Here is a 57,671-nt window from a genome sequence, read left to right as displayed (position 1 = left end):
GATCCCCGCGGCGGGCAAGAGCCAGGGCGGCACCTCCGCCGAGGACCACTCGGCCAAGGAGAAGGTGGTGGACTTCTCCAACTGGACCGAGTACATCGACGTCGACGACAAGGGCAAGCGCCACCCGACGCTCGACGCCTTCCGCGGGCGGACCGGGATCACGGTCAGGTACACCGAGGACATCAACGACAACAACGAGTTCTTCGGCAAGATCAAGCCGCAGCTCGCCGCCGGCCAGGACACCGGCCGGGACATCATCGTCCTGACCGACTGGCTGGCCGCCCGGCTCATCCGCCTCGGCTGGGTGCAGAAGCTGGACCCGTCGAACCTGCCGCACGCCTACAGCAACCTCTCGGCCCAGTTCCGCAACCCGGACTGGGACCCCGGGCGGGCCTACTCCTACCCCTGGCAGGGCATCTCCACCGTCATCGCCTACAACCGGAAGGCGCTCGACGGCATCGAGGTCACCTCGGTCTCCGACCTGCTGGACAACCCCCGGCTCAAGGGGCGCGTCGGCTTCCTGTCGGAGATGCGCGACTCCGTCGGCATGACCCTGCTCGACATGGGCAAGGACCCGGCGAAGTTCACCGACGACGACTTCGACGCGGCCATCGCCCGTCTCCAGAAGGCCGTCGACAAAGGACAGATCCGCCGCTTCACCGGCAACGACTACACGTCCGACCTGACCAAGGGCGACTTCGCGGCCTGCGTCGCCTGGGCGGGCGACGTCGTCCAGCTCAAGGCGGACAGCCCGGACGTCGACTTCGTCGTCCCCGACAGCGGCTACGTGACGTCGACCGACAACATGTGCGTACCGAACAGGGCGCGCCACAAGACGAACGCCGAGCGGCTCATCGACTTCTACTACGAGCCCCGGCAGGCCGCGGAGCTGGCCGCGTACATCAACTACGTGACGCCGGTCGACGGGGTGAAGCCGTACCTTGCGAAGATCGACAAAGACGCGGCGGACAACCCGCTGATCGTCCCCGACAAGGCCATGCAGGCGAAGTCCCATGCCTTCCGCTCCCTGAGCCAGAAGGAAGAGACGGCCTACGAAGAGAAGTTCGCGAAGCTCACAGGGGCGTGACGACGACGATGAAGACGACACCAGACAACAGCGGCGACGTCCGCCTCTCCGGTATCTCCAAGACCTACGGCTCCTTCACCGCCGTACACCCGCTGGACCTGACCGTGCCCCAGGGTTCCTTCTTCGCCCTGCTCGGTGCCTCCGGCTGCGGCAAGACCACCACCCTGCGCATGATCGCCGGCCTGGAGGAGCCCAGCTCGGGCACCGTCCGCCTCGGTGAGGAGGACGTCACGCACCTGCCGCCGTACAAGCGGCCCGTGAACACGGTCTTCCAGTCCTACGCCCTCTTCCCGCACCTGGACATCTTCGAGAACGTCGCCTTCGGCCTGCGCCGGCGGGGCGTGAAGAGCGTGAAGAAGCAGGTCGAGGAGATGCTGGACCTGGTCCAGCTCGGTGAGCAGGCGCGCAAGAAACCGCACCAGCTCTCCGGTGGCCAGCAGCAGCGCGTGGCGGTCGCCCGCGCCCTCATCAACCACCCCAAGGTGCTCCTCCTCGACGAGCCCCTCGGCGCCCTCGACCTCAAGCTGCGCCGCCAGATGCAGCTTGAGCTGAAGCGGATCCAGACCGAGGTCGGCATCACCTTCGTCCATGTCACGCACGACCAGGAGGAGGCCATGACCATGGCCGACACGGTCGCCGTGATGAACGGCGGCCGGGTCGAGCAGCTCGGTTCGCCGGCCGACCTCTACGAGAACCCGCGGACCACCTTCGTCGCGAACTTCCTCGGCACCTCCAACCTCATCCGCGCCGAGGTCGACACCCGCAGCGGCGACGACCTCGTGCTGACAGCGGGCGGCGGCAAGCTGGTGCTGTCCGAGGCGCGGTGTTCGGCCCCGACGACGGCCGGCGGCACGGTGCTGGTCGGCATCCGCCCGGAGAAGATCTCCCTCACGCACGCCGACGACGCCGGCTCCGTCCCCGCGGGCCGCAACCGCATCACCGGCACGATCGCCGACGCGAGCTTCATCGGCGTCTCCACGCAGTACGTCATCGACAGCCCCGTCTGCGAGGAGCTGTCGGTGTACGTGCAGAACGTCGAGCGCGACGGCCGGCTCGTCCCCGGCGCCGAGGTGGTCCTGCACTGGAGCCCGGCGCACACCTTCGGCCTCGACGCGGCGCAGGACATCGACGCGGGCACCGAGGAAGAGGTCGCCGCCTGATGTCGACGCTCACCGAGGCGCCCCCGCCGCTCAGTCCCACCACCCCCGAGAAGAGCCCCCCGCGCGGACGCGGCCGGTTCACGCCGTACTGGCTGCTGCTGCCCGGCCTGCTGTGGCTGGTCGTCTTCTTCGCGCTGCCGATGCTCTACCAGGCCTCCACGTCCGTGCAGACCGGCTCCCTGGAACAGGGCTACAAGGTCACCTGGCACCTGGCGACGTACTGGGACGCCCTGTCCGAGTACTGGCCGCAGTTCCTGCGGTCCGTCCTCTACGCCGCCGCGGCGACCGTGCTCTGCCTGCTCCTCGGCTACCCGCTCGCCTATCTGATCGCCTTCCGCGCGGGCCGCTGGCGGAACCTGATCATGATCCTGGTGATCGCGCCGTTCTTCACCAGCTTCCTGATCCGCACCCTGGCCTGGAAGACGATCCTCGCCGACGACGGCCCGGTCGTGCACACGCTGAACTCGCTGCACGTCCTGGCCCTGACCGACTGGCTGGGCTGGACGGCCGGCGACCGGGTGCTGGCCACCCCGCTGGCGGTCGTCTGCGGACTGACGTACAACTTCCTGCCGTTCATGATCCTGCCGCTGTACAGCTCGCTGGAGCGGATCGACGGGCGGCTGCACGAAGCGGCCGGCGACCTGTACGCCCGGCCCTGGACCACCTTCCGCAAAGTGACCTTCCCGCTGTCGATGCCGGGCGTGGTCTCCGGGACCCTGCTGACGTTCATCCCGGCGGCCGGTGACTACGTCAACGCCGAACTCCTCGGCTCCACCGACACCCGCATGATCGGCAACGTCATCCAGACGCAGTTCCTGCGCATCCTGGACTACCCGACGGCGGCGGCGCTCTCCTTCATCCTCATGGCCGCGATCCTGGCCATGGTCACGCTCTACATCCGCCGGTCGGGGACGGAGGACCTGGTCTAGATGTTCCTCGTCAACTGGCTCAAGCGCCGTCTCGTCGTCATCGCGGGACTGCTGACGCTCGCCTATCTGCTGCTGCCGAACGTCGTCGTCACGGTGTTCTCCTTCAACCGGCCCAAGGGACGCTTCAACTACGAGTGGCAGCAGTTCTCCACGGACGCCTGGCAGGACCCGTGCGGGGTCGCCGGCATGTGCGGCTCGCTGTCCCTCAGCCTCCAGATCGCCGTGTGGGCGACGATCGGCGCCACCGTCCTCGGCACGATGATCTCCTTCGCGCTGGTCCGCTACCGCTTCCGCGCCCGCGGCGCCGTCAACTCGCTGATCTTCCTGCCGATGGCGATGCCCGAGGTCGTCATGGCCGCCTCACTGCTCACCCTGTTCCTCAACATGGGCGCCCAGTTGGGCTTCTGGACGATCCTCATCGCGCACATCATGTTCTGCCTGAGCTTCGTCGTCACCGCCGTCAAAGCGCGCGTGATGTCGATGGACCCGCGTCTGGAGGAGGCCGCCCGGGATCTGTACGCCGGTCCCGTGCAGACCTTCGTGCGGGTCACCCTGCCCATCGCGGCACCCGGGATCGCCGCGGGCGCGCTGCTCTCCTTCGCGCTCTCCTTCGACGATTTCATCATCACCAACTTCAACGCCGGTTCGACCGTCACCTTCCCCATGTTCGTGTGGGGGTCGGCGCAGCGCGGAACACCCGTGCAGATCAACGTCATCGGTACGGCCATGTTCCTGGTCGCCGTGGTGTTCGTGCTGACGTCGATGGTCATCAGCAATCGCCGCAACAAGCACAAGGCATAAGCCCCTGTAGGGAGTTGAAATCATGGCCCCGAGCGCCATGAGCCGTGGCAGAGACAACTGGACCGCCTCGCTCTCCGAGGCACGGCCGGTGCCGTACTGGCTGGAGGACCCCGGCAAGCCGCCCGCCGAGCCCGCTCTCACCGGCACCGAGACCTGTGACCTGCTGGTCGTCGGCGGCGGCTACAGCGGGCTGTGGACCGCGCTCAACGCCAAGGAGCGCGACCCGCAGCGCGATGTGGTGCTGCTGGAAGGCCGCGAGGTGGGCTGGGCCGCCTCCGGCCGCAACGGCGGCTTCTGCGCCGCCTCCCTCACCCACGGCCTGCCCAACGGCCTCGCCCGCTGGCCCGGCGAGATCCACCGGCTCCAGGAGCTGGGCCGGCGCAACCTCGACGAGATCGAGGCCGCCGTCGCCCGGCACGGCATCGACTGCGACTTCGAACGCACCGGCGAGATCGACGTCGCCACCGAGACCTACCAGGCCTGGGAACTGCGCGACTGGCACCGGGAGCTGGAGGAGAAGGGGCTCGCCGACGACATCGAGTTCCTGGACGCCGACGCGGTGCGCGAGCAGGTGAACTCGCCGACCTTCGAGGCCGGCCTGTGGGACCGCAGGGGCGTGGCCATGCTGCACCCGGCGAAACTGGCGTGGGGCCTGAAGCAGGCATGCGTCAGGCTCGGGGTCCGGGTCTACGAGCACACGCCCGCGCTGACCTTGAAGCAGTACGGCGGCGGCATGGCCGTACGCACCCCCTACGGCGCGGTGCGCGCCCGCAGGGTGGCGCTCGGCACGAACATCTTCCCGAGCCTGCTGCGGCGCGTGCGGTCGTACACCGTCCCGGTCTACGACTACGCGCTGATGACCGAACCGCTCGAACCCGCCCAGCTTGCGGAGATCGGCTGGAAGAACCGGCAGGGGCTCGGGGACAGCGCCAACCAGTTCCACTACTTCCGGCTCTCCGCCGACAACCGCGTCCTGTGGGGCGGCTACGACGCGATCTACCCGTACGGCGGCCGGGTCCGCGCCGAGTACGACGACCGGCCCGAGACGTACGCCAAGCTCGCCGGCCACTTCTTCACCTGCTTCCCGCAGTTGGAGGGCGTCCGCTTCACCCACGCCTGGGGCGGCGCGATCGACACCTGCTCCCGCTTCTCGGCGTTCTTCGGCACCGCCCACCAGGGCCGCGTGGCCTACGCGGCCGGTTACACGGGCCTCGGCGTCGGCGCGACCCGCTTCGGCGCGGACGTCATGCTGGACCTGCTGGACGGAGAGCGCACCGAGCGGACCGAGCTGGAGATGGTCCGCAAGAAGCCGCTGCCGTTCCCGCCGGAACCCTTCGCCTGGACCGGGATCGCCCTCACCAAGTGGTCCCTGGCCCGCGCGGACGCCCACGGTGGCCGGCGGAACCTGTGGCTGCGGACGATGGACCGGCTCGGCCTGGGCTTCGACAGCTAGCCGAGGCCCGGACCGCGCTCCGACGGCCAGCGGCGGCCCGGACCGCGCGACGAAGGGCGGGAAACCCGCGTAATGCTCCGGCCGGACCTCCCTCTCTCCCCGTGACGCGACCGCGTCGGACGAGAGAGGGAGGTTCTTCGATGACTGGGCCGAAGACGGCGGTCGAATGGCTCGCATCCGTGGCACCGGACCCCGGGGCCTGCCGCTGGGAGTGGGAACGCAACCCCCTCGGGGTCACCCTGCTGCCCGCGGGCAAGGGGTGGGACGTCCTCATCCTGCCGGGCGACCTCGGCTACCCGACCCTCGACGTGCTCAGCCGCATGCTCGACCAGCCCGGCCCGGTGCTCGCCGACTTCGGCGACAGCCGGGTCGGGTTCCTCGTGCCGCCGGGCACCGCGGCCCGCTGGCTGGGCACCGGCATCCGTACCGCCGGGGCAGGCACCTGGATCGTCGTGCCGTATCCGGGCCGGGCGAGCCGGGGAGTGCGCTGGCTGGTGCCGCCGGACGGCTCGGGCACGCTGACCGACCCGGCACTGCTGGAACTGGCGATGCACGAGGCGGTGGTGGGGCCGGCCAGGGAGAGGAACGCGGACGGGTGACGCCCGGACACCTTGACAACGGGATTGGTCTGGACCAAATTGTGTGCGCTCCGCCCGCCAACTCCCCTTAATTCGGAGGCCCTTGTGGATCGCCCCAGACGTCCCGGCTCCGTCCTCACCGTGCTCACGGCCGCACTGCTGGCCGTGCCCGGTATCACCGCGCTCTCGTCGGCCGCCGACGCGGCCGACGTGGCCGACGTGGCCGACGTGGACACAGCCGTCAACGGCGGCTTCGAGTCCGGCCTCACCAACTGGACCTGCACGGCCGGCACGACCGTCGACTCGCCCGTGCACAGCGGGAAGGCCGCCCTCCAGGCGACCCCCGCGGGCGGCGACAACGCCCAGTGCAGCCAGACGGTGACCGTCCGGCCCGACGCGCAGTACACCCTGTCCGGTTACGTCCGCGGCTCCTACGTCTACCTCGGCGCGACCGGCACCGGCACCACCGACGTCTCCACCTGGACCCAGTCCGCCCCCGACTGGCAGAAGCTGAGCACCACCTTCCGCACGGGACCCAGCACCACCAAGGTCACGATCAACACGCACGGCTGGTACGGCACCGGCGCCTACAACGCCGACGACATCACCCTCGTCGGCCCCGGCGGCAGCGGCACCGGGCAGCCGCCCACCGCACCCACCGGCCTGCGGACCACCACCGTGACCTCGTCCTCCATCGGCCTGTCCTGGTCGGCGGCGACCGGCGCCACCGGCTACGCCGTCTACCGCGACGGCGCCCGGGTCCAGACCGTGACCGGCACGTCGGCGACCGTCTCCGGCCTCGCGGCCTCGACGGCGTACGGCTTCCAGGTCGCCGCGGTCAACGACGCCGGTGAGTCCGCGAAGTCCGCGGCAGTGACCGCCACGACCGGCGCGGGCACCGGCGGCGGCCCGGCCGACCTGCCCGCCCACGCCCTCGTCGGCTACCTCCACGCCAGCTTCGCCAACGGCGCCGGCTACACCCGCCTCGCGGACGTCCCCGACGGCTGGGACATCATCGACCTGGCCTTCGGCGAGCCCACCTCGGCCACCTCGGGCGACATCCGCTTCAACCGCTGCCCGGTCACCGAATGCCCGAACGTGGAGAGCGACGCCGACTTCAAGGCCGCGGTCAAGGCCAAGCAGGCGGCCGGCAAGAAGGTGCTGATCTCGATCGGCGGCCAGAACGGCCAGGTCACGCTGACCACGACGGCCGCCCGCGACGCCTTCGTCTCCTCCGTCTCGAAGATCATCGACACCTACGGCCTCGACGGACTCGACGTCGACTTCGAGGGCCACTCGCTGTCCCTGAACGCCGGCGACACCGACTTCAGGAACCCGACCACCCCCGTGATCGTCAACCTGATCTCGGCGCTGAAGACCCTGAAGGCCAAGTACGGCGCCAAGTTCGTCCTGACCATGGCCCCGGAGACCTTCTTCGTGCAGAACGGCTACCAGTTCTACGGCGCCGGCAAGTGGGGCGGCCAGGACCCGCGCTGCGGCGCCTACCTCCCGGTGATCCACGCCCTGCGCGACGACCTGACCCTGCTCCACGTCCAGGACTACAACTCGGGCCCCATCATGGGCCTCGACAACCAGTACCACTCCATGGGCGGCGCCGACTTCCACATCGCCATGACCGACATGCTCCTCACCGGCTTCCCGGTCGCCGGCGACGCGAACAACGTCTTCCCGCCGCTGCGCCCCGACCAGGTCGCCATCGGCATGCCGGCGTCGACGAACGCGGGCAACGGCCACGTCTCCCCGTCCGAGGTCACCAAGGCCCTGGACTGCCTCACGAAGAAGACGAACTGCGGCTCGTACGCGCCCCACGGGACCTGGCCCGCGCTGCGCGGTCTGATGACGTGGTCGGTGAACTGGGACCGCTACGCGAACTGGGAGTTCCAGAAGAACTTCGACGCCTACTTCGGCTGAATCACCAGGGCGAGGGCGGTCAGCAGCACCGTGCCCAGGCACCAGCCGGCCACCACGTCCAGCGGCCAGTGCCAGCCCCGGCGCACCAGGCCGTACGACACCCCGAGGACGAGCACCGCACAGCCGGCCACCAGCAGGCGGCGGGCGGCGGACGAGCGCAGCCGGGGCAGCAGGAGCAGGGTCGCGGAGCCGTACGCGACCACCGCCGTCACGGTGTGACCCGACGGGAAGTAGCCGGTCGCCGGGGGCACCACAGGGGTCCCCGGCCGGCCGGTGAAGTCCTTCAGCGGCACGACGAGTGCCGGGACCAGCGCCATCAGCGCGGCCGCGGCGAGCGGCGGGATCCACCACCGGTCCGCACCGGTGGCCCGGCCCCGCCGGGCCGCGTGCACGAGGGCCGCGGCGAGCGCGGGGAGGGCGACCTGGACGTTGCCGAGGTCGGCGAGGAGTTCGGAGAAGCGGTCCGGACGGATCAGGGCCCGGCTCAGCCGGGCGTCCGGTCCCAGCAGCGGGCCGTGCGCCACGACCTGCCAGGTGATCAGGACGAACAGGAGGGCCGCGACGGCCGCGACGACGGGCAACAGGGCGCGGCGGACTGAGGTCGACACGACGACCAGCTTGGCAGACGATCCCGAGAAGGAGGCCGGCCGCCCCGGAACAAGGGGGGGTCGTTCCGGGGCGGCCGGCCGGACCGGAACGTCGCGCGCCCCGGGGGGTTTGGGGCGGCGACCGTCCGATCGGTGAGGAGAACCCGGAGCCGTCAGGCGCCGGATCCGTGCGCGAGGGCACGACCAGGTCGAAGCTGGGGAAACCTCGGCCCGGCGCCGCCCACAGTCCCCTGTGGGCGGGGTGTATCTCTCATCGGGAGAGAACCTACGGCAGGCCGGGGCGGTTGGGCAGACGGAATCGGGTCCCGCCATCCACCCCGCACACCTTCTTCACACGGCCTGCCGCAGGCACCCGACAGACGTGCGAACGAGTCGCTCGGATGTGCGGCTCAGGGTGGCTCAGGCGCCCGCGAAAGCCTGCTCGATGATGTCGAGGCCCTCGCCCAGCAGGTCCTCGCCGATGACGAGCGGGGGCAGGAAGCGCAGCACGTTGCCGTAGGTGCCGCAGGTCAGGACCAGCAGACCCTCGGCGTGGCAGGCCTTGGCCAGCGCGGCGGTGGCCTCCGGGTTCGGCTCCTTGGTGGTGCGGTCCTTGACCAGCTCGACGGCGATCATCGCGCCACGGCCACGGACGTCGCCGATGATGTCGAACTTCTCGGCCATGGCGGTGAGGCGACCCTTCATGATCTCCTCGATGCGCTTGGCCTTGCCGTTGAGGTCCAGCTCCCGCATGGTCTCGATGGCGCCGAGCGCACCCGCGCAGGCGACGGGGTTACCGCCGTACGTACCACCCAGGCCGCCCGCGTGCGCGGCGTCCATGATCTCCGCGCGGCCGGTGACGGCGGCCAGCGGCAGACCGCCGGCGATGCCCTTGGCGGTGGTGATCAGGTCCGGGACGATGCCCTCGTCCTCGCACGCGAACCACTGGCCCGTACGGCAGAAACCGGACTGGATCTCGTCGGCGACGAACACGATGCCGTTGTCGTTGGCGAACTTCACGATCGCCGGCAGGAAGCCCTTGGCCGGCTCGATGAAGCCGCCCTCACCGAGCACCGGCTCGATGATGATCGCGGCGACGTTGTCCGGACCGACCTGCTTGGTGATCTGGTCGATGGCCTGCGCGGCGGCCTCCGGACCGGCGTTCTCCGCACCGGTCGGCCAGCGGTAGCCGTACGCCACCGGCACGCGGTACACCTCGGGCGCGAACGGCCCGAAGCCGTGCTTGTACGGCATGTTCTTCGCCGTCAGCGCCATGGTCAGGTTGGTCCGGCCGTGGTAACCGTGGTCGAACACGACCACGGCCTGCCGCTTGGTGTACGCGCGAGCGATCTTGACGGCGTTCTCGACGGCCTCGGCGCCGGAGTTGAACAGCGCCGACTTCTTGGCGTGGTCGCCCGGGGTCAGCTCGGCCAGCGCCTCGGCGACCTCCACGTAGCCCTCGTACGGGGTGACCATGAAACAGGTGTGGGTGAAGTCGGCGAGCTGGGCGGAGGCCCGGCGCACGACGGCCTCGGCGGACGCGCCGACGCTCGTCACCGCGATACCGGAACCGAAGTCGATGAGCCGGTTGCCGTCGACGTCCTCGATGATGCCGCCGCCCGCGCGGGTGGTGAACACGGGCAGCACGGAGCCCACGCCCTGCGCGACCGCGGCGGTACGGCGGGCCTGAAGCTCCTGCGACTTCGGGCCGGGAATGGCGGTGACGACGCGGCGCTCCTGCGGAAGTGCGGTCATGAGGGCTCCCTGATGATCTTGCGTACCGGGCGGTTCCGGGCGGTGCGTTTTCGGACGCATACCTTCTTTTCTCGCAGGCTAAGACCGCTCCCGCGGGGTGGGCATGCTCCATGTGGGCGTTGTCGGCGGGACCGGTTGTCCGCGGTGGACATAGCCCACCCGGGCGGGTACGGCTCCTTACGGCCACGTAAGCGGTGAACTCCCCAGGCCGGGGCGTAGATTGACTCGCTGATGGCGGACGGAACGGCTGGTCAGGGGGCAGGGCGGATGGACAGCGACGGCACACACGACACACGCGGCACCCACACCACACCGGTACCGCATCCGGCGGGCCCGCCGGAGGCCTACGGGGTGCCGGCCATGCCGTCGATGCCGCCCGGTGCGCCGCCCCGGCCGGACGGCTCGGCGTTCCTGACCTGGCTGAGGACCCCCCGCCCGGATGCGGCGCCCGGCGTCTGGCGCTTCGGGTACCGGCCCCGGCCCGAACAGGAGCCCGAACGGATCCCGTCCCGCCAACTGCTCAGCGGCGCGGTGATCGCCTTCCTGGTGGGCTGGCTGGTGTGGTCCCTGCTGTGGAACAACTACCTCGGCGGCTGGTGGGTGCTGCCGCTGGAGCTGTTCACCCCCGACTCCTGGCGCCAGGGCAACGACCGCGTCGGCAACGCGATCCTCTGGTACTCGTACTACACCGTCATCGCCCTCGCCATCCTGCTGGTCGTCGGCCGCCTCGGCCGCTGGGGTGAGGTCTGGCGCCGTTTCGGCCCGCCCGCCTGGAGCCCCGCCGCGCCCGAGGCCGCACAACCCTCCACCCCCGACCACGACCCCGCCGCATGGCCCCCGCTGCGGCAGGCCGGGGCGTACGAGGCTGCTGAGCGGCTGGCCGGTGAGGCGCGGGCCGGGCTGATGCGGGACGTGGACCACGCGCGGATCAGCAGGGCCTGGCAGGGTGTGCGGTCCGGCGGGCACGCCCTGGCCGCCTTCACCGGGGCCGTGCTCAAGGACGGCGCCGCCGCCTGCCCGCACCCGTCAGGCGAACGGGACCTGCCCGCCCGGCACGCCCGGCACGACCTGCTCACCGGCCAGGTCCGGCTCGGCACCACCGCCGACGACCCCCGCAACCCCTACCACTACCGCGGCGCCGGTCTGGCCCTCGGTCCCGATCTGCTCGGCACCTCGCTGCTCGCCGTCGGGCCGGCCGGATCGGGCAAGACCGGCGCCGTCGTGCGGCCGCTCGCCGAGTCCCTGTGCCTGCATGCCCTCGCCGGCCGGGCGGCGGTCGTGGTGGCCGGCGCGGCGGGCGCCGGGCTCGGTCCGGCCGAGGCCTACGACGTCGTCGTACGCGTCGGCCACCCCGACTCCGTCCACGACCTCGACCTCTACGGCGGCACCACCGATCCCGACGAGGCCGCCGCCATACTCGCCGAGGCCCTCGTCGGCGACCTCGCCGACCCGCACCCGGGCAGCGACACCCGCCGCTCCACCACCGTCCTCGCCCAGTTGCTCGGCCCCTTCCGGGCCGTCCACGACCGCTTCCCCTCCGTCCCGGAACTGCGACAGCTCCTCGACGGCGCACCCGGCCCGCTGGCCGCGCTGCGCAAGGCGCTGACCGATGCCGGGCACTCCTCGCTGCTGCGCGAACTGGACGCCCGGGAGCGGCAGATGGCCCACCCGGGCGATGTCGGCACGGTTCTCGCCGACCGGATCGCGCTGCTCGACCGGCCGGCTTTCGCCGCGTTCTTCGACACCTCCGGACAGAGCCGGCCCTTCTCGCTGCGGGCCCTCGATCACCCGGTCCGGGTCCGTATCGACCTGCCGCAGCGCGGCCACGCCGACGCCTCCCGGATCCTGGCCCGGCTGGTGCTCGCCCAGTTCACGGCCGCCGTGACGGTGCGCGAGGACCGCTCGCTCTTCGCCTGCCTGCTGCTCGACGACGCCACCGGTGTCGTCACCCCGGAGGCCGTGCGCGGCATCCAGCGGCTGCGCAGCGTCAACGCCGGGACAGTGCTCACGCTGCGCACCCTGGACGACGCGCCCCGGCCGCTGCGCGGCCCGCTGCTCGGTGCCACGGGCTGCCGGATGGCGCTGTCCGGGCTCACGCCCTGGGACGGGCAGGACTTCGCCGAGGTGTGGGGCAAGGAGTGGACCGAGACCCGGGACGTCACCGACCGGCAGATCATCGCCGAGACCCCGGCCGGCAAGGCCGTGCACATGCTGCGCCGGGTCATCACCGGTCAGGCGCCGACGGCGCGGGCCGTCACCGTTCGGCAGGTGGAGCGGGAGCGGTGGTCGGCTTCCGAGTTGGCTCATGGGGTGCCGGCGGGGCACGCGGTGCTGTCGTTGACCACCGTGCGGGGGGAGCACGCGCCGCCGTTGCTGGTGGATCTGCGGGGGTGAGTCCGGCGGGAGCCAGCGGGTGATCGTACGGTGAGGCAGAATCGGCGTAGGCCGTTCATACACCGTGGCCAAAAGATCACCCCCTCCCTCCACCGTGAAGGCGCCATGCCCCCGACTCTCGCCTCGCTCGTCCACCACTCCGCGCTGAAGCTGACCGTGCGCGCGGGCGAGGACCGTCTCGACGTGCCCGTCCGCTGGGCGCACGTCAGCGAGCTGGCCGACCCCGTGCCGTACATGGAGGGCGGCGAGCTGCTGCTGATCACCGCGCTGAAACTGGACGCCGAGAACCCGGAGGCCATGCGGCGGTATGTGCGGCGCCTCGCCGGCGCGGGCGTGGTCGGCCTGGGGTTCGCCGTGGGCGTCAACTACGAGCAGGTGCCCGAGCCGCTCGTCGACGCCTGCGCGCAGGAGGGGCTGCCGCTGCTGGAGGTGCCCCGCCGCACCCCTTTCCTCGCCATCAGCAAGGCGGTGTCCGCGGCGATCGCCGCCGACCAGTACCGCGCGGTCACGGCGGGCTTCGCCGCCCAGCGCGAGCTGACCCGGCAGGCGCTGAACGCCGGCCCCGAGGGCGTGCTCGGCGTGCTCGCCGGGCAGGTCGACGGCTGGGCCGCGCTGTACGACGCCTCGGGCTCCGTCGTCGCCGCCGCCCCGGACTGGGCCGGCCGGCGGGCCGCCCGGATCACCGCCGAGGTCGAGCGGCTGCGGGAGCGGCCCGCCCCCGCGTCGTCCGTCGTCGGCGGACCGGACCACGAGGACCGGGTGGAGCTGCACAGCCTCGGCACCGGCCGCCGCCCGCGGGCCGCGCTCGCCGTCGGCACGGCCGCGCCCCTCGGCACCGCCGAGCGGTACGCCGTCCACTCCGCCATCGCCCTGCTCACCCTCACCACCGAACGCTCCCGCTCCCTGTACGCGGCCGAGCAGCGCATCGGTACGGCGGTGCTGCGCATGCTGCTCGCCGGCGAGCCCGACCACGCGCGGGCCGTCGCCGGGGACCTGTACGGCGGGCTGCTCGACGCGCCGTTCCGGATGATCGTCGCCGAGTCCCCGGCCGGCGCGGCGGGCGAACCGCTGGGTGAACTCGCGGAGGCCGTGGAGTCCGCCGCGGCGCGGTCGGGGGGAGGCCGTGCTGGTCGTGCCCGAGGGGGAGCGGCTGGTGGTGCTGGCCGCCGACGAGGGTACGGCGGTGGCCGCGTGCGCCGCGTACGCGGCGGCGCGCGAGAGCGCGCGAGCCGTGCCCGAGCAGGGGCGTGCGCGTGCGGAGGAGAACGATCTGGTCGTCGGCCTGTCGGCGCCCGCCGGGCCGACCGCGGCGGCAGCGGCGTACAAGCAGGCCGGGCAGGCGCTGTCGGTGGCGCGGCGACGGGGGCGGGCGTTCGTGGAGCACGAGCAGTTGGCCGCCGGGTCCGTGCTGCCGCTGCTGGCCGACGACGCGGTGAAGGCGTTCGCCGACGGGCTGCTGCGGGCGTTGCGCGAGCACGACGCGACGGGGCGGGGCGATCTGGTGGCGTCGCTGCGGGCGTGGCTGTCCCGGCACGGGCAGTGGGACGCGGCCGCGGCCGACCTGGGCGTCCACCGGCACACGCTGCGGTACCGGATGCGCCGGGTCGAGGAGATCCTGGGGCGCAGCCTGGACGACCCGGACGTACGCATGGAGCTGTGGCTGGCCCTGAAGACGACGTCGACCGAGTGACCACCCCCGGGGCAGGCAGCCAGCTCTCCCGGGACACATCCCGACCCACCACGGCGGCCCGCCTCAGCCGGACCGGCGCATGCGGACATCCCGGCCCGCCACGGCGCTCCACCCCGGCGGGCCCGGCGCGCGCGGGCATCCCGGCCCGCCACGTGCGGCTCACCCCGCCAAACCGGCGCACCCCCCGCCCCGAGTGGTACGACACGGACAAGCGACCGTCCGGCGTCCCCGTCCTACCGTGGAGCACGCAAGCCAAGTACACCCCACAACGCGGAAGGGCCGGGACTCGTACATGACTTCCACCCATGCCTTCTGGCTCGCCGGCCGCCAGGTCACCGGCGAGGACAGCTTCGACGTCACCTCCCCGTGGGACGGCCGGCTCGTCGGGAAGGTCGGCGTGCCGACCGACGCCCAGGTCGAGGAGGCCGTGGCCGCCGCGTACGCCGTGCGGGACGAGTTCGCCGCCACCCCGGCGCACGTGCGCGCCGCCGCCCTCGACCACGTCAGCAAGCGGCTGGCCGAGCGCACCGAGGAGATCGCCGAGCTGATCTCCGCCGAGAACGGCAAGCCGATCAAGTGGGCCCGGGGCGAGGTCGGCCGTGCCGTCTCCGTGTTCCGGTTCGCCGCCGAGGAGGCCCGCCGGTTCAACGGCGGCGAGGCCCAGCGGCTCGACACCGACGCCGGCGGCCAGGGCCGGCTGGCGCTGACCCGCCGCTTCCCGAAGGGCGTCGTGCTCGGCATCGCGCCGTTCAACTTCCCGCTGAACCTGTGCGCCCACAAGGTCGCCCCGGCGATCGCCGCCGGCGCGCCGATCATCCTGAAGCCGGCCCCGGCCACGCCCCTCTCCGGTCTGATCCTGGGTGACCTGCTGGCCGAGACGGACCTGCCGGCCGGTTCCTGGTCGATCCTCCCGGTCGCCAACGACCGCATGCCCGCCCTCGTCCAGGACGAGCGCCTGCCGGTGATCTCCTTCACCGGGTCCGAGAAGGTCGGCTACGCGATCATGGACTCGGTGCCGCGCAAGCACTGCACGCTCGAACTCGGCGGCAACGGGGCGGCGGTCGTCCTCGGTGACTACGCCTCCGACGCCGATCTGGACTGGGCCGCGACCCGCATCGCGACCTTCTCCAACTACCAGGGCGGCCAGTCCTGCATCTCCGTGCAGCGGGTGATCGCCGACGCGTCCGTGTACGACCGGCTGCTGCCGCGCATCGTCGCCGCCGTCGAGGCCCAGGTCACCGGTGACCCCACCGACGACAGGACGGACGTCGGCCCGCTGGTCAGCGAGGACGCCGCCAAGCGCGTGGAGTCGTGGGTCGACGAGGCCGTCTCGGCGGGGGCGCAGCTCCTCACCGGCGGCAAGCGCGACGGCGCCTCCTACGCGCCGACCGTCCTCACCGACGTACCGGCCGACACCACGATCGCCTGCGAGGAGGTCTTCGGGCCCGTCCTCACCGTGCGGAAGGTGGACGGCGAGGCCGAGGCGTTCGACGCGGTCAACGACTCCAAGTACGGCCTCCAGGCGGGCGTGTTCACCCACGACCTCCAGGTCGCCTTCCGTGCCCACCGCGCCCTGGAGGTCGGCGGTGTGGTGATCGGCGACGTCCCGTCCTACCGCGCCGACCAGATGCCGTACGGCGGCGCCAAGCAGTCCGGCGTGGGCCGCGAGGGCGTCCGGTTCGCGATGGAGGACTACACCTACGAGCGCGTGCTGGTTCTCACCGGTCTCGCGCTCTGACCTGCCACGGACAGGTCGGAACAGGAACGGCCGCAGCCCACTGTGCGGGGGTTGCGGCCGTTCGTGCGTCCGCCGGTCCGGAAGGGGCCCGGCACCGGTTTCCCGCGGTGCCGGGCCCTTTCCCCGCGCCGGTTCCCCACGGACCCTCAGCCGGGGAAACCGACGTGCGCGAGCCGCAGGGGGCCGCGCAGCGTGAGGCGGACGTCGTGGACGCCCGCGGTGACGAGTCCGGTGGTGCGGGTGGTGTAGGCGTACGGGCCGGCGGTGGGGGTGTCCAGGGTGAGGGCGGCCAGCACCGGGCCGCCGTCCAGGGACACCTCCAGGGTCCCCTCGCCCGCCAGGTGTGCGGTCACCTCGGTCACCCCGGGGCCGAAGTCGCAGGCGCGGTAGACGAGTTCAGCGGTCCGGTCGTGGGCCGGGGTCACCGCGTCGCCCGCCGTTCTCGTCCAGTCCACGATCGCGATGCCGGACTGCTCGTCGAAGTCGACGGCCGGAAGGCCCCGTTCCAGCAGCGGTCGCGGGGTGGCGGGCCGGCCCCCGGGGCGGACGGTCGTGCGCAGCCGTACGTCCTCGCTGGACGCCCCGACCAGCAGCTCGTACGGGCCGTCCTCCAGTCGCCGGACGCCGTGCGCCACGTCCCAGAACTCCAGCGCGGACAGCGGGACCTCGAACGTGACCTCGGCCGTCTCGCCGGGGGCGAGCGTGAGCCGGCGGTGGTCCAGCAGTTCGCGGCGCGGGCGGGGCACCGAGGGGTCCACGGCCCGGCCGTAGAGCTGGACCACCTCGTCCGCCGGCCGGCCCCCGGTGTTGCCGACCGTGCAGCTCACGAGGACGGAGCCGGCCCGGACGCGGGCCGTCAGGCCGGCGTACGCGAAGGACGCGTACGACAGGCCGTGGCCGAACGGGAAGAGCGGGCTGCCGTCGAAGTAGAGGTAGGTCTGCCGGCCGCCGATCACGTCGTAGTCGAGGAGGCCGGGCAGATCGGCGTCGTCGGCGTACCAGGTCTGGGGGAGGCGGCCGGCCGGGGAGACGTCGCCGGCCAGCACCCGGGCCAGCGCGGTGCCCGCCGCCTGCCCGCCGTGCGCCGTCCACAGCGCGGCCGGGAGTGAGGCCGCGTCCACCGCGTACGGGTACGCCGACACGAGCGCCAGCACGGTGCGCGGGTTGGCCGCCCGGGCCGCGCGCAGCAGCCGCTGCTGGTGCTCCGGCAGCAGCAGCGTCGTACGGTCCTCGGTCTCGCGGCCGTTGATGTGCGGGTCGTTGCCCGCCACCACCACGACGACGTCGGCCTCGCCCGCCACCCGGGCCACCGCGTCCTCGCCCCGTTCGACCGTGACCACCTCGAACACGTCACCCGTGTCGGCAACCCGCAGGCCGTCGGCGGCGACACGGAGATGACGACCCGTGCCCAGGTGCTTGAGGAGGTGACCGTCGTGGTGCGGTTCCAGGCGGAACGTCTCCTGGACGACCCAGCCGCCGGGCTGGTCGGCGGAGGCCCGGACGTAGCCGTCCTCGGCGACCGAGAGGTAGCGGCCGTCGGGGGCGCGCAGGGTCAGCACTCCCTCGCCCCAGTCGGCCAGCGCGAACTCGGTGCCGGTGGCGTCGGTGGTGACCGGCGGCAGGTCGGTGCGCCCGGACAGCAGCGCGGGGTCCAGGGCGCCCTCGGCGCCGCGCGTCTCGTCGGGGGCGTCGGCCACGGGCACGGCGAGGAACGCGCCGGCCGCCGTCCGCAGCCGGACCCGGTCCACGCCCTCCGCGAACCGCACCCGCTCCGCGCCGAACCGCTCGTAAAGGCCTTCCAGCGGGGTGGAGCGGTGCAGGAGGCTGCCGCTGTACCAGTCCAGCTTGCACTCGTCGGCGAGCAGGCCGACGACCGCGAGACGGGTGTCCGGGGCGAGCGGCAGCAGGTCGCCGTCGTTCTTCAGCAGTACGATCGCCTGCTCGGCGGCCTCCTGCGCGAGCGCCCGGTGCGCGGGGGTGTCGAACGCGCCGGTGCCCGCGTGCGGGTCGTGCCGCGGGTCGAACTCGCCGAGCCGGAAACGGACGGACAGTTGGCGGCGCACGGCGGTGTCGATGTCCGCCTCCGTCAACAGGCCCCGGGTGAGGGCCCCTCGGACCCGGGCGGTGATCAGCGTGCCGTCCGTGCCGTGGTCGGTGAAGCTGTCCACGCCGGCCAGCAGGGCCGCCGCGGTGGCCGCCTCGTGGGTGTCGAAGTAGTGCTCCGCGTCGACCAGGTTGGAGGGCGCGCCCGCGTCCGAGCAGACCAGCAGCTCCTCGTCGGTCCAGGTGCGCAGGTGCTCGCGCAGGTAGGGGGAGACGTGGTTGGGGCGGCCGTTGACCAGGTTGTAGGCCGGCATCACCCCGGCCACCGCGCCCGCCTCGACCGTGTCCCGGAAGGCGCGCAGGTCGTACTCGTGCAGCACGCGCGGAGGCACGGAGGACGACGAAGTGGCGCGGTCCTGCTCGTTGTTGTGGGCCAGCCAGTGCTTCAGTACGGGGGCGGTACGCCAGTACCGGGGGTGGTCGCCCCGCAGACCGTGGGTGTACGCCGTGGCGATGGCCGATGTCAGCTTCGGGTCCTCCGCGTAGCCCTCCTCGTTACGCCCCCACAGCGGGTGGCGCAGCAGGTTGACCGTCGGGGCCCAGACGTTGAGGCCGACCCGCTCGTCGCGGGCGCGCATCGCGCGGATCTCCCTGGACACCGCCTCGCCGATCCGTCGTACGAGGTCCGGGTTCCAGGTCGCGCCGAGGCCGACGGCCTGCGGGAACACCGTCGCCGGGCCCATCCAGGCCACGCCGTGCAGCGCCTCCTGGCCGGTCCGCCAGGCGGCGATGCCCAGACGCTCCACGGCGGGCGTGAACTGGTGCAGGAAGGAGATCTTCTCCTCACGGGTGAGCCGGGCCAGCAGGTCCTCGACGCGCTTCGCGAACGGCAGAAGCGGATCGCGGAAGGGCGGGGTGGACGGCGAGTCGACGGTCACGAGTGGTTCCCCTTGCGAATGGAGCGGCACGACGCTTTCGAAGCGCTTCGATGCTCAGCCGGACGCGGCCGGGTGTCAAGGTGCCGGGGCGAAACATCACCGACTTCTCCTTGCTGCCACAGGCGTAACCGACTTCCCTGGCGGTCACCGGAGATCACAGGAATCTTGGTGACGGCCCTTGTGTGCCCCCAGGCGTTCACTTAACCTCGCAGCAACATCGAAGCGCTTCGACTGCCGAGTCCGCACCGGAGAACGCTTCCGCTCAGCCAGATCCACTCGAGACACCGCAGCCGACGGCCACCGCCGGGTGTCCTGGTGCGCCACGAAGGGTTGACGCAATGACGCCGAACGCCGCCTCCTCCGCTCCCAGCAGGAGAACCTTCCTCGCCTCCACCGCGGTCGCCGCCGCGGCGGTGACCGGGGGGATGCCGCTGCTCACCGCCTGCGGAAGCGCGGACAGCGGTGCGCGGGGAGGCACCTCGGCCGGCAAGAACGCCAGGAAACTGCTCCCGGCGTACGTGGCCGGAAACGTGGTGGCGCCGGACATCCCCGCCAAGAACGGCTCGGCCGCCGGGTTCACCCACCGGCTCGACCTCGCCGGCCTGAAGACGTCCGTGCCCAGGAAGCTCGGCAAGGGCAACAAGGTCACCGTCATGTCGCCGTTCTGGGGCTCCCCGCCCAAGCAGGACAACGCCTACTACAGGGCGATGAACGACCTCGTCGGCGTCGACGTCCGGTGGCAGAACCAGGACGGCAACACCTACGAGCAGAAGCTCGGCGCGGTCCTCGCCTCCAGCGACGTCCCCGACGTGGTGGTCATCCCCGGCTGGAACATGAACGGCAAGATCCCCAGCGCCGTCATCTCCAAGTTCGCCGACCTCGGCCCCTACCTCTCCGGCGACGCCGTCAAGGACTACCCGAACCTGGCCGCGATCCCCACGGACGCCTGGCAGCGCTCCATCTTCGGCGGCAAGCTGCGCGGCCTGCCCCAGCCCGCCCCGTACGTCACCGGCATCGTGCCCCTGTACCGCAAGGACGTCTTCGACAAGGAGGGCTACCGGGTGCCGCGCTCGGCGGACGAGTTCATGGCCCTCGCCAAGGACATCACCAATGCCAAGGCCAAGCGGTGGGCCTGTCTCGACATGAAGTGGACCGCCTTCCAGATGTTCGGCGTGTTTTCCGGCAGCGAGAAGCCGCTCGGCTGGAACCTGACCGACGGCAAGCTCGTCAACCGCATCGAGACCGACGAGTACCTCGAGACACTGGAATGGACCCGCAAGCTCTTCGCCGCCGGCGTCGTGCATCCCGACGCCGAGCTCGGCAAGAGCCAGGCCACCGACCCCGGCCCCAAGTTCGCGGCGGGCGAGTTCCTCATCTACGCCAACAACATCTCGCAGTGGTGGAGCCGTACCGCCGAACAGGCCACCCACAACCCCGAGTTCAAGATCTGGGGCATGGACGTCTTCGGCCACGACGGCGGTGACCCGCACCTGTGGGCAGAACAGCCCGCCGGGATCTTCGCCTTCGTCAACAAGAAGGCCTCCGAAGCGGTGATCCGGGACGTGCTCGCCGTCGCCGACGCCACCGCCGCGCCGTACGGCACCAAGGAGTACATGCTCACCAACTACGGCGTCGAGGGCACCCACTACACCGTCAAGAAGGGTGTGCCCACCAAGACCGACCAGGGCAACATCGACGTGCTCAACGCCTACGTCATGATCGCGAGTCCCGCCCCGACCATCGCCCACCCCGACTTCCCCGAGGTCGCCAAGGGCCAGGTCGAGTGGCAGCAGCGGATGGGCGCCTTCACCACCAAGTCCTCCTTCTACGGCATGCAGATCACCGAGCCCAGCCGCTACACCAACCTCGGCAACGACTTCGAGCAGTTGGAGGACGACGTCGTGCGCGGGCGCAAGAAGATCGGCGACATGCAGCAGGCCGTCTCCGACTGGAGGAGCAGGGGCGGCGACAAGCTGCGCGACTGGTACAAGAAGATCCTCGACGAGAACGGCCCGGCGGCCGGCTGACCCGAGGCACGAGGCAAGGAGAAGTCCGTGTCCCACAGCACGGTGCCTCGGAGCAGGGCCGAGGCCGACATGACTGCGACCCCGGCGGCGTCCGGCGACGCCACCGGTTCCCGTGACAGACGACGCGCGGCGAGGCCGAGCCTGCGCCTGAGATTCGGACGCGACCGCGTCCTGCTCCTGATGACGCTCCCGGCCGTCGTCCTGCTCCTGCTCTTCAACTACCTGCCGATCCTCGGCAACATCGTCGCCTTCGAGGACTACGACCCCTACGTCAGCGACAACGGCGTCGTCTCCATCCTGCACAGCCCCTGGGTCGGCCTGGCCAACTTCCAGCAGATCTTCCAGGACTCCGCGTTCTGGAACGCGATGTGGAACACGCTGGTGCTCTTCGTCCTCCAGCTAGTCCTCTACTTCCCGGTCCCGATCCTCCTCGCGCTGCTCATCAACAGCGTCGTCCGGCCCCGGGTGCGGGCCGTCGCGCAGGCCGTCCTCTACCTGCCGCACTTCTTCTCCTGGGTGCTGGTCGTCGCCGTGTTCCAGCAACTCCTGGGCGGCGCCGGGCTGTTCTCCCAACTGATGCGGCAGCACGGCTTCGACGGCCTCGACATCATGACCGACCCCGACACCTTCAAGTTCCTCGTCACCGCGCAGAGCGTGTGGAAGGACGCCGGCTGGGGGATCATCGTCTTCCTCGCCGCACTGGCCTCCGTCAGCCCCGATCTGTACGAGGCCGCCGCGATGGACGGCGCCGGCCGCCGGCGCCGCATGTGGCACGTCACGCTGCCCGCGCTGCGCCCGGTGATCGCGCTGCTGCTGGTGCTGCGCGTGGGTGACGCGCTGACCGTCGGCTTCGAGCAGATCCTGCTCCAGCGCGACGCGGTCGGACCGGGCGCCTCCGAGGTCCTGGACACCTTCGTGTGGTGGAACGGCGTCCGCAACCAGGACTTCGGCTACGCGGCCGCCGCCGGTCTCGTCAAGGGCGTGGTCAGCATCGGCCTGGTCCTCGCCGCCAACAAGGTGGCCCATCTCATGGGCGAGCAGGGGGTGTACCGGAAGTGACAGCCGTCCTCGGCCGACCGGCGGACCCGGCGGCGGACCCGGTGGTGGACCGGCCGCGCCGGTGGGCCGCCCCGCCCCGCCCGGCGTGGGAGGAGAAGCCGGGCGGGGCGGGCCTCGCGGGCAAGAGCCTCGTGCTCACGCTCGCCTGCCTGGGCGTCCTCTTCCCGCTGTGGATCGTCCTCGTCACCAGCCTGTCCTCGCGGAAGACCATCGACGAGGCCGGCGGCCTGGTCATGGTCCCCAAGGGCATCACCTTCGTCGCCTACCGGGAACTGCTCAGCGGCGGCCAGGTCACCCGGGCCGCGCTCGTCAGCATCGTCGTCACGCTGGTCGGCACGGTCTTCTCGATGACCGTGTCCGTGCTGTGCGCCTACGGCCTCTCGCGCAGCGGGTCGCTGGGGCACCGGTGGATCCTGATGGTGCTGATGGCCACCATGTTCTTCAGCGCCGGGCTCATCCCGACGTACCTGCTGGTGCAGTCCCTCGGGCTGACCGACACCTACCTCGCGCTGATCCTTCCCAGCGCGGTCAGCGTCTTCAACATCCTCGTCCTGCGGGGCTTCTTCATGGGCATCTCGCCCGAACTGACCGACAGCGCGCGCATCGACGGGGCGGGGGACATCCGCATCCTGTGGCAGATCGTGATGCCGCTCTCCCGGGCCGTCCTCGCGGTGATCACGCTGTTCTACGCGGTCGGGTACTGGAGCGCCTGGTTCAACGCGTCGCTTTACCTCAACGAGCAGGACATGATGCCGCTCCAGAACGTCATGATCCAGCTCGTGCAGAAACAGGAGGCCCCCGTGGGCCTCGGGCAGGCCATCAAGACGGGTGAACTGTCCGGGCTGGCCGTGCAGATGGCGGTCATGGTGATGGCCCTGCTGCCGGTCGCCGTGCTGTCGCCGTTCGTCCAGAAGCACTTCCGCAAGGGGATGCTGACGGGAGCGGTGAAGGGCTGACCGACCCCGTGGAAGCCGGGGGAGAGACCCACCCCCGGCCCCGGACCACCCACCCCCACCCGCGTCCAGTGAGGTACCCCATGCCCGATCCCAGCCGCAGAACCGTACTCGCCGTAAGCGCCGCCGCCGCGCTCGCCGGTCTGCCCACGCAGGCGCACGCGGCCGGGGCGCGGCGCCCGGCGTACCGCTGGCGCACGGCGGTGATCGGCGGCACCGGATTCGTCACCGGCATCCTCTTCCACCCCGCCGTCCCCGGCCTCGCCTACGCCCGCACGGACATCGGCGGTGCCTACCGCTGGGACCGGGACACCGACCGCTGGACCCCCGCTCACCGACCACCTCGGCTGGGACGACTGGAACCTCCTCGGGGTGGAGGCCCTGGCCGTCGACCCCGCCCACCCGGACCGGCTGTACCTCGCCCTCGGCACGTACGCCCAGCCCTGGGCCGGCGACGGCGCGTTCCTGCGCTCCGAGGACCGCGGCGCCACCTGGCACCGCACCGCCCTCCCCGCGCGGCTCGGCGCCAACGAGGACGGCCGCGGCACCGGCGAGCGGCTCCTCGTCGACCCCCGCGACAGCGACACCCTCTGGCTCGGCACCCGCCACGACGGGCTGCTCAGGTCGATCGACCGGGGCGCCACCTGGTCGAGGGCGACGGGCTTCCCTGCCACCCCGACCGGTACCGGCCAGGGCGTCACCCTTCTCGTCGCCGCCGGCCGCACCGTCCACGCCGGCTGGGGCGACGCCGACGGCACCCCCGCGCGGCCCAACCTGTACCGCACCACCGACGGCACCACCTGGGAACCCGTCCCCGGGCAGCCGGCCGGCACCTCCGCCAGGGTCCCGGTCCGTGCCGCCCACGACCACCACACCCGCGAGCTGTACGTCACGTACGCCGACGCCCCGGGCCCCAACGGCCAGTCCACCGGCAGCGTGCACAAGCTGGACACCGTCACCGGCGCCTGGACCGACGTCACCCCGGCCGTCCCGGGCGGCACCGACACCTTCGGGTACGGCGGGGTCGCCGTCGCCACCCGCCGCCCCGGCACGGTGGTCGTCTCCACCAACAACCGCTGGGCCGCCGTCGACACCCTGTACCGGACCACGGACGGGGGCCGTAGCTGGGTCTCCCTGAAGGACACCGCCGTCCTCGACGTCTCCGAGACCCCCTACCTCCGCTGGGGCCAGGACGAGCCCAAGTTCGGCTGGTGGATCCAGGCCGTCGCCGTCGACCCGTACGACCCGCGGCACGTCCTGTACGGCACCGGCGCCACGGTCTACGGCACGCGCGACCTCGTCCACTGGGCGCCCCGCGTCCGCGGCCTGGAGGAGACCTCCGTACGGCGGCTGATCTCGCCGCCCACCGGAGCGGCCCACCTGATCAGCGGGAACGGGGACATCGGCGTGCTGTACCACGACCGGCTCACCGCCTCCCCGGCGCGCGGCATGGCCACGAACCCCGTCTTCGGCACGGCGACCGGACTCGCGCTGGCCGCGGCGAAACCGTCGTACGTCGTGCGGACCGGGTGGGGCGACCACGGCAACGGCGCCTTCTCCGAGGACGGCGGACGCACCTGGGCCCCCTTCCCGGCCCAGCCCGCCCACGCCGGCGACGGCCCCGGACCGGTCGCCGTCAGCGCCGACGGCGGCGTGCTGCTGTGGGCCCTCACGAACGGGCCCGCCCACCGGTCGGCCGACGGCGGTGCCGGCTGGGAGGAGGTGCCCTCCTTCCCGCAGGGCGCCACCCCGGTGGCCGACCCGGCCGACCCGGCCGTCCTCTACGCCTACGACACCGGCACGGGCACGCTGTACGCCGGCACCGACCACGGCCGTACGTTCACCGCCCGCGCCACCGGACTGCCCGCCGGCGACAGTCAGTTCCAGCTCGCCGTAGCACCCGGGCGCACCGGAGACCTGTGGCTGAGCGCCAAGGAGCACGGGCTGTTCCGGTCCACCGACGGCGGGGTCGGCTTCACCGCGGTCGGTGGCGTCCGGGCCGCCTACACCCTCGGCTTCGGCAAGGCCGCGCCCGGCGCCTGCTACCCGGCGCTCTACCTGGTCGGCGCCACGGACTCCGGCCCCGCCGTCCTGCGCTCCGACGACCGGGCCAGGACCTGGACGCGTATCAGCGACGACGCGCACCGATGGGGCTGGACCGGGCAGGCGATCACCGGCGACCCGCGCATCCACGGCCGTGTCTACCTCGCCACCAACGGGCGGGGCATCCAGTACGGAGAACGCATATGAAACCGGCCCTCGCCGACGCCACCCGGGGCCGCATCCTCTTCGGCGGCGACTACAACCCCGAGCAGTGGCCCGAGGAGACCTGGCAGGACGACGTCCGGCTGATGAAGCAGGCCCGGGGGGTCAACTCCGTCACCCTCGGCGTCTTCTCCTGGTCCCGACTCGAACCCGAGCCGGGAGCACGCGAGTTCGGCTGGCTGGACCGGCTCATGGACCTCCTGCACGACAACGGCATCGGCGTCGTCCTCGCCACGCCCACGTCCTCCCCGCCGCCCTGGATGGGCCGGCTGCACCCCGACACCCTGCCCCGGGACGCCGACGGCCACATCGAGTGGTGGGGCGGCCGGCAGCACTTCTCGCACTCCAGCGCCACCTACCGCCGGTACGCCGCCGCCATCACCGAGGACCTCGCCGCCCGCTACGGCACCCACCCGGCCCTCACCATGTGGCACATCAACAACGAGTACTGCACCGCCGATCACGGCGACGAGGCCGCCGCCGCCTTCCGCCGCTGGCTACGGCAGCGCTACACCACCCTGGACGCGCTCAACTCCGCCTGGGGAACCGCCTTCTGGAGCCAGGGCTACGACACCTGGGACGGCATCCTGCCCCCACGCCGCGCCCACCACTACCTGAAGAACCCCGGCCAGGTGCTGGACTTCCGCCGCTTCACCTCCGACATGCTCCTGGAGTGCTACACCGCCGAACGGGACATCGTCCGCCGGCACACCCCGCACCTCCCCGTGACCACCAACTTCATGCCGCTGTGGATCGGGCAGGACGCCTGGCGCTGGGCCCGGGAGGAGGACGTCGTCTCCGTCGACCTCTACCCCGACCCGCGCGATCCGCTGGGCGCGCAGCACGGGGCGCTCGTGCAGGACCTCACCCGTTCGCAGGCGCGCGGGCCGTGGATGCTCATGGAACAGGCGGCCGGACCGGTCAACTGGCGAGGTGTGAACCACCCCAAGCCGCGCGGTCTCAACCGCCTGTGGTCGTTCCAGGCCGTCGCCCGCGGCGCCGACGCCGTCTGCTACTTCCAGTGGCGCCAGTCCCGGCAGGGCGCCGAGAAGTTCCACTCCGGGATGGTCGGCCACGCGGGGGAGCAGGGCCGCGCCTACCAGGAGGTCCGGCAGCTCGGGGCCGAACTGGAGCGGATCTCAGGGGACGTGAGCGGCGGCCGGATCGACGCGGACGTCGTCGTCCTGCACGACTGGCACTCCTGGTGGGCCGGCGCGCACGAGGGGCGGCTGTCGACGCTCGTGGACCTCCCGGAGGTGCTCACCGCATGGCACCGGGCCCTGTGGGAGGCCCATCTGACCACCGACTTCGCCCACCCGGAGCACGACCTGTCCGGCTACCGGCTCGTCGTCGTCCCGCAGTTGTACCTCCTCACCGACGCCGCCGTCGCCAACCTCCTCGCGTACGTCCGCGGCGGCTCCACCCTCGTCTGCGGTTTCCTCACCGGCGTCGCCGACGAGGACGACCGGGTCAGGACCGGCGGCATGGACGCCCGGCTGCGCGAGCTGTTCGGCATCCGCACCCTGCACGAGTGGTGGCCGCTGGAGGCGGGGGAGACCGTGGCGTGCGAGGGCTTCCGCGGCACGCTGTGGTCGGAGGAGATCGAACCGGAGCCGGGGGCCGCCGAGACCGTGCCGTACCGGGGCGGCGAACTCGACGGGCTGCCCGCCGTGCTGCGCCGGGGCCGCGCCTGGTACGTCTCCACCCTCCCCGAGCCGGACGCGCTGCGCACCCTGCTGTCCGGCATCGCCGCGGGCGCGGGGGTGCGGCCGGTGCTCGACGGGCTCCCGGCGGGGGTGGAGGCGGTGCGCCGCGGGGAGCTGCTGTTCCTGCTCAACCACGGGCGGGAGCAGATCACCGTCCAGGTGCCCGGCACGCATCACGACCTGCTCGGCGGTACGGACGTCACGGACGAGGTCACCCTCGGCCGCCACGGGGTGGCGGTGCTGCGGTCATGAGCCGCACCCCGGTCCACGGCACCTGGGAACCGGCCGCGGCCGCCCGCTGGGAGGACGCCTTCCTGAGCGGGAACGGCCACCACGGCGCCCTCGTGTCCGGTGACCCGAACGACGAGCGGGTCGTCGTCACCCATCACACCCTGGTGCGGCCCAACGGCGCCGAGCACGCCCGGCCACCCCGGCTCGCCGCGGAACTGCCCGCCGTCCAGGACCGGTTGCTCGCCGGCGACCTCACCGCCGCCGACAGCTTCACCGACGGCCGGCCGTTGCAGTGGGTGCAGCCCTTCCATCCGGCCTTCCGGATCCGGCTGCGCAGACCGGCGGGCGCCGGGCCCGACGGCCACCACCGTGCCGTCGACTTCACCACCGGCGAGGTCACCGCGGTCCGCGCCGGCACCGGCAGCCGCGTCTTCGTCTCCCGCGCCGACGACGTCATCGTGCACGAGGTCACCGCCGGCGATCTCGATGTCTGCCTGGACCACCGGCTGCCGGGCGCCCCCACCGGACTGCGGGTCGGCCAGGGCACCCTGCTCACCCCCGAGGGCGCCCTGCTCAGCCTGCGCGCCCGCTACCCGGACAGCGACCGCGCCTACACCGGCGTGACCCTCGTCGCCGCCGTCGGCGGCCGTACCGAACTCGTCCCACAGGGCGTCCGCGTCACCGGCGCCCGCTCGGTGCTGCTGCTCACCCGGGTGCGCCGGCACAGCGGCGAGGCGGACGTCGTCGCAGAGGCCCGGCAGCTCCAGGACCTGCTCGACGGCACCGAGCGGTCGTACGACAGCCTGCTCGGCCGCCATCTGGCCCGGCACCGCGCCGCCTACCTGCGGGTGACCCTCGACCTCGGCGCCGATCCGGCCGAGCGCGCCCTGCCCGGCTCCGAACTGCTGCGGCGCCCGCACAGCCCGGCCCTGCTGGAACGGCTCTTCGCCGCCGGCCGCTACCACCTGCTCTCCAGCAGCGGCCTGCTCCCGCCCCGGCTCACCGGACTGTGGACCGGCGACTGGGATACCGCCTGGTCGGGGGCGTTCACCACGAACGCCAACCTCAACCTCCAGACCGCCGCCGCACCCGCCGCCGCCCTGCCCGAGGTCACCGAATCCCTGGCCGCCCTCATCGAGCGGCAGTTGCCGGACTGGCGGGCCAACGCGCGCGCCGTCTTCGGCGCCCGGGGCGCGGTCGCGCCCTCGCACACCGACGGCGAGTCCGGGCTGACGTACCACTTCAGCCGCGACCACCCGCTGCATCTGTGGACCGCCGGCGCGGACTGGCTGCTCAAACCGCTGGTCGACCACGACGAGATCCGCGGCGCCCAGGACCCGCGCACCGCCGCCGCCCTCGCCGAGGCGGCCGTCTTCTACGAGGACTTCCTCACCCGCACCGACGCCGACGGCCACCTCGTCGTCGTACCCTCCTACTCGCCCGAGAACCGCCCCGCGAACGGCGGCCCGGCCGCGGTCAACGCGGCCATGGACCTCTCCGCCGCCCGGCACACCCTGCGCACCGCCGCCCGGTACCACCCCGAACGCGCCGCCGCCTGGTCGGCCCTGGCGGACCGGCTGCCCCCGCACCGGATCAACGCCGACGGCGCCCTCGCCGAATGGGCCTGGCCGGGACTCGACGACAACTACGACCACCGTCACCTCAGCCACCTGTACGGCGTCTGGCCGCTGGAGGAGATCAACCCGTACGACACCCCGCGCCTGGCCGCCGCAGCCCGCCGGGCGCTCGCCCTGCGCGGTGCCGAGAACGACTCCGCCCACGGCCACCTGCACCACGCCCTGGTCGCCGCCCGGCTAGGGGACACCGCCCGGGCCGCCGGCGCCCTGCGCCGGGTCCTGGCCGGCGACTTCTTCCACGCCTCCCTGATGAGCGCCCACTACCCGCACCGCGACGTCTACAACGCGGACGCCGCGCACACCCTGCCCGGCGTGCTGATCGAGATGCTCGTCCAGTCCACCCCCCACCGGCTGGTCCTGCTGCCGGCCGTACCGGACGCCTGCCCCAGCGGTGAACTGCGCGGCATACGCACCCGGTTCGGCGCGGAACTCGACCTCGGCTGGAGCCCGGACGGTGTCCGCGCCGTCCTGCGGCCCCACCGCACCCACCGCATCGAACTGCGGACTTCCTCCGGCGCCGAGCCGCTCGACCTGGTCGCCGGAGAAGAACGCGTCCTCACCCTGAGGGCGCGGCAACCAGCACCACCTCCCCCACCTCCCCCACCCATGGAAGGGACACCATGGCAACAAGCACACGGACCAGGGTCGTCAAGGCCCTGATCGCCCCCGCCCTCGCCCTCGGCGCCACCGTCGGCCTCGCCTCGGCACCCGCCTCCGCCGCCGTCTGGAACTCCTGCGACCAGTGGGGCAGCACCACCCTGAACGGCTACACCCTCTACAACGACATCTGGGGCTCCGGCGCCGGCAGCCAGTGCATCTGGGCCGACTCCGGCACCAACTGGGGCGTCCGGGCGAACCACCCGAACACCGGCGGCATCAAGTCCTACCCCAACGCCAAGAAGGTCATCAACAAGCCGATCGGCTCCCTGACCTCCCTCACCAGCAGCTACAACGTCACCGTCCCGGCGTCCGGCGCGTACAACACGTCGTACGACATCTGGGACACCGGCTACAAGTACGAGATCATGCTCTGGGTCAACAAGACCGGCGCCGTCGGCCCGCTCGGCGGCTCCCAGGGCACCGTCACCCTCGGCGGTTCAACCTGGACCGTCTACAAGGGCAACAACGGCTCCAACGAGGTCTTCTCCTTCGTCCGCAGCTCCAACTCCGGCTCCGGCACGGTCAACATCCTGCCGATCCTGAAGTGGATCAAAGACACCAAGGGCTGGTTCGGCAACGTGACCATCGGCGACGTCCAGTTCGGCTACGAGATCACGTCCTCATCCGGCGGACTGGACTTCACCACCAACAGCCTCAGCGTCAGCAGCGGCTGAGCCGTCGGGGCCGGCTCCCTCTCCAGGGGCCGGCCCCTCCCGGTCCTACTCCGCGACCGGCAGCCGCGCCCCGTCCCGCAGGAACAGCGGGATCCGGTCCAGCGGCGCGTCCACCGTCACCGCCGCACCGCCCTCGTACGTCACACCCGTCCACGCGTCCGTCCAGCGCGCGCCCGCCGGGAGGTACGCCGTCCGGGCCGTCGCACCCGCCGTCAGTACCGGGGCGACGAGCAGGTCCCGGCCGAAGAGATAGGCGTCGTCCACCGCCCAGGCCGCCTGGTCCGCCGGGAACTCCAGGAACAGCGGGCGCATCACCGGCAGACCCTCCTCGTGCGCCTCCCGCATCACCGTCAGGACGTACGGCCTCAGCCGCTCGCGCAGCCGCAGGAAGCGCTCCAGGATCGCACCGGCCTCCTCGCCGTACGACCACACCTCGTTCGGGCCGCCCGTCATCTCCGGGCCGAGCGGCATGCCCGGGTCCCGGAAACCGTGCAGCCGCATCAGCGGGGACAGCGCGCCGAACTGGAACCAGCGCACCAGCACCTCCCGGTACGCCGGGTCGTCCGGGTCGCCGCCGTGGAAGCCGCCGATGTCGGTGTTCCACCACGGGATGCCGGACAGGGCGGTGTTCAGCCCGGCCGCTATCTGCCGGCGCAGGGTCGCGAAGTCGGTGCCGATGTCACCGGACCACAGCGCGGCACCGTACCGCTGACTGCCCGCCCACGCCGAGCGGTTGAGGGTGATCACCTCCTGCTCGCCGGACGCGCGCAGGCCCTCGTGGAAGGTGCGGGCGTTCTCGGCCGGGTAGAGGTTGCCGACCTCCAGGCCGGGGCCCGCCCAGTACCGCAGATTCTCCTGGAAGCCGGGCTTCAGCTCGGGCTCGCACGCGTCCAGCCAGAAGGCGGTGATGCCGTACGGGACCAGGTAGTTGTCGCGGACGCGCGACCACACGAACTCCCGGGCCTCGGGGTTCGTGGCGTCGTAGAACGCGACCTGGACGGTGGAGTCGACGCCCTTGTCCGGCCAGTCGGCGTGCGCCAGCGGCCCGTACTGCGTGCCGATGAAGTGGCCGCGCTGCTCCATCACCGGGTGGTTCTCCGACAGCGGCGACACCGACGGCCAGACGGAGACGACCAGCTTGACGCCGAGTTCCTCCAGCTCCCGCACCATCGCCGCCGGGTCGGGCCATTCCTTCGGGTCGAACTTCCACTCGCCCAGGTGGGTCCAGTGGAAGAAGTCGCAGACGATCGCCGCGAGGGGCAGCCCCCGGCGCCTGTACTCCCGGGCCACCGCGAGGAGTTCGTCCTGCGTGCGGTAGCGCAGCTTGCACTGCCAGAAGCCCGCCGCCCACTCCGGCAGCATCGGCGACCGCCCGGTCACCGCGCTGTAGGCGCGCTGACCGTCGGCCGGCGTGCCCGCCGTGATCCAGTAGTCGATCTGCCGGGCGGAGTCCGCGACCCACCGGGTGCCGTTGCCCGCCAGCTCCACCCGGCCGATCGCCGGGTTGTTCCACAGCAGGGTGTAGCCGCGGCTGGAGACCAGCACCGGCACGCTGACCTCGGCGTTGCGCTGCACCAGGTCCAGCACCAGGCCCTTCTGGTCGAGGCGGCCGTGCTGGTGCTGGCCCAGGGCCGTACAGCTTCTCGCCCTCGTAGGCGGCGAACCGCTGCTCCAGCCGGTGGTGCCCGTTGCCGACCGCCGTGTACAGGCGGGGGCCCGGCCACCAGAAGTGGGCGTGCTCCTCGGCCAGCAGCTACGGTCGTCGGTGCGCAGAAAGCGGATCAGTCCCTCGGCGGACACCTCGACGGTCAGGGCGCCGACGGTCAGCCGTCCCACGCCGTCACCGGTCACGACGGTGATGCCCGGGGCGGGCGGCGGTTCGAGGAGTGCCCCGGGCAGCCCCTGGAGCACCGGGCCGCCGAGCCGGGCCCGCACCCGGACCGCGTCCGGACCCCACGGCTCGATCCGCACCGTCTCCTGACGGCCGCTCCACTCCAGCGCCCCGTCCCGTTCCCGGAGCGTGCCGACGGTGGGGGAGGACTGGGCGAGGCTGATCGCGGGCTGCGCGACGGCAGGCTGGTTCACGGCGGCTCCCGAGGAGAGACGTGCGGACGGATGCGGGACAGGCGGGCGGGCGTATCCCACCGGCGCGGGGGGCGCGGGCGCGGGGCGCGGGGCGCGCGGGGCGCGCGGGGCGCGGGCGGGGACGGGCCGGGACGCGGTCGGTGAGAGGCGGTGGGCCGGAAAGCGGTGGGGGTGGGGGGGAAGGCGGTGCGCCGGGGAAGCGGCGGGGAGAAGGTGGTGGGCCGGGGGACGGGGTGGGGCCGGCGGTGGTGGGCCGTGGGCCGGGGCGCGGTGGGTCAGGACGTCGCGGGTGCCGGTCCCGAACTCGCCCGTACCGTCAGCTCGGGTGCGAGCAGCTCGACCTCGTCGCCGTCCCGCCCCTCCAGCTTGGCGACCAGATGTTCCACGGCGTGCCGGCCCAGCTCCTGGGCGGGCACGGCGACCGAGGTCAGCCGCACCGAGGCCTGGACGGCGACCTGTTCCGGGCAGACCGCGACCACGGACACGTCCTCGGGCACGGCCCGGCCCTGCTGGCGCAGCAGCGCGAGCAGCGGCTCCACCGCCGACTCGTTCTGCACCACGAACCCGGTCGTCCCCGGGCGCTCGTCGAAGATCCGGGCCAGCGTGAGGGCCATCGCGTCGTATCCGCCCTCGCAGGGCCGGTGCAGCACCCGTACCGCCGTCTCCCGGGCCCGGGAGCGCAGCCCGTCGAGCGTGCGCTCGGCGAAGCCGGTGTGTCGCTCGTAGACCGCCGGGGCCTCGCCGATGACAGCGATGTCACGGTGGCCGAGCCCGGCCAGGTGCTCCACACAGAGCGCGCCCGTGGCGCTCCAGTCCAGATCCACGCAGGTCAGGCCGGCGGTGTCGGCGGGCAGGCCGATCAGTACCGAGGGCTGGCCGGTCGCCCGCAGCAGCGGGAGCCGCTCGTCGTCCAGCTCCACGTCCATCAGGATCATGGCGTCGGCGAGCCCGCTGCCGGTGACCCGGCGCACCGCGTCGGGCCCCTCCTCGCCGGTGAGCAGCAGGACGTCGTAGCCGTGCGTGCGGGCCGTGGTGGCCACCGCGATGGCGATCTCCATCATCACCGGCACGTACATGTCGGTACGGAGCGGGATCATCAGCGCGATGATGTTGGAACGGCTGCTCGCCAGGGCGCGGGCACCCGCGTTCGGGTGGTATCCCAGTTCCCGGATGCTCTGCTCGACCCGGTGCCGGGTGGTGGTGGAGATGGACCGCTTGCCGCTGAGGACATAGCTCACCGTGCTCGCCGAGACTCCGGCGTGCTGGGCGACCTCGGCGAGGGTGACCATCCAGCTCTCCCAACCTGGTGAAGCGCTTCGACAATGCGCGCTGCCGACATGACGAGTAAGGGTGAGGAGGACATTAGCTCCAGCCGGGCCGGGGTGTCCATAGGCCGTCGAAGCGCTTCGACAACTTTCCCGGTGCCATCGGACCGCTTCCACAGTCTCCCCTGAACCGCCCCTGCCATCCGCCGGCGGGCCTTTCGGCCGTTCGGACGCGCGAGGGGTGGTGGGGCCGGTGCGTTTCGGGTACCAACGATCCAGTAGCACCGATCGGTCGTGAACCATCCCCCTCATCCCTTTTCGCGGCGAGGTGAGCCTTCATGTCCGCCCCCTCCACCCCACGCACCACCGTCACCGAGCGCGAGGCCCGACAGGTGGCGGAGGCCGCCCGGGAACAGGACTGGCGCAAGCCCAGCTTCGCCAAGGAACTCTTTCTCGGACGCTTCCGGCTCGACCTCATCCACCCCCACCCGCTCCCCGCCGACGAGTCGGTCCGGCGCGGCGAGGAGTTCCTGGCGAAGCTGCGCGCCTTCTGCGAGTCGGGCATCGACCCGGCCCGCATCGAGCGCGAGGCCCGCATCCCCGACGAGGTCGTGGCCGGCCTCAAGGAACTCGGCGCCCTCGGCATGAAGATCGATCCCCGGTACGGCGGTCTCGGCCTCAGCCAGCTCTACTACAACAAGGCCCTCGCCCTGGTCGGCTCCGTCAGCCCCGCCGTCGGCGCGCTCCTCTCCGCCCACCAGTCGATCGGCGTCCCGCAGCCGGTGAAGCTGTTCGGCACCCAGGAGCAGAAGGACGCCTTCCTGCCCCGCTGCGCCCGCACCGACATCTCCGCCTTCCTGCTCACCGAGCCGGACGTCGGCTCGGACCCGGCCCGGCTCGCCACCACGGCCGTGCCGGACGGCGACGACTACGTCCTCGACGGGGTGAAGCTGTGGACCACCAACGGGGTGGTCGCCGACCTGCTCGTGGTCATGGCGCGCGTGCCGAGGTCCGAGGGCCACAAGGGCGGCATCACCGCGTTCGTGGTGGAGGCCACGTCCAAGGGCATCACCGTGGAGCACCGCAACGCCTTCATGGGCCTGCGCGGCATCGAGAACGGCGTCACCCGCTTCCACCGGGTCCGCGTCCCCGCCGCCCACCGCATCGGCCCCGAGGGCGCGGGGCTCAAGATCGCCCTCACCACCCTGAACACCGGCCGGCTCTCGCTGCCCGCCATGTGCGCCGGCGCCGGGAAGTGGTGTCTGAAGATCGCCCGCGAATGGGCGGCGGAGCGCGAGCAGTGGGGCAAGCCGGTCGCACTGCACGAGGCCGTCGGCTCCAAGATCAGCTTCATCGCGGCCACCACCTTCGCCCTGGAGGCCGTCCTCGACCTGTCCTCGCAGATGGCTGACGAGGACCGCAACGACATCCGCATCGAGGCCGCCCTCGCCAAGCTCTACGGCTCCGAGATGGCCTGGACGATGGCCGACGAGCTGGTCCAGATCCGCGGCGGCCGGGGCTACGAGACGGCCGAGTCGCTGCGGGCGCGGGGCGAGCGCGGTGTCCCGGCCGAGCAGATCCTGCGCGACCTGCGCATCAACCGCATCTTCGAGGGCTCGACGGAGATCATGCATCTGCTGATCGCCCGCGAGGCCGTCGACGCCCACCTCTCGGTCGCCGGTGATCTCATCGACCCCGACAAGTCCCTGTCCGCCAAGGCCAAGGCGGGCGCGAGCGCGGGTGTCTTCTACGCCAGGTGGCTGCCGAAACTGGTCGCGGGCCCGGGACAACTGCCCACCTCGTACGGCGACTTCCGGCACGGCATCGACCTCTCCGGCCACCTGAGGTACGTCGAGCGCACGGCCCGCAAACTGGCCCGCTCCACCTTCTACGCCATGTCCCGCTGGCAGGGCCGGATGGAGACCAAGCAGGGCTTCCTGGGCCGGATCGTGGACATCGGCGCGGAACTGTTCGCGATGAGCGCGGCCTGCGTCCGGGCCGAGCGCCTGCGCACCCGGGGCGAGCACGGCCGCGAGGCCTACCAGCTCGCCGACGCCTTCTGCCGCCAGGCCCGCATCCGGGTGGACGAACTCTTTACCCGGCTGTGGACCAACACCGACGACCTGGACCGCAAGGTGGTCGAGCAGGTCCTCGGCGGCGCGTACGAGTGGCTGGAGGAGGGCATTCTCGACCCTTCGGGCGACGGTCCGTGGATCGCCGACGCGACCCCCGGTCCGAGCGCCCACGACAACGCCCGCCGTCCGTTCGGGAACTAGCAGTACTTGTCGCTCGGGTCCCGCGTCGTCCAGGAGCAGGAGCCGACCTTGGTGCCGCTCGCCTTGGTCAGCGTGGCCGTGTCCCTGTCGTTGTTCCAGACGTAGGCACGGCGGTCCTGGTACTTGTCCGACGCGGTGTCCGAGCCGCTCCCGGTGTGGACCTTCAGATACTTCCCGGCACCGATCCTGACGTTCGGGAAGACGTACTTGTGGTTCGAGGCGTCCTTGAGGACCCAGCCCTTGAGGGAGACCGCGGAACCGCTGGTGTTCTTGAGCTGCACCCACTCGGCGTTCAGGCTCTTGTTCGAGCGGTTGTCCGAGCCCGGGCTGTCGAACCAGACGTGATGGATCCGCACGCCCCCGGCGGCCTCGGCCGGGGTGCTGAGCAGGGTGCCGGTGAGCACGGCGGCTCCGGCGAAGGCGGGCAGGGCAGCGCGCAGGTGCGCAGTACGCATGGAGATCCCCCCAGGATGTCGTCCGCGAAAGCGTGAGGACAGAAGTGTTATCATATGATCTTCACGAGGGCTTCACCTTCGGAGAAACCCCTTCCTCCGGCCGTGCGGACCGCCGGGACACCCGTGCGAGGGACGCCCTGCCCGAGACGCCACCGCTTGCGGCCACAATGGGGGGATGACCGACAGTCCCGCCCATCCGGCGCCCCTCGCCGACCCGCACCTCGTGTACGACCCCGTCACCGGGGACGGACCCAGGAATGTGGTGATCCTCGGTTCCACCGGATCCATCGGCACCCAGGCCATCGACCTCGTGCTGCGCAACCCCGACCGTTTCCGGGTCACCGGCCTCTCCGCGAACGGCGGCCGGGTCGCCCTCCTCGCCGAGCAGGCGCACCGGCTGCGGGTGCGGACCGTGGCGGTCGCCCGCGAGGACGTCGTACCCGTGCTGCGCGAGGCGCTCGCCGCCGAGTACGGCAGCGGGGAGCCGCTGCCCGAGATCCTCGCCGGAGCCGACGCGGCCACCCGGCTCGCCGCCTCCGACTGCCACACCGTGCTGAACGGCATCACCGGTTCCATCGGTCTCGCCCCGACCCTCGCCGCCCTGGAGGCGGGCCGCACCCTCGCGCTCGCCAACAAGGAGTCGCTGATCGTCGGCGGCCCGCTGGTCAGGGCGCTCGCCGCGCCGGGCCAGATCATCCCGGTCGACTCCGAGCACGCCGCCCTCTTCCAGGCGCTCGCCGCCGGCACCCGCGCCGACGTCCGCAAGCTCGTCGTCACCGCGTCCGGCGGCCCCTTCCGCGGCCGGAGCAGGGCGGACCTGGCGCACGTCACCGTGGCGGACGCCCTCGCCCACCCCACCTGGGCGATGGGCCCGGTGATCACTGTCAACTCCGCGACCCTCGTCAACAAGGGGCTGGAGGTCATCGAGGCACACCTGCTCTACGACATTCCCTTCGACCGCATTGAGGTCGTCGTGCACCCGCAGTCGTATGTCCACTCGATGGTCGAGTTCACCGACGGATCCACGATCGCCCAGGCGACGCCCCCCGACATGCGCGGGCCGATCGCCATCGGTCTGGGCTGGCCCGAACGCGTTCCCGACGCGGCGCCCGCCTTCTCCTGGAGCGAGGCCTCCACCTGGGAGTTCTTCCCCCTGGACAACGAGGCCTTCCCCTCGGTGGACCTCGCCCGGCACGTGGGGCAGCTCGCGGGCACGGCCCCGGCGGTGTTCAATGCCGCCAACGAGGAGTGCGTCGCGGCCTTCCTGGACGGCGCGCTGCCCTTCAACGGGATCATGGAGACCGTGACCCGGGTGGTCGAGGAGCACGGCACCCCGTTCGCGGGAACCTCGCTCACCGTGTCGGACGTCCTCGAAGCGGAGACCTGGGCGCGGGCCCGGGCCCGCGAACTCACAGCCACGACGGCGACCGCGGAGGCGCGTGCATGACGACCTTGATGTTCATTCTCGGCATAGTGGTCTTCGCCGTCGGCCTGCTCGTCTCGATCGCCTGGCACGAGCTGGGGCACCTGTCCACGGCCAAGCTCTTCGGCATCCGCGTCCCGCAGTACATGGTGGGGTTCGGCCCCACCATCTGGTCGCGGAAGAAGGGCGACACCGAGTACGGCATCAAGGCCGTCCCGCTCGGCGGCTACATCCGTATGATCGGCATGTTCCCGCCCGACGGGCAGGGCCGGGTCTCCGCCCGCTCCACCTCGCCGTGGCGCGGCATGATCGAGGACGCCCGCTCGGCGGCCTTCGAGGAGCTCCAGCCGGGTGACGAGACGCGCATGTTCTACACGCGCAGGCCGTGGAAGCGCGTCATCGTCATGTTCGCGGGCCCCTTCATGAACCTCGTGCTCGCGATCGCCCTGTTCCTCACGGTGCTGATGGGCTTCGGCATCCAGCAGCAGACCACCACCGTCGCCTCCGTCTCGCCCTGCGTCATCGCACAGAGCCAGCACCGCGACACCTGCAAGAAGTCCGACCCCGAGTCCCCGGCGGCGCGGGCCGGCATGAAGGCGCGTGACCGGATCGTCTCCTTCGACGGCGTGCCCACCAAGGACTGGAACACGCTCTCGGACCTCATCCGGGACAGCGCCGGCAAGAACGTCGCGATCGTCGTCGACCGCAAGGGCCACCGGCTGACCCTGCACGCGAAGATCACCGAGAACCGGGTCGCCAGGAAGGACGCCGCCGGCAACTACGTCGGCGGCTACGTCAAGGCAGGCTTCCTCGGCTTCGGCTCCGCCACCGGCGTCGTCAAGCAGGACTTCGGCGAGTCCGTGACCTGGATGGGGGACCGGGTCGGCGACGCCGTCGACTCCCTCGTCGCCCTGCCCGGCAAGATCCCGGCCCTGTGGGACGCGGCCTTCGGCGACGGCCCGCGCGAACCCGACTCCCCGATGGGCATCGTCGGCGCGGCCCGGGTCACCGGCGAGATCGCCACCCTGGACATCCCGGCCTCGCAGCAGCTCGCCATGTTCGTGTTCGTGCTCGCCGGCTTCAACCTCTCCCTGTTCCTGTTCAACATGCTCCCGCTGCTCCCGCTCGACGGCGGGCACATCGCGGGCGCCCTGTGGGAGTCGCTGCGGCGCAACCTGGCCCGGGTGCTGCGCCGCCCCGACCCCGGCCCGTTCGACGTCGCCAAGCTGATGCCGGTGGCGTACGTGGTGGCCGGGATCTTCGTCTGCTTCACCGTCCTGGTCCTCATCGCCGACGTGGTGAACCCGGTGAAGATCACTTAGTCGCACGGTGTTCGGAGCGGCCCGGAACACGACCGTTTCCGGGCCGCCCCGAACGGGTGCCGTTACCGGGTGGGATGTGCCCGCGCCCGGGCCTGTGCCGTAATCTCGAAGCCCGGGACCCGCCGTTCACGGGACCGGCCTTGATCCACGACTTGGGGTTGCACAGCAGATGACTGCGATTTCTCTCGGCATGCCGTCCGTTCCGACCAAGCTCGCCGAACGCCGCAGGAGCCGGCAGATCCAGGTCGGAAGCGTGGCGGTCGGCGGAGACGCGCCCGTATCGGTCCAGTCGATGACCACGACCCGTACGTCCGACATCGGTGCCACCCTGCAGCAGATCGCCGAACTGACCGCGTCCGGCTGCCAGATCGTCCGCGTCGCCTGCCCCACCCAGGACGACGCCGACGCCCTCGCGACCATCGCCCGCAAGTCGCAGATCCCGGTCATCGCGGACATCCACTTCCAGCCCAAGTACGTCTTCGCCGCCATCGAGGCCGGCTGCGCCGCCGTCCGCGTCAACCCCGGCAACATCAAGCAGTTCGACGACAAGGTCAAGGAGATCGCCAAGGCCGCCTCGGAGCACGGCACCCCGATCCGCATCGGTGTCAACGCCGGCTCCCTCGACCGCCGCCTGCTCCAGAAGTACGGCAAGGCGACCCCCGAGGCCCTGGTCGAGTCGGCCCTGTGGGAGGCGTCCCTCTTCGAGGAGCACGACTTCCGCGACATCAAGATCTCCGTCAAGCACAACGACCCGGTCGTCATGATCGAGGCCTACCGCCAGCTCGCCGAGCAGTGTGACTACCCCCTCCACCTCGGCGTCACCGAGGCCGGCCCCGCCTTCCAGGGCACCATCAAGTCGGCCGTGGCCTTCGGCGCCCTCCTCTCCCAGGGCATCGGCGACACCATCCGCGTCTCCCTCTCCGCGCCGCCCGCCGAGGAGGTCAAGGTCGGCATCCAGATCCTGGAGTCGCTGAACCTGCGCCAGCGCGGCCTGGAGATCGTCTCCTGCCCGTCCTGCGGCCGCGCCCAGGTCGACGTCTACAAGCTCGCCGAAGAGGTCACCGCCGGCCTGACCGGCATGGAGGTCCCGCTGCGCGTCGCCGTCATGGGCTGCGTCGTCAACGGCCCCGGCGAGGCCCGCGAGGCCGACCTCGGCGTCGCCTCCGGCAACGGCAAGGGCCAGATCTTCGTCAAGGGCGAGGTCATCAAGACCGTCCCCGAGTCAAAGATCGTGGAAACCCTCATCGAGGAGGCCATGAAGCTGGCCGCCCGGATGGAGGCCGACGGCGCCGCCTCGGGCGAACCGTCGGTGTCGGTGACGGGCTGATCCGGCCCACCGCGGCCCACCGGCCGGGAGGCGCACCGCACAAGCAGCGCGGCTATAGTGCGGAGATCAGCAGAACCCAGCCAGGGTGAGGCCCCGCACGTGTTGACCCAGACCACCTCACGGGTGCTCGAACCGAGCGACCTGGACGCCGCGCTCGCCGTCCTCGACCGCGAGCCGGTCGCCAACGCCTTCGTGACCTCCCGGGTCCAGGTCGCCGGCCTCGACCCCTGGCGCCTCGGCGGCGAGATGTGGGGCTGGTACGAGGACGGCATGCTCACCTCCCTGTGCTACGCCGGCGCCAACCTCGTCCCCCTCTGCGCCACCCCCCGCGCCGTCCGCGCCTTCGCCGACCGCGCCCGGCGGGCCGGCCGCCGCTGCTCCTCCATCGTCGGCCCGGCCGACGCCACCGCCGAGCTGTGGCGGCTGCTGGAACCGCACTGGGGCCCGGCCCGCGAGGTCCGCGGCCACCAGCCGCTGATGGTCACCGACCGCATGCCCGCCGGCATCGCCCCCGACCCGCACGTCCGCCGCGTCCGCAAGGACGAGCTGGAGACGATCATGCCGGCGTGCGTGGCGATGTTCACCGAGGAGGTCGGCGTCTCCCCGATGGCCGGCGACGGCGGCCTGCTCTACCAGGCCCGCGTGGCCGAACTGGTCGGCGCCGGCCGCTCCTTCGCCCGCGTCGACGACACCGGCCGGGTCGTGTTCAAGGCGGAGATCGGCGCGGCCACCCCCCACGCCTGCCAGATCCAGGGCGTCTGGGTGGCCCCCGAACACCGGGGCAGGGGCCTGGCCGCCCCCGGCATGGCGGCGGTCCTGCGCTACGCCCTGACCGACATCGCCCCCGTCGCCAGCCTCTACGTGAACGACTACAACACCGCGGCCCGCAGCACCTACCACCGCGTGGGCTTCCACGAGGTCGGCGCCTTCATGAGTGTGCTGTTCTGAACCCCCTGTACGCTCCCCGCATGGACCCCGTGATCGGCACCCTGGACCTCACCGCCCACGTCGACGAGGCCCTGGCGGTCCAAGCCCTCGCCTTCGGACTGGGCCCCGACGAGGTCGCCGTACGCCGCCAGATCGTCCTGCGCCACATGCAGTACCAGGGCGCCCGGGCCTACGGCGCGAGAGTCGCCGGGCTGCTCGTCGGATTCGTGTACGGCATGCCCAACAGCCGTATCCACTGGTGGTCCACCGTCGTGGAGCCCTATCTGCGCGCCAACGGCAACCACGCCTGGCTGGACGACTCCTTCGTCATCACCGAGCTGCACGTCCACCCCGACCACCAGAACCGCGGCATCGGCCGGCGCCTGATCACCACGATCACCGACACCGCCACGCAGCCCCGCTCGATCCTCTCCGCGATCGACACCGACAGTCCCGCCCGCGGCCTCTACCACTCCCTCGGCTACACCGACCTGGCCCGCCAGGTCCACTTCCCGAGCGCACCGAGACCGTACGCCGTCATGGGCGCCCCCCTGCCGCTGCGCAGGCCCTAACCGATTTCCACCGGCACAGGAGGCCCGGCTAACCTCCTGTGCCAGCACCCTTCCCCACTCCCGGCCCCGCCCGAGTGGGGGACCCCCATCCGGCAGGAGTACGAGAACCATGGCCAACGCACCGGTCCAGCGCATGTCCCAGTTGATGGCGAAGACGCTGCGCGACGACCCGGCGGACGCCGAGGTCCTCAGCCACAAGCTCCTCGTCCGCGCCGGCTACGTCCGCCGCACGGCCGCCGGCATCTGGAGCTGGCTGCCCCTCGGCAAGAAGGTCCTCGCCAACGTGGAGCGGATCGTGCGCGAGGAGATGGACGCCATCGGCGCCCAGGAGGTCTCGCTGCCCGCCCTGCTGCCCCGCGAGCCCTACGAGGCGACCGGCCGCTGGGAGGAGTACGGCCAGGAACTGTTCCGGCTCAAGGACCGCAAGGGCGGCGACTACCTCCTCGGCCCCACCCACGAGGAGATCTTCACCCTCCTGGTCAAGGACCAGTGCACGTCCTACAAGGACCTGCCGGTGATCCTCTACCAGATCCAGACCAAGTTCCGCGACGAGGCCCGCCCCCGCGCCGGCATCCTGCGCGGCCGCGAGTTCCTCATGAAGGACTCGTACTCCTTCGACACGGAGGACGAGGGCCTCGCCAAGTCCTACGCCCTGCACCGCCAGGCCTACCAGCGCGTCTTCGAGCGCCTCGGCCTCGACTACCGCATCTGCGCCGCCACCGCCGGCGCGATGGGCTGCTCGAAGTCCGAGGAGTTCCTCGCCCCGGCCGAGGCCGGCGAGGACACCTTCGCGGACTGCCCGAACTGCGACTTCGCCGCCAACACCGAGGCGATCACCTACGAGCTGAAGCCGGTCGACGGCTCCGCCGTGCCCGCGCTCGAGGAGATCCCCACGCCCGACACCCCGACCATCGAGACCCTCGCCGCGTCCCTCGGTGTCCCGGCCTCCGCCACGCTGAAGAACCTGCTGGTCAAGGTCGATGGCGAGATCGTCGCCGTCGGCGTGCCCGGGGACCGCGAGGTCGACCTGGACAAGGTCGAGGCGCACTTCGCCCCGGCCGCCGTCGAGATGGTCACCGAGGCGGACTTCGCCGGCCGCCCCGACCTGGTGCGCGGCTACGTCGGCCCGCAGGGCCTCGGCGAGAAGGTGACGTACATCGCCGACCCTCGCGTGGCCCCCGGCACCGCCTGGATCACCGGCGCCAACAAGGAGCACACGCACGCCAAGAACGTCGTCGCCGGCCGTGACTTCGAGGTCGACGCCTACGTGGACGTCGTCGTGGTCCAGGAGGGCGACCCCTGCCCGAAGTGCGGCACCGGCCTGAAGCTGGACCGCGCCATCGAGATCGGCCACATCTTCCAGTTGGGCCGCAAGTACACCGACGCCCTCAAGCTGGACGTCCTCGGCCAGAACGGCAAGCCGGTCCGCGTCACCATGGGCTCCTACGGCATCGGTGTCTCCCGCGCCGTCGCCGCGCTGGCCGAGCAGACCGCCGACGAGCACGGCCTGGTGTGGACCAAGGAGGTCGCCCCGGCCGACGTGCACGTCGTCGCCGCGGGCAAGGCCCTCCAGACCGAGCTGGCCCTCGACGTCGCCGGGAAGCTGGCCGCCGCGGGCGTCCGCGTCCTGGTGGACGACCGGGCCGGGGTCTCCCCGGGCGTGAAGTTCACCGACGCCGAGCTGATCGGCGTCCCCCAGATCCTGGTGGCCGGCCGCCGCTCCGGCGAGGGCGTCCTGGAACTGAAGGACCGCAGGACCGGTGAGCGCGAGGAGCTGACGGTCGAGGACGCGATCGCCCGCCTGACCGCGCGGTAGGGGAGACCCACGGGAGTCCGCGGGCGCACGGCCGCCCCGGACTCCCGCCGGTGCCACCCCCCGGAAAACCGCTTCGGTCCGACGGGGACCGCTGCCTAGGCTGGCCCGCATGCCGACACTCGAGCGACTCCGGCCCGGTCACGAGGCCGCCCTGCTGGCCTTCGAACGCGCCAACCGGGCGTACTTCGCCCGGACGGTGTCCGACCGCACAGACGCGTACTTCGCCGGGTTCGCCGCCCGCCACCGCGCGCTCCTCGCCGAACAGGCGGCCGGTGTCTGCCACTTCCACGTCATCCTCGACGACCGGGGCGAACTCGTCGGCCGCGTCAACCTGGTGGACGTCGACGCGGGCAGCGCCGAACTCGGCTACCGGATCGGCGAGCGCGCCGCGGGCCGCGGACTGGCCACGGCGATGGTCGCCGAGGTCTGCGACCTGGCCCGCGGGGCGTACGGGCTGTCCGCCCTCACCGCGCTCACCACCACCGACCACACGGCCTCCCGGACCGTCCTGGAGCGCAACGGGTTCACCGTGACGGGAAACACCTTGGTCGCCGGCCGCCCCGGCGTCCGCTACCGACGCCGCCTGGACACGAACACCGGCCGGCCCTGGTGACCCTCCGGACGCAGCCGGAGCCGTGGCCGGCAGGCACGGCGACCGGGCACGGCCCTGCCCGCGGAGCGGCCCTCACAGCCAGCCCGCGAACTCCAGCAGCAGTTCCGCGTCCTTCTCCCGGCCGACCCGCCGGGCCCGGATCCCCGACTCCACCGCCCGGAACAGCGTCCAGCCGCGCAGCCGCTCCTGGTCCACCTCCAGCGACTCCGCCAGCCGCTTGATCCGGCGCCGGGTGACGGCCGGGCCGGACGGCGTCGCGATCAGGTCCTCGACCCGGTCCCGCACCAGCCGGGCCAGGTCGAAGGCGCTCTCACCGACCACCGGGTCCGGCCCCACCGCCAGCCACGGCGTCCGCTCCCCGCCGAGCACCTTGCTCTGCCGGAACGTGCCGTGCAGCAGCAGTTGCGCGGGCGGCGCGGCCAGCAGCTCCTCGCGGGCCGCGAGCGCCGCGTCGACCAGCGGCGCCGCCTCCGCGTCGGCCCCGGCGCCCGCCCGCATCGCCGCCGCCTGCCGGCCGGTGCGCTCCGCGACGGTCTCGAAGACATGACCGGCCGGCGGCTCCACCCACAGCCTGCGCAGCGTCCCCGCCGCCTCCAGCAGCGCCTTCGCCTCCGGCAGCGACCGCACCGACACATCCGGGTGCAGCCGCTCCAGCAGCAGCACCCCCTCGTCCGGCTCCGCCTCCAGTAGCTGTACGGCGCCCAGCCCGGCCCAGTGCGCCAGCGCCGCCCGCTCGCTGCCCGGACGGGCCCGCGGCGGGGCCAGCTTCAGCACGGCCGGCGTGCCGTCCGCCCGCCGCACCAGCACGACCAGGCTGCTGCGCCCGCCCGGCACCTGGACCCGCTCGACGGTCAACTCGCGCCGGGCGACGGCCCGCTCGGCCAGCCCGGGCAGCCGCGCCAGCCAGTCGTCACCGGCCGGCGCCGTCTCACCGAGCGCCCGCACCAGGCGCTGCGGCGGTTCGAAAGCCATGCGCGAGTCGTTCCCTTCCTGTCCGGTCCTGTCCGGTCCTGTCCGGCCCGTGCCCGGTGCCTACCGGGACGCCGACGCCGACGGGGTCGTGCCGGCCGCGCCCGCCTGCCCGGCGGACCGCTCGGCGAGCCCAGGGAAGGCTACGCTCTCCCCGTTCCAGCGCACCGCCCGCACCGCGGCCTCCCGCAGCGCGCCGGCGGCATCGGCCCGCCGCGCCCCGCTCGCCGCCCGCACCAGGTCCGAGTACACCCCGGCCACCCGCTCCTCCAGCCGTGCCGCCAGCCGCACCGCCGACCCCCCGTCCCGGACCGGGAACGGCAGCGCGTACCCGGCGCTCGCGGCGACCGGCGCGCCGCCCAGGTCACGCACCGCGCGCACCAGTGCGTCCCGGCGCGCCCGGTGGGCGTCGTACGCCGCCCGCGCCTCGGACCGGCGCTGCTCGCCGATCCGCCCGCCGACGACGCCGTACCCGTACACCGCCGCGTGTTCCGCCGCCAGCGCCGCCTGGAGCGCCGTCAGCTCGGCCTGCTCGGTCCCGTCGCTCACCTTGCCCCCTCCGTCAGCAGGTACGCGTGCGCCGCCCCGGCCGCCGCGACCGACGCCAGCAGCCGCGCCAGCTCACCCGGCACGTCCAGCAGCTCCCTGCCCCGCCGGTCGGCGAGGACCCGCTCGGCGGCGGCGAGAGCGGCGAGGGCCTCCTTGTCGGTGCCGGGTACGGGAGCGAGGGAGGGCGACGCCGTGGCCGTGCCGGCGACCGCGCCGGTGGCCGCCGTACCGTCCCCGAAGGCCGCCGCGTGGGCCGCGACCTGGGCCCGCAGCGGGCGCAGCCGCTCGGCGAGCCCGGGACGGGCGGCGAGCACGGCGTCGTAGCGCTCCAGCAGCTCCCGGCTGTCCCGGGCCGCACGCGCGCGGGCCCGGGCGACGGCCGACGGGCCGTCGCCGCCGGTGTCCGGTCCGGCCGAGCAGCCCGCCAGCAGGGCGGCGGCGCCGGCCGAGGCGAGCAGGGATCTTCTGCGCGGCCCCGAGGGGGTGCGCGGCGGTGGGGGGTACGGCACTGCGGACGTCCTCGGAGAACTCGTGCGGAGGGAAGAACGGCTGGCGGGCGGCCCGCCCGTGATCACCGTACCCGCGCACCCGTCCCGCGCCACTCACCGGCACCGCGGGGCACCGGGTGGACCGCAACACCTCCCGCGACCCGATACCCTTTGACCAGACACGCGACCATCCCACAACAGCACACGCGGCCGAGGAGTCACCCGGATGAGCACCACCCAGAGCGAGAGGCTGCGAGAGCTGCTCGAACCGCTCGTCACCTCCCAGGGGCTGGATCTCGAAGAGATCGCCGTGGACTCGGTCGGACGCAAGCGGGTGCTGCGCGTGGTCGTGGACTCCGACACCGGAGCGGACCTGGACGCGATCGCCGATGTGAGCCGTGCGCTCTCGGCGAAGCTCGACGAGACGAACGCGATGGGCGAGGACGCCTACGACCTGGAGGTCGGAACCCCCGGCGCCGAGCGCCTCCTCACCGAGCACCGCCACTTCGTGCGCGCCACCGGCCGGCTGGTGCGGTTCCGGCTGGCCGAGGGCGACGAGCTGGTGGCGCGGATCCTGCGGGTGGACGACGAGGGCGTCGACGTCGAGGTGCCCGGGGTGAAGGGCCGCAAGCCCACCGCCCGCAGGCTCGCCTTCCCGGAGGTGGCCCGCGCCCGCGTGCAGGTCGAGTTCAACCGCAAGGACAGCACGGACAGCAAGAACACCGAGAAGGACATGAAGGAAGAGGAGGAGGCGTAGCCGTGGACATCGACATGAGCGCCCTGCGGGGCTTGGTGCGGGAGAAGGAGATCTCCTTCGACCTGCTGGTCGGAGCGATCGAATCGGCCCTCCTCATCGCCTACCACCGCACCGAGGGAAGCCGCCGGCACGCGCGCGTGGAGCTCAACCGGGAGACCGGACATGTGACCGTGTGGGCGAAGGAGGACCCCGACGACCTCGAAGAGGGCCAGGAGTCCCGCGAGTTCGACGACACCCCGTCCGGCTTCGGCCGGATCGCCGCGACCACCGCCAAGCAGGTGATCCTCCAGCGGCTGCGCGACGCCGAGGACGACGCGACGCTCGGCGAGTACGCCGGCCGGGAGGGCGACATCGTCACCGGTGTCGTCCAGCAGGGCCGCGACCCGAAGAACGTGCTCGTGGACATCGGCAAGCTGGAGGCCATCCTGCCGGTGCAGGAGCAGGTGCCCGGCGAGACCTACCCGCACGGCATGCGGCTGCGCAGCTACGTCGTCCGGGTCGCCAAGGGCGTCCGCGGCCCCTCCGTGACCCTCTCGCGCACGCACCCCAACCTGGTGAAGAAGCTCTTCGCCCTGGAGGTGCCGGAGATCGCCGACGGTTCGGTGGAGATCGCCGCGATCGCCCGTGAGGCCGGTCACCGCACGAAGATCGCCGTACGGTCCACCCGTTCGGGTCTGAATGCCAAGGGCGCCTGCATCGGCCCGATGGGCGGCCGGGTGCGCAACGTGATGGGCGAGCTGAACGGCGAGAAGATCGACATCGTCGACTGGTCGGACGACCCGGCGGAGATGGTCGCGAACGCCCTGTCACCCGCGCGGGTGAACAAGGTGGAGGTCGTGGACATGGGCGCCCGCTCCGCGCGGGTGACCGTGCCCGACTACCAGCTTTCGCTGGCGATCGGCAAGGAGGGCCAGAACGCCCGCCTCGCCGCCCGCCTCACCGGCTGGCGGATCGACATCCGGCCCGACATCGAGCAGGCCGGGGAGTAGGCACCGGGGGAGACCGCGGCCCGGGGAATAGATCCAGGCCGTAGGTCGGTTGAATCACGACAAGAGCCGTTCGATCGCTGCCCCGAAGGGGTGAGGTCGGTACGGGGAGGTAGACTTAAGCGTGTCTGGCCGGACGCACGACCCAGTATGCCCAGAACGCACCTGTGTGGGGTGCCGGGAGCGGGCGGCCAAGAACGATCTCCTGCGGATCGTGAAGAACGAGGATGCATGCGTCCCCGATCCTCGCGGTACGCTGCCCGGCCGGGGTGCGTACGTGCATCCCGTCCTGGTCTGTCTCGACCAGGCGGTACGCCGCCGGGTGTTCCCGCGGGCACTGCGCGCCCCGGGAGCGCTCGACACAAAGGCGTTGCGCCGATACGTCGAGCAGACGACAGTTGCCAAGCAGGCAACGCCGTAAGACATGCCGTACGGAAAACCGTGCGGCTTGGTACCTCGCGAGTCGAAAGCAGGTCGAGATTGCGATGAGCACTCGATGAGTACGCGATGAGTACGCCCATGAACTAGCGACGGTCCGGCTTCAACCCGGACCTCAAAGGAGCGAAGTGGCTAAGGTCCGGGTCTACGAACTCGCCAAGGAGTTCGGTGTCGAGAGCAAGGTCGTCATGGCCAAGCTCCAGGAACTCGGTGAATTCGTCCGTTCGGCGTCTTCGACCATCGAAGCGCCGGTTGTACGTAAGCTGACCGACGCCTTCCAGGGTGGTGGTTCCGGCAAGTCCGCCGGTAAGCCCGCCCCGCGCAAGGCCACCCCCAGGCCCGCCGCGCCCTCTCCGGCGCAGGCGGCACGTCCGGCTGCCCCGAGGCCGCCGGCCCCCAAGCCGTCGACGGCGCCCGCTGCCCAGCAGCCGGCCGCCCCGGCGGCTCCCTCGGCATCCGCGCCGGCCCCCGGCCCGCGTCCGGTGCCGGGTCCCAAGCCCGCGCCCCGCCCGGCCCCGGCCGCCCCGGAGTTCACCGCTCCGCCGGCTGCCCCGGCCCCGCAGGCTCCGGCAGCCCAGAGCCAGCCGCAGAGCCAGGGTCAGAACCAGGGCCAGGGCCAGCGTCCGGGCGCCCGTCCCGGTGCCCCCAGGCCCGGTGGCCGCCCCGGCGGTCCGGGTCAGGGCCAGCAGGGCCAGCGCCCCGCGGCCGCCCAGGGCGGCGGTCCGCGTCCCGGCGGTTCCGCGCCGCGTCCGGGTGGCCGTCCGGCCGGCCCGCGTCCGGGTAACAACCCCTTCACCTCCGGTGGTTCCACCGGCATGGCCCGTCCGCAGGCTCCGCGCCCGCAGGGCGGTCCGCGTCCCGGCGGGCCCGGTGCCCCCGGCGCCGGCCCCCGTCCGCAGGCGCCCGGCGCCCAGGGCGGCGGTCCGCGTCCGCAGTCTCCCGGCGGTTCCCGTCCGTCGCCGGCCGGCATGCCCCGCCCGCAGGGCGGCCCGCGTCCCGGCCCGGCCGGTCCGCGTCCGAACCCCGGCATGATGCCGCAGCGTCCCGCTGCGGGCCCGCGTCCGGGCGGCGGTGGCCCCGGCGGCCGCGGTCCCGGTGCCGGCGGTCGTCCCGGTGGCGGCGGCGGTCGCCCGGGTGGCGGCGGCGGCTTCGCCGGTCGTCCCGGTGGCGGCGGTGGCGGTTTCGCCGGTCGTCCCGGTGGTGGCGGCGGTGGCGGTGGCTTCGCCGGCCGTCCGGGTGGTCCCGGTGGTGGCGGCGGTGGCCGTCCCGGCTTCGGTGGCCGTCCCGGCGGTCCCGGTGGCCGCGGTGGGACGCAGGGCGCCTTCGGCCGTCCCGGCGGTCCCGCGCGTCGTGGCCGCAAGTCGAAGCGGCAGAGGCGCCAGGAGTACGAGGCCATGCAGGCCCCGAGCGTCGGCGGCGTGATGCTGCCGCGCGGCAACGGCGAGGCCATCCGCCTCTCCCGCGGCGCGTCGCTCACGGACTTCGCGGAGAAGATCAACGCCAACCCGGCGTCGCTCGTCGCGGTCATGATGAACCTCGGCGAGATGGTCACGGCCACGCAGTCCGTCTCCGACGAGACCCTGGAACTCCTCGCCGGCGAGATGAACTACACGGTTCAGATCGTCAGCCCCGAGGAGGAGGACCGCGAGCTGCTCGAGTCCTTCGACATCGAGTTCGGCGAGGACGAGGGCGATGAGGAGGACCTGGTCGTCCGTCCGCCGGTCGTGACCGTCATGGGTCACGTCGACCACGGTAAGACCCGCCTGCTCGACGCCATCCGCAAGACCAACGTCATCGCGGGCGAGGCCGGCGGCATCACCCAGCACATCGGTGCCTACCAGGTCGCGACCGAGGTCAACGAAGAAGAGCGCAAGATCACCTTCATCGACACCCCGGGTCACGAGGCGTTCACCGCCATGCGTGCCCGTGGTGCGAAGTCGACCGACATCGCGATCCTGGTCGTCGCGGCCAACGACGGCGTCATGCCGCAGACGGTCGAGGCGCTCAACCACGCGAAGGCGGCCGAGGTCCCGATCGTCGTCGCGGTCAACAAGATCGACGTCGAGGGTGCCGACCCGACCAAGGTGCGCGGTCAGCTGACCGAGTTCGGTCTGGTGGCCGAGGAGTACGGCGGCGACACGATGTTCGTCGACATCTCCGCCAAGCAGGGTCTGAACATCGACTCGCTGCTGGAGGCCGTGATCCTCACGGCCGACGCCTCGCTCGACCTCCGGGCCAACCCGAGCCAGGACGCGCAGGGCATCTCCATCGAGTCCCGTCTCGACCGCGGCCGTGGTGCCGTGGCGACGGTCCTCGTCCAGCGAGGCACGCTGCGGGTCGGCGACACGATGGTCGTGGGCGACGCCTACGGCCGGGTGCGCGCCATGCTCGACGACAACGGCAACAACGTCGCCGAGGCGGGCCCGTCGACGCCGGTCCAGGTCCTGGGCCTGACCAACGTCCCGGGTGCCGGTGACAACTTCCTCGTGGTCGAGGAGGACCGTACGGCCCGCCAGATCGCGGAGAAGCGCGCCGCCCGTGAGCGCAACGCGGCCTTCGCGAAGCGCACGCGCCGCGTGTCCCTGGAGGACCTGGACAAGGTGCTCAAGGCCGGCGAGATCCAGCAGCTCAACCTGATCATCAAGGGTGACGCGTCTGGTTCCGTCGAGGCCCTCGAGTCCTCCCTGCTCCAGCTGGACGTCGGCGAAGAGGTCGACATCCGCGTCCTGCACCGCGGTGTCGGTGCGGTCACGGAGTCCGACATCGACCTGGCGATGGGCTCCGACGCCATCGTGATCGGCTTCAACGTCCGCGCGGCCGGCCGCGCGGCGCAGATGGCCGAGCGCGAGGGTGTGGACGTCCGGTACTACTCGGTCATCTACCAGGCGATCGAGGAGATCGAGGCGGCCCTCAAGGGCATGCTCAAGCCGGAGTTCGAAGAGGTCGAGCTGGGTACGGCGGAGATCCGCGAGGTCTTCAAGTCGTCCAAGCTGGGCAACATCGCGGGTGTCCTCATCCGGTCCGGCGAGGTCAAGCGCAACACCAAGGCGCGCCTCATCCGCGACGGCAAGGTGGTCGCGGAGAGCCTCAACATCGACGGTCTGCGTCGCTTCAAGGACGACGTCACCGAGATCCGCGAAGGGTTCGAGGGCGGTATCAACCTCGGCAACTTCAACGACATCAAGGTCGACGACGTCATCGCGACGTACGAGATGCGCGAGAAGCCGCGGGCGTAACGCTCACGGTGCGTGCCGGCCGGCGGGACTTCGGTCCCGCCGGCCGGCGCGCCGTTTGCGGCCCGTGTCCATGGCCCACGGAGCGTAATATCCGTCGAGCCCACGGGCCGCTTCGTTGTACGGTTCTTGGTGTCCCCGGCCATACGGCTCCGGGGCCACCGATCCCGTACCGGCGGGTGAACCGGTTACACACATGTACGTGGGGACTCTGTCCTTCGACCTTCTCCTCGGCGACGTCCACTCGCTGAAGGAGAAACGCTCCGTCGTCCGCCCGATCGTCGCCGAACTCCAGCGGAAGTACGCCGTGAGCGCGGCCGAGGTGGACCACATGGACCTCCACCGGCGGGCGGTCATCGGCCTGGCCGTGGTCTCCGGCGACACGGCGCACGTCGCCGACGTACTGGACCGGTGCGAACGGCTGGTCGCCGGCCGCCCCGAGGTGGAGCTGCTGTCCGCACGACGGCGCCTCCACGGCGACGACGACTGACCACAGAACACGAAGCAGAAGAAAGAACGGGAGACGGACCAGTGGCCGACAACGCGCGGGCGAAAAGGCTGGCGGACCTCATCCGGGAGGTGGTGGCCCAGAAGCTTCAGCGCGGGATCAAGGACCCGCGGCTCGGCTCGCACGTCACCATCACGGACACCCGGGTCACGGGTGACCTGCGGGAGGCGACCGTCTTCTACACGGTCTACGGTGACGAGGAGGAGCGGGCCGCCGCCGCCGCGGGCCTGGAGAGCGCCAAGGGCGTCCTGCGCTCCGAGGTGGGCCGCGCGGCCCAGGTGAAGTTCACGCCCACCCTGACCTTCGTCGCCGACGCCCTGCCGGACACCGCCAAGACCATCGAGGACCTCCTCGACCGGGCCCGGCAGTCCGACCAGCAGGTGCGCGACGTGGCCACGGGCGCCTCGTACGCCGCCGGCGCGGACCCCTACCGCAAGCCGGCCGACGACGACGACACGGACGGCGACGCCGCGGAATGACCCAGAAGCACACCACGCCCGACGGCCTTGTCATCGTCGACAAGCCGTCGGGCTTCACTTCGCACGACGTGGTCGCCAAGATGCGCGGCATCGCGAGGACCCGCCGCGTCGGCCACGCCGGCACGCTCGACCCCATGGCGACCGGTGTCCTGGTCCTCGGGATCGAGCGCGCCACCAAGCTCCTCGGGCACCTCGCGCTCACCGAGAAGGAGTACCTGGGCACCATCCGCCTGGGCCAGAACACCCTCACCGACGACGCCGAGGGCGACATCACCTCCGCCACCGACGCCTCCAAGGTGACCAGGGACGCCATCGACGCCGGCATCGCCCGGCTGACCGGCGACATCATGCAGGTGCCGTCCAAGGTCAGCGCCATCAAGATCGACGGCGTACGGTCCTACAAGCGGGCCCGTGAGGGCGAGGAGTTCGAGATCCCCGCCCGGCCCGTGACCGTCTCCTCCTTCACGGTGTACGACGTCCGGGACGCCGTCGCCGAGGACGGCACGCCCGTGCTCGACCTGATCGTGTCGGTGGTCTGCTCCTCCGGCACCTACATCCGCGCCCTCGCCCGCGACCTGGGCGCCGGTCTCGGCGTGGGCGGACACCTCACCGCGCTGCGCCGGACGCGTGTCGGCCCGTACAAGCTCGACGCGGCGAAGACGCTGGACCAGCTCCAGCAGGAGCTGACCGTGATGCCGGTCGCCGAGGCCGCGACGGCGGCGTTCCGCCGCTGGGACGTCGACGCCAGGCGGTCCCAGCTCCTGCTGAACGGCGTCCGCCTGGAGATGCCCGACGAGTACGCGGGCGCCGGACCCGTGGCCGTGTTCGACCGCGAGGGCCGCTTCCTCGCGCTCGTCGAGGAACACAAGGGCAAGGCGAAGAGCCTGGCCGTCTTCGGCTGAGCGGATACCGCGGGGCTGTCGCCCGACTGATCTGCGGCGGTGCGGGGGCGGGGCCGTGCCGGGCACGCCGGGCTGCCGGGTCGGTCGAGCGGTTGGAGGTCTGCCGGGCTGCCGGGCTGTTCGGGTGGCTGGGGGAGGCTCCGGGCCTGTGGGTGGCTGGGGGCCTGCCCGGTCGGCGGGTGGCTGGGGGGCCGCCGGGCCGGCGTCTTCCCGTGGAGCGGCGGCCGGGCACGGACTCCGGCCCTGCCGCCGCTCCACGGTCCCCCCTCGGTTCCCCCACCCCTAGGCTTATCCAGCCGCCCCCGCCTATTCACCCGTCCGGGCGGGCGCTCGGAGTGAACCGGGGGAGCGGAAGGGGGCGCGTTCACCGAGGGATCTGTCCTGCCGATCATCACGCGCCTACCGTCGAGGCACAGGGCAGCGGGGACGGCGGGGAGGCAAGGCCATGACGGAACGGGGCCCGCGCACCGCGGGCGGGCGCCGGGACCACGGGGACGAGCCCGCACGCGGGGCGCAGGCGGCGCAGGCCGCAAGCTCGGACGAGCGCGGCGGAGAAGAGCGGGACGCGGCCGGTGGACGGGGAGCGGCCGGGTCCGGCCGGGGCCGCTGCGAGGCGGACGTGGACGGTACGGGGGGCGACGGCGCCGGTGCCATTGCCGGTGATGGTGCCGGCCGGGCCGATGCCGCTCTCGTCCGGGTCCACGACCCGGCCGGCCGCCCCCACGGTCTCGGCTTCCTCGTCGACCACGAGGGCACCCTGCTCACCAGCCACGAGTGCGTCGACGGCCTGTCCCGGCTGGTCCTGCACGCGGCCGACCGCACGTGCGTGGTCACTTCCGACGCCGTCACCCCGCTGCCCGCCCTCGACCTCGCCCTGGTGCACACCGAGGGCCTGGGCGTGGACCCGTTGCCGCTGACGGTGCGGGAGCGGATCGACGCCGGTACGTACGTACGGATCGTCGCCGGCTGCTGGCGTGAGGCCCGGGTGCTGGCGGCGACACCGGTGACGTACACCGCCACCGACGGCGTCCACCTCCTCGACGACGCCCTGGAGCTGGCCATCGGCACGGCCGGCCGGGACGCCCTTCGGCTCGGTGGCGGCGCGGCCGGCGGACCGGTGCTCGACGCCCGTACCGGCGCGGTCGTCGGGGTCCTCGGCACCGCCCTGCACACCGACCGGCGTGACGCGGGCTTCGCGGTCCCGCTGCGGCCCGCCGCCGACGCCGCCCTCGCCGGTCTGCTCGAGCGTAACGCGGCCACCGTGCCCGCGTACGGCGCCGACCTCAACCTCGCCGGCATCCTTCAGGTGACCGAGACGTCCGTGGGCCAGGACGGCCCTCCGGGCGCCCTCACCGGCCACATGGACGCCGTCGAACCCGTCGAACGAGCCGACGTCGTACGGGAGCTGGCCGCGTTCACCGGGGCCGACCGGCCGGTGCTGGGCCTGGTGGGCGCCCCGGGCAGCGGCCGTACAACAGAACTCGCAGCACTCGCCGCCCGCAGGGCCCGGGGTGATCTGGCCGCACCGACGGTGTGGTCACGCGGTGGCGACCTGGCGGAGGGCGACGGTTCGAGCGCGGGGGCCGCCCTCCGGACGGGGGGTGCTCCGGCTGCGCCGACGTTGCGGTCGCACGGTGGCGACCGGTCGGCGAGCGATGGTGCTGGGGTTGAGGTGGCTGGTGGGGCGGGGGGTGGTCTGTACGCGCCGATGCTCTGGTTGCGTGGTGGCGACCGGTCGGAGAGCGACGGTTCGGGGGCGGGGGCCGCCGAACGGATGGGGCGCCGCCTGCCTGCGCCGACGTTGCGGTCGCACGGTGCTGACCGTTCGGAGGGCGACGGTTCCGTGGCGGATCGAGCCGGCCGGGCCGGGGGTGGTCTGTCCGCGCCGACGGTGTGGTTGCGGGGCGCCGACCTGATCGAGGGCGACAGTTCCGTGGCGGACGCCGCCGCTCGAACCGTGGAGCGGGCCGCCCGGATCGTCGCCGCGTCCCTGGGCGTCCAGCCCGAGGACCTCGGCGACCTCACCCCCGAACGCCTGGCGCGCCTCGCCGCCCGGGCAGGCCGCCCGCTGCTCCTGCTCCTCGACGGCCCGGAGGAGATGCCGCCCGTCCTCGCCCACCGGCTGCCGGAGTGGACCCGGGGGACGACCGACTGGTTGCGCGCAACCGGGGCCCGGCTGGTGGTGGCCTGCCGCGAGGAGTACTGGGAACGCGCCGGAACGTACTTCCCGGCCGACCTGCTCCACACCCCGGCCACCCACGCGCCCCCACGGCCGGCCACGGACGCGCCGCCCCCTGCTCCGGCCGTCCGAGTGGTCTCGCCGTCCGCCGTCCCGATGGTGGACGCGCCGCTCCCTGCTCCGGTCAGCCAAGCGGTCGCGCCGCCCGCTGTCCCCACCGCAGACGCGCGACCCTCCGCTCCGGCCGCCCATGCGGTGCCGCCGGCTGCCTGCCCGGACCGGGCCCTGCTGGCGGCGCCGGTCCTCACCCCGTCCACACCCGCAGCGCCGCTGCCCGCTCCGGGCGACCATGCGGTCTCACCGCCCAACGCCCCCACCCCGGGTGCGCGGCCCTCCGCCTCGGCCCTTGTCCACACAGCTCCGGCTCCGGCTACGGCGCCTGCCTCGTCCGGCCCGATCACGCCGGAAGTGCTGCTCCTCGCCGAGGCCCCGTCGGAAGCACCGCCCCCGGCCTCGCCCACCCCGACCCCGCCGGATGCGTCGTCCCAGCCCTTCGCGTCGCCGGAGGCCTCGCCCCACACCCCGGCCCGGCCGGAGGCATCACCCCCCGCCTCAGCCACGTCCTCAACGTCGCCCCTCACCCCGGCCACGTCCCCGGCGCCGCCGAGCCCCCTGGCCGGACCCGTGCCCGGTACCGCCCCCCTACCGCTTCCGCCCTGTCTGCGGCTCGGAGACCTGGACGTCGGTGAGGCACGGCGGGCGCGGGTCCGGTACGGCGTCGCGGAGGGGGTGCTGGCCGAGCGGGACGCCGCGCATCCGCTCGCTCTGCGGCTGGTGTCCGAGGTGGGGGCCGCCGTCCCCGACGCCCAGGTCGCCGGACCCGTCGAGCGGCACGACGTCTTCACCGCCTACCTCGACGTGATCTGCCTGCGCGTCGCGGTGCGGCTCGCCGCCGCGGCCGGTCTGCGCGGTACGGCCGTACGGCGGCTCGCCGCCCGCGTGGCCGGCCAGGTGCACGAGGCCGCCCGGCGCAGTCTCGGGCCCGGGCAGGGCGAGCTGGACCGGGAGGCGTTCGAGACGGTGTTCCCCTGGGGGCCCGCCCCGGCCCGGCTGGGCGGCGGTACCGGCTGGGCCTCCGCCGTCCTCACCGAAGGCCTCCTCGTGCCGGCCGGCCGCGGCTACCGCTTCGCCCACGAGGAGCTGGCCGACTGGATCCAGGGGGTGCACCTGGACCTGGACGAGGCCCTGCGCGCCCTGGTGCACCGCCCCGGCGGCCGGCGTGAGCCGCACCCCGTCCCGGTGCCGCACCACCGCGCCGGCCCGGTCGTACAGGCTCTGCTGCACCTCGCCCGCCAGCACGGCCCCCAGGAACTGGCGTCGCGGCTCGGTGAGTTGATCGACGCCCTGGAGCGGGACCCCGGTTCCTGGTGGGCCGCCCGGCTGCTCGCCCGGACTCTGCTCGGGGTCCCGGACGCGACGCCGTACACCGAGACGCTGCGCCTGCTGGCCGACCGCGTCGTCGCCTGGCGCCGTGCCGAGCGGCCCGTGCCGGCCGAGTTCGGCCCCGCCTTCTGGACGGCCGTGCCCGTCTCCGGCACCGAGCGCCTGGACCTGCTGCGCCGGCTGGTGCTGGCGGACCCGGCGCCGCCCGCGGCCGGGGACCGGTACCTGGACGCCGTCGCCGGGCTGCTCGCCGCCGCCCCCACCGTCGTACAGCCCCTGCTGACCCACTGGTTCACCGACGAGCGCCCGCTGCCCGCGACCCCGCACGCCACCGTGGCCACCGCCGCGCAGGCACTGCTGCA

39 protein-coding genes and 3 pseudogenes (2 of these 42 running past the window's edge) are annotated in these 57,671 nt (G+C 72.5%); 33 read left to right on the top strand and 9 right to left on the bottom strand.

All coding sequences use genetic code 11. The features are described 5' to 3' along the window. The 7 genes from D9753_RS09810 to D9753_RS09780 all read left to right on the top strand — a co-directional run. On the top strand, window positions 1-1,087 hold the 3' portion of the coding sequence (locus D9753_RS09810) for a polyamine ABC transporter substrate-binding protein (protein WP_121786651.1). 161 nt of this gene lie to the left of the window's left edge; the window shows 1,087 of its 1,248 coding nt (coding positions 162-1,248); the start codon falls outside the window, past its left edge; its stop codon occupies window positions 1,085-1,087. An 8-nt stretch (window positions 1,088-1,095) separates the two neighbouring features. Beyond that, entirely contained in the window at window positions 1,096-2,247 is a 1,152-nt protein-coding gene (locus D9753_RS09805; RefSeq protein WP_121790997.1) for an ABC transporter ATP-binding protein, read from the top strand. Continuing rightward, window positions 2,247-3,176: an ABC transporter permease gene (locus tag D9753_RS09800; protein ID WP_121786650.1), complete on the top strand. Its 930-nt coding sequence runs from the start codon at window positions 2,247-2,249 to the stop codon at window positions 3,174-3,176. The genes D9753_RS09805 and D9753_RS09800 overlap by 1 nt, the downstream gene beginning before the upstream one ends. Further along, entirely contained in the window at window positions 3,177-3,977 is an 801-nt protein-coding gene (locus tag D9753_RS09795; RefSeq protein WP_121786649.1) for an ABC transporter permease, read from the top strand. Window positions 3,978-3,999: 22 nt separating this feature from the next. Beyond that, on the top strand, window positions 4,000-5,430 hold the full coding sequence (locus D9753_RS09790) for an NAD(P)/FAD-dependent oxidoreductase (RefSeq protein ID WP_121786648.1): 1,431 nt from the start codon (window positions 4,000-4,002) through the stop codon (window positions 5,428-5,430). Window positions 5,431-5,570: 140 nt separating this feature from the next. After that, complete coding sequence (locus D9753_RS09785; protein ID WP_121786647.1) at window positions 5,571-6,029, top strand: hypothetical protein; 459 nt, start codon at window positions 5,571-5,573, stop codon at window positions 6,027-6,029. Between the two features lie 84 nt (window positions 6,030-6,113). Then, window positions 6,114-7,940, top strand: coding sequence for a chitinase (locus D9753_RS09780; protein ID WP_121786646.1), 1,827 nt, complete (start codon window positions 6,114-6,116; stop codon window positions 7,938-7,940). Here the strand turns inward: D9753_RS09780 and D9753_RS09775 are convergent. Further along, window positions 7,928-8,548: a phosphatase PAP2 family protein gene (locus D9753_RS09775; protein ID WP_394346696.1), complete on the bottom strand. Its 621-nt coding sequence runs from the start codon at window positions 8,546-8,548 to the stop codon at window positions 7,928-7,930. The two genes, D9753_RS09780 and D9753_RS09775, sit on opposite strands and share 13 nt — an antisense overlap. Window positions 8,549-8,947: 399 nt before the next feature. Next, entirely contained in the window at window positions 8,948-10,282 is a 1,335-nt protein-coding gene (gabT, locus tag D9753_RS09770) for a 4-aminobutyrate--2-oxoglutarate transaminase (protein WP_121786645.1), read from the bottom strand. A gap of 267 nt (window positions 10,283-10,549) precedes the next feature. Here gabT and D9753_RS09765 point away from each other — a divergent pair, with 267 nt between their 5' ends. The 3 genes and pseudogenes from D9753_RS09765 (at window position 10,550) to D9753_RS09755 (ending at window position 16,104) form a co-directional block, all read left to right on the top strand. After that, window positions 10,550-12,676: an ATP-binding protein gene (locus D9753_RS09765; RefSeq protein WP_121786644.1), complete on the top strand. Its 2,127-nt coding sequence runs from the start codon at window positions 10,550-10,552 to the stop codon at window positions 12,674-12,676. 105 nt (window positions 12,677-12,781) lie between these two features. Further along, a pseudogene (locus D9753_RS09760) lies at window positions 12,782-14,366 on the top strand (PucR family transcriptional regulator). 292 nt (window positions 14,367-14,658) lie between these two features. Beyond that, window positions 14,659-16,104, top strand: coding sequence for an aldehyde dehydrogenase family protein (locus D9753_RS09755; protein WP_121786643.1), 1,446 nt, complete (start codon window positions 14,659-14,661; stop codon window positions 16,102-16,104). A 146-nt stretch (window positions 16,105-16,250) separates the two neighbouring features. On the opposite strand, the gene D9753_RS09750 is transcribed toward D9753_RS09755, so the two are convergent. After that, window positions 16,251-19,085, bottom strand: a complete 2,835-nt coding sequence (locus D9753_RS09750; RefSeq protein WP_121786642.1) for a glycoside hydrolase family 3 protein — start codon at window positions 19,083-19,085, stop codon at window positions 16,251-16,253. A gap of 338 nt (window positions 19,086-19,423) precedes the next feature. On the opposite strand from D9753_RS09750, the gene D9753_RS09745 reads away from it, so the two are divergent. From D9753_RS09745 to D9753_RS09715, 7 genes and pseudogenes are all read left to right on the top strand, one after another. After that, window positions 19,424-21,112: an extracellular solute-binding protein gene (locus tag D9753_RS09745; protein ID WP_121786641.1), complete on the top strand. Its 1,689-nt coding sequence runs from the start codon at window positions 19,424-19,426 to the stop codon at window positions 21,110-21,112. Between the two features lie 27 nt (window positions 21,113-21,139). Then, window positions 21,140-22,171, top strand: a complete 1,032-nt coding sequence (locus tag D9753_RS09740; protein WP_121786640.1) for an ABC transporter permease — start codon at window positions 21,140-21,142, stop codon at window positions 22,169-22,171. Further along, window positions 22,168-23,127, top strand: a complete 960-nt coding sequence (locus D9753_RS09735) for a carbohydrate ABC transporter permease (RefSeq protein WP_205614103.1) — start codon at window positions 22,168-22,170, stop codon at window positions 23,125-23,127. Before D9753_RS09740 ends, D9753_RS09735 begins: the two co-directional genes overlap by 4 nt. A gap of 80 nt (window positions 23,128-23,207) precedes the next feature. Beyond that, window positions 23,208-25,374 (top strand): annotated as a pseudogene (locus D9753_RS09730) (1,4-beta-glucanase). Beyond that, the gene (locus tag D9753_RS09725) at window positions 25,371-27,347 is read left to right on the top strand and encodes a beta-galactosidase (RefSeq protein ID WP_121786639.1); all 1,977 of its coding nucleotides are present in this window, start codon (window positions 25,371-25,373) and stop codon (window positions 27,345-27,347) included. Before D9753_RS09730 ends, D9753_RS09725 begins: the two are co-directional and overlap by 4 nt. Further along, window positions 27,344-29,623, top strand: coding sequence for a glycosyl hydrolase family 95 catalytic domain-containing protein (locus tag D9753_RS09720; protein ID WP_121786638.1), 2,280 nt, complete (start codon window positions 27,344-27,346; stop codon window positions 29,621-29,623). Before D9753_RS09725 ends, D9753_RS09720 begins: the two co-directional genes overlap by 4 nt. Then, complete coding sequence (locus tag D9753_RS09715) at window positions 29,584-30,297, top strand: glycoside hydrolase family 12 protein (protein ID WP_121786637.1); 714 nt, start codon at window positions 29,584-29,586, stop codon at window positions 30,295-30,297. Before D9753_RS09720 ends, D9753_RS09715 begins: the two co-directional genes overlap by 40 nt. A gap of 45 nt (window positions 30,298-30,342) precedes the next feature. Here D9753_RS09715 and D9753_RS09710 read toward each other — a convergent pair. Continuing rightward, window positions 30,343-32,382: pseudogene (locus D9753_RS09710) on the bottom strand (glycoside hydrolase family 31 protein). A gap of 275 nt (window positions 32,383-32,657) precedes the next feature. Further along, a complete protein-coding gene (locus tag D9753_RS09705) occupies window positions 32,658-33,671 on the bottom strand; it encodes a LacI family DNA-binding transcriptional regulator (RefSeq protein WP_121786636.1) in 1,014 nt (337 codons plus the stop codon). A 314-nt stretch (window positions 33,672-33,985) separates the two neighbouring features. Between D9753_RS09705 and D9753_RS09700 the strand changes: the two genes are divergently transcribed. Continuing rightward, window positions 33,986-35,923, top strand: a complete 1,938-nt coding sequence (locus tag D9753_RS09700) for an acyl-CoA dehydrogenase family protein (RefSeq protein WP_121786635.1) — start codon at window positions 33,986-33,988, stop codon at window positions 35,921-35,923. Here the strand turns inward: D9753_RS09700 and D9753_RS09695 are convergent. Then, window positions 35,920-36,378: a lamin tail domain-containing protein gene (locus tag D9753_RS09695; protein ID WP_121786634.1), complete on the bottom strand. Its 459-nt coding sequence runs from the start codon at window positions 36,376-36,378 to the stop codon at window positions 35,920-35,922. The genes D9753_RS09700 and D9753_RS09695 overlap by 4 nt on opposite strands. A gap of 175 nt (window positions 36,379-36,553) precedes the next feature. Here D9753_RS09695 and dxr point away from each other — a divergent pair, with 175 nt between their 5' ends. The 7 genes from dxr (at window position 36,554) to D9753_RS09660 (ending at window position 44,378) form a co-directional block, all read left to right on the top strand. Continuing rightward, window positions 36,554-37,825: a 1-deoxy-D-xylulose-5-phosphate reductoisomerase gene (gene dxr, locus D9753_RS09690; RefSeq protein ID WP_121786633.1), complete on the top strand. Its 1,272-nt coding sequence runs from the start codon at window positions 36,554-36,556 to the stop codon at window positions 37,823-37,825. After that, complete coding sequence (locus D9753_RS09685) at window positions 37,822-39,123, top strand: M50 family metallopeptidase (RefSeq protein ID WP_121786632.1); 1,302 nt, start codon at window positions 37,822-37,824, stop codon at window positions 39,121-39,123. Before dxr ends, D9753_RS09685 begins: the two co-directional genes overlap by 4 nt. A gap of 169 nt (window positions 39,124-39,292) precedes the next feature. Then, the gene (gene ispG / locus D9753_RS09680; protein ID WP_121786631.1) at window positions 39,293-40,450 is read left to right on the top strand and encodes a flavodoxin-dependent (E)-4-hydroxy-3-methylbut-2-enyl-diphosphate synthase; all 1,158 of its coding nucleotides are present in this window, start codon (window positions 39,293-39,295) and stop codon (window positions 40,448-40,450) included. 99 nt (window positions 40,451-40,549) lie between these two features. Further along, window positions 40,550-41,398, top strand: a complete 849-nt coding sequence (locus tag D9753_RS09675) for a GNAT family N-acetyltransferase (RefSeq protein WP_121786630.1) — start codon at window positions 40,550-40,552, stop codon at window positions 41,396-41,398. A 20-nt stretch (window positions 41,399-41,418) separates the two neighbouring features. Then, entirely contained in the window at window positions 41,419-41,949 is a 531-nt protein-coding gene (locus D9753_RS09670) for a GNAT family N-acetyltransferase (protein WP_121786629.1), read from the top strand. Between the two features lie 109 nt (window positions 41,950-42,058). Further along, on the top strand, window positions 42,059-43,765 hold the full coding sequence (locus D9753_RS09665) for a proline--tRNA ligase (RefSeq protein ID WP_121786628.1): 1,707 nt from the start codon (window positions 42,059-42,061) through the stop codon (window positions 43,763-43,765). Between the two features lie 109 nt (window positions 43,766-43,874). Next, window positions 43,875-44,378: a GNAT family N-acetyltransferase gene (locus D9753_RS09660; RefSeq protein WP_121786627.1), complete on the top strand. Its 504-nt coding sequence runs from the start codon at window positions 43,875-43,877 to the stop codon at window positions 44,376-44,378. A gap of 72 nt (window positions 44,379-44,450) precedes the next feature. Here D9753_RS09660 and D9753_RS09655 read toward each other — a convergent pair whose 3' ends face one another. The 3 genes from D9753_RS09655 to D9753_RS09645 are packed head-to-tail and all read right to left on the bottom strand — an operon-like array spanning window position 44,451 to window position 46,405. Beyond that, the gene (locus D9753_RS09655) at window positions 44,451-45,350 is read right to left on the bottom strand and encodes an aminoglycoside phosphotransferase family protein (protein WP_121786626.1); all 900 of its coding nucleotides are present in this window, start codon (window positions 45,348-45,350) and stop codon (window positions 44,451-44,453) included. Between the two features lie 60 nt (window positions 45,351-45,410). Next, entirely contained in the window at window positions 45,411-45,896 is a 486-nt protein-coding gene (locus D9753_RS09650; RefSeq protein ID WP_121786625.1) for a ferritin-like domain-containing protein, read from the bottom strand. Further along, window positions 45,893-46,405 (bottom strand): hypothetical protein, encoded by a 513-nt coding sequence (locus D9753_RS09645; RefSeq protein WP_121786624.1) that lies wholly within the window; start codon window positions 46,403-46,405, stop codon window positions 45,893-45,895. The genes D9753_RS09650 and D9753_RS09645 overlap by 4 nt, the downstream gene beginning before the upstream one ends. A gap of 205 nt (window positions 46,406-46,610) precedes the next feature. Here D9753_RS09645 and rimP point away from each other — a divergent pair, with 205 nt between their 5' ends. From rimP to D9753_RS37805, 8 genes are all read left to right on the top strand, one after another. Beyond that, a complete protein-coding gene (rimP, locus tag D9753_RS09635; protein ID WP_121786623.1) occupies window positions 46,611-47,141 on the top strand; it encodes a ribosome maturation factor RimP in 531 nt (176 codons plus the stop codon). A 2-nt stretch (window positions 47,142-47,143) separates the two neighbouring features. Beyond that, window positions 47,144-48,130 carry a transcription termination factor NusA gene (gene nusA, locus D9753_RS09630; protein WP_121786622.1) on the top strand — a complete coding sequence of 329 codons (987 nt, stop codon included), beginning with the start codon at window positions 47,144-47,146 and terminating at the stop codon, window positions 48,128-48,130. A 121-nt stretch (window positions 48,131-48,251) separates the two neighbouring features. Next, window positions 48,252-48,548, top strand: coding sequence for a YlxR family protein (locus D9753_RS09625; RefSeq protein ID WP_121786621.1), 297 nt, complete (start codon window positions 48,252-48,254; stop codon window positions 48,546-48,548). Between the two features lie 145 nt (window positions 48,549-48,693). Then, window positions 48,694-51,801 carry a translation initiation factor IF-2 gene (gene infB, locus D9753_RS09620; protein WP_121786620.1) on the top strand — a complete coding sequence of 1,036 codons (3,108 nt, stop codon included), beginning with the start codon at window positions 48,694-48,696 and terminating at the stop codon, window positions 51,799-51,801. 193 nt (window positions 51,802-51,994) lie between these two features. After that, window positions 51,995-52,288 (top strand): DUF503 domain-containing protein, encoded by a 294-nt coding sequence (locus D9753_RS09615; protein WP_121786619.1) that lies wholly within the window; start codon window positions 51,995-51,997, stop codon window positions 52,286-52,288. 41 nt (window positions 52,289-52,329) lie between these two features. Beyond that, the gene (gene rbfA / locus D9753_RS09610) at window positions 52,330-52,785 is read left to right on the top strand and encodes a 30S ribosome-binding factor RbfA (protein WP_121786618.1); all 456 of its coding nucleotides are present in this window, start codon (window positions 52,330-52,332) and stop codon (window positions 52,783-52,785) included. Next, on the top strand, window positions 52,782-53,687 hold the full coding sequence (truB, locus tag D9753_RS09605) for a tRNA pseudouridine(55) synthase TruB (RefSeq protein ID WP_121786617.1): 906 nt from the start codon (window positions 52,782-52,784) through the stop codon (window positions 53,685-53,687). The genes rbfA and truB overlap by 4 nt, the downstream gene beginning before the upstream one ends. Before the next feature lie 445 nt (window positions 53,688-54,132). Further along, window positions 54,133-57,671: the 5' portion of a trypsin-like peptidase domain-containing protein gene (locus tag D9753_RS37805; RefSeq protein ID WP_240468100.1), read on the top strand. Its footprint extends 829 nt past the window's final position; only the first 3,539 of its 4,368 coding nucleotides appear in the window; its start codon is at window positions 54,133-54,135; the stop codon falls past the right edge of the window.

It is taken from the genome of Streptomyces dangxiongensis, assembly GCF_003675325.1.
GTDB classification, from domain to species: domain Bacteria; phylum Actinomycetota; class Actinomycetes; order Streptomycetales; family Streptomycetaceae; genus Streptomyces; species Streptomyces dangxiongensis.
The sequence above is the reverse complement of the archived record's forward strand: the minus strand, read 5'-3'. Positions and strand labels throughout refer to the sequence as shown.

What these genes read in the sequence shown, in the direction of transcription:
- D9753_RS09685 (WP_121786632.1), top strand. Translation starts at nt 37,822, where the DNA reads ATGACGACCTTGATGTTCATTCTCGGCATAGTGGTCTTCGCCGTCGGC.
- D9753_RS09655 (WP_121786626.1), bottom strand. Translation starts at nt 45,350, where the DNA reads ATGGCTTTCGAACCGCCGCAGCGCCTGGTGCGGGCGCTCGGTGAGACG.
- D9753_RS09725 (WP_121786639.1), top strand. Translation starts at nt 25,371, where the DNA reads ATGAAACCGGCCCTCGCCGACGCCACCCGGGGCCGCATCCTCTTCGGC.
- D9753_RS09670 (WP_121786629.1), top strand. Translation starts at nt 41,419, where the DNA reads ATGGACCCCGTGATCGGCACCCTGGACCTCACCGCCCACGTCGACGAG.
- dxr (WP_121786633.1), top strand. Translation starts at nt 36,554, where the DNA reads ATGACCGACAGTCCCGCCCATCCGGCGCCCCTCGCCGACCCGCACCTC.
- gabT (WP_121786645.1), bottom strand. Translation starts at nt 10,282, where the DNA reads ATGACCGCACTTCCGCAGGAGCGCCGCGTCGTCACCGCCATTCCCGGC.
- ispG (WP_121786631.1), top strand. Translation starts at nt 39,293, where the DNA reads ATGACTGCGATTTCTCTCGGCATGCCGTCCGTTCCGACCAAGCTCGCC.
- D9753_RS09700 (WP_121786635.1), top strand. Translation starts at nt 33,986, where the DNA reads ATGTCCGCCCCCTCCACCCCACGCACCACCGTCACCGAGCGCGAGGCC.
- D9753_RS09745 (WP_121786641.1), top strand. Translation starts at nt 19,424, where the DNA reads ATGACGCCGAACGCCGCCTCCTCCGCTCCCAGCAGGAGAACCTTCCTC.
- rimP (WP_121786623.1), top strand. Translation starts at nt 46,611, where the DNA reads ATGAGCACCACCCAGAGCGAGAGGCTGCGAGAGCTGCTCGAACCGCTC.
- D9753_RS09800 (WP_121786650.1), top strand. Translation starts at nt 2,247, where the DNA reads ATGTCGACGCTCACCGAGGCGCCCCCGCCGCTCAGTCCCACCACCCCC.
- D9753_RS09785 (WP_121786647.1), top strand. Translation starts at nt 5,571, where the DNA reads ATGACTGGGCCGAAGACGGCGGTCGAATGGCTCGCATCCGTGGCACCG.
- D9753_RS09695 (WP_121786634.1), bottom strand. Translation starts at nt 36,378, where the DNA reads ATGCGTACTGCGCACCTGCGCGCTGCCCTGCCCGCCTTCGCCGGAGCC.
- D9753_RS09615 (WP_121786619.1), top strand. Translation starts at nt 51,995, where the DNA reads ATGTACGTGGGGACTCTGTCCTTCGACCTTCTCCTCGGCGACGTCCAC.
- D9753_RS09755 (WP_121786643.1), top strand. Translation starts at nt 14,659, where the DNA reads ATGACTTCCACCCATGCCTTCTGGCTCGCCGGCCGCCAGGTCACCGGC.
- D9753_RS09715 (WP_121786637.1), top strand. Translation starts at nt 29,584, where the DNA reads ATGGCAACAAGCACACGGACCAGGGTCGTCAAGGCCCTGATCGCCCCC.
- D9753_RS09720 (WP_121786638.1), top strand. Translation starts at nt 27,344, where the DNA reads ATGAGCCGCACCCCGGTCCACGGCACCTGGGAACCGGCCGCGGCCGCC.
- truB (WP_121786617.1), top strand. Translation starts at nt 52,782, where the DNA reads ATGACCCAGAAGCACACCACGCCCGACGGCCTTGTCATCGTCGACAAG.
- D9753_RS09705 (WP_121786636.1), bottom strand. Translation starts at nt 33,671, where the DNA reads ATGGTCACCCTCGCCGAGGTCGCCCAGCACGCCGGAGTCTCGGCGAGC.
- D9753_RS09765 (WP_121786644.1), top strand. Translation starts at nt 10,550, where the DNA reads ATGGACAGCGACGGCACACACGACACACGCGGCACCCACACCACACCG.
- D9753_RS09790 (WP_121786648.1), top strand. Translation starts at nt 4,000, where the DNA reads ATGGCCCCGAGCGCCATGAGCCGTGGCAGAGACAACTGGACCGCCTCG.
- D9753_RS09805 (WP_121790997.1), top strand. Translation starts at nt 1,096, where the DNA reads ATGAAGACGACACCAGACAACAGCGGCGACGTCCGCCTCTCCGGTATC.
- D9753_RS09660 (WP_121786627.1), top strand. Translation starts at nt 43,875, where the DNA reads ATGCCGACACTCGAGCGACTCCGGCCCGGTCACGAGGCCGCCCTGCTG.
- D9753_RS09795 (WP_121786649.1), top strand. Translation starts at nt 3,177, where the DNA reads ATGTTCCTCGTCAACTGGCTCAAGCGCCGTCTCGTCGTCATCGCGGGA.
- D9753_RS09665 (WP_121786628.1), top strand. Translation starts at nt 42,059, where the DNA reads ATGGCCAACGCACCGGTCCAGCGCATGTCCCAGTTGATGGCGAAGACG.